Source organism: Paraflavitalea devenefica (genome assembly GCF_011759375.1).
Classification (GTDB): domain Bacteria; phylum Bacteroidota; class Bacteroidia; order Chitinophagales; family Chitinophagaceae; genus Paraflavitalea; species Paraflavitalea devenefica.
On the sequence record NZ_JAARML010000005.1, the window covers coordinates 1 to 57,671 of the forward strand.

General features: G+C 47.7%; 39 protein-coding genes (1 of these 39 running past the window's edge). 26 read left to right on the plus strand and 13 right to left on the minus strand.

Translation table 11 applies throughout. The annotated features are described in order from the left end of the window. Positions 1-1,476 precede the first annotated feature (1,476 nt). Complete coding sequence (locus tag HB364_RS25005) at positions 1,477-2,286, plus strand: LamG domain-containing protein (protein WP_167291087.1); 810 nt, start codon at positions 1,477-1,479, stop codon at positions 2,284-2,286. 134 nt (positions 2,287-2,420) lie between these two features. Here HB364_RS25005 and HB364_RS25010 read toward each other — a convergent pair whose 3' ends face one another. From HB364_RS25010 to HB364_RS25020, 3 genes are all read right to left on the minus strand, one after another. Beyond that, entirely contained in the window at positions 2,421-3,443 is a 1,023-nt protein-coding gene (locus tag HB364_RS25010) for an LLM class flavin-dependent oxidoreductase (protein WP_167291088.1), read from the minus strand. Positions 3,444-3,534: 91 nt separating this feature from the next. Beyond that, positions 3,535-4,677, minus strand: a complete 1,143-nt coding sequence (locus HB364_RS25015; RefSeq protein ID WP_167291089.1) for a sterol desaturase family protein — start codon at positions 4,675-4,677, stop codon at positions 3,535-3,537. Between the two features lie 299 nt (positions 4,678-4,976). Next, entirely contained in the window at positions 4,977-6,011 is a 1,035-nt protein-coding gene (locus HB364_RS25020) for a LacI family DNA-binding transcriptional regulator (RefSeq protein ID WP_167291090.1), read from the minus strand. A gap of 266 nt (positions 6,012-6,277) precedes the next feature. On the opposite strand from HB364_RS25020, the gene HB364_RS25025 reads away from it, so the two are divergent. The 6 genes from HB364_RS25025 to HB364_RS25050 are packed head-to-tail and all read left to right on the plus strand — an operon-like array spanning position 6,278 to position 20,165. Next, the gene (locus HB364_RS25025) at positions 6,278-9,352 is read left to right on the plus strand and encodes a SusC/RagA family TonB-linked outer membrane protein (RefSeq protein WP_208420098.1); all 3,075 of its coding nucleotides are present in this window, start codon (positions 6,278-6,280) and stop codon (positions 9,350-9,352) included. Between the two features lie 11 nt (positions 9,353-9,363). Then, the gene (locus HB364_RS25030; RefSeq protein ID WP_167291091.1) at positions 9,364-11,061 is read left to right on the plus strand and encodes a RagB/SusD family nutrient uptake outer membrane protein; all 1,698 of its coding nucleotides are present in this window, start codon (positions 9,364-9,366) and stop codon (positions 11,059-11,061) included. A 41-nt stretch (positions 11,062-11,102) separates the two neighbouring features. Next, on the plus strand, positions 11,103-13,034 hold the full coding sequence (locus HB364_RS25035) for a glycoside hydrolase family 97 protein (protein ID WP_167291092.1): 1,932 nt from the start codon (positions 11,103-11,105) through the stop codon (positions 13,032-13,034). Positions 13,035-13,066: 32 nt separating this feature from the next. Then, entirely contained in the window at positions 13,067-15,679 is a 2,613-nt protein-coding gene (locus tag HB364_RS25040) for a glycoside hydrolase family 31 protein (RefSeq protein WP_167291093.1), read from the plus strand. 39 nt (positions 15,680-15,718) lie between these two features. Continuing rightward, a complete protein-coding gene (locus tag HB364_RS25045; protein ID WP_167291094.1) occupies positions 15,719-18,187 on the plus strand; it encodes a glycosyl hydrolase family 95 catalytic domain-containing protein in 2,469 nt (822 codons plus the stop codon). A gap of 13 nt (positions 18,188-18,200) precedes the next feature. After that, complete coding sequence (locus HB364_RS25050) at positions 18,201-20,165, plus strand: alpha/beta hydrolase-fold protein (RefSeq protein ID WP_167291095.1); 1,965 nt, start codon at positions 18,201-18,203, stop codon at positions 20,163-20,165. Here HB364_RS25050 and HB364_RS25055 read toward each other — a convergent pair. The 3 genes from HB364_RS25055 to HB364_RS25065 form a co-directional block, all read right to left on the minus strand. Then, positions 20,162-21,124 carry a LacI family DNA-binding transcriptional regulator gene (locus tag HB364_RS25055; RefSeq protein ID WP_167291096.1) on the minus strand — a complete coding sequence of 321 codons (963 nt, stop codon included), beginning with the start codon at positions 21,122-21,124 and terminating at the stop codon, positions 20,162-20,164. The two genes, HB364_RS25050 and HB364_RS25055, sit on opposite strands and share 4 nt — an antisense overlap. 120 nt (positions 21,125-21,244) lie before the next feature. Further along, positions 21,245-22,321, minus strand: coding sequence for a LacI family DNA-binding transcriptional regulator (locus HB364_RS25060; protein ID WP_167291097.1), 1,077 nt, complete (start codon positions 22,319-22,321; stop codon positions 21,245-21,247). A gap of 57 nt (positions 22,322-22,378) precedes the next feature. Beyond that, entirely contained in the window at positions 22,379-24,982 is a 2,604-nt protein-coding gene (locus tag HB364_RS25065) for a glycoside hydrolase family 3 C-terminal domain-containing protein (RefSeq protein ID WP_167291098.1), read from the minus strand. 268 nt (positions 24,983-25,250) lie between these two features. On the opposite strand from HB364_RS25065, the gene HB364_RS25070 reads away from it, so the two are divergent. From HB364_RS25070 to HB364_RS25075, 3 genes are all read left to right on the plus strand, one after another. Next, positions 25,251-27,617: a glycoside hydrolase family 35 protein gene (locus tag HB364_RS25070; RefSeq protein ID WP_167291099.1), complete on the plus strand. Its 2,367-nt coding sequence runs from the start codon at positions 25,251-25,253 to the stop codon at positions 27,615-27,617. Between the two features lie 6 nt (positions 27,618-27,623). Beyond that, on the plus strand, positions 27,624-27,704 hold the full coding sequence (locus tag HB364_RS33685; RefSeq protein WP_394353247.1) for a hypothetical protein: 81 nt from the start codon (positions 27,624-27,626) through the stop codon (positions 27,702-27,704). Positions 27,705-27,837: 133 nt separating this feature from the next. Next, entirely contained in the window at positions 27,838-28,692 is an 855-nt protein-coding gene (locus HB364_RS25075) for a hypothetical protein (protein ID WP_167291100.1), read from the plus strand. Positions 28,693-28,759: 67 nt separating this feature from the next. On the opposite strand, the gene HB364_RS25080 is transcribed toward HB364_RS25075, so the two are convergent. After that, a complete protein-coding gene (locus HB364_RS25080; protein ID WP_167291101.1) occupies positions 28,760-28,969 on the minus strand; it encodes a hypothetical protein in 210 nt (69 codons plus the stop codon). Between the two features lie 311 nt (positions 28,970-29,280). Between HB364_RS25080 and HB364_RS25085 the strand changes: the two genes are divergently transcribed. After that, positions 29,281-29,727: a DinB family protein gene (locus HB364_RS25085; protein ID WP_167291102.1), complete on the plus strand. Its 447-nt coding sequence runs from the start codon at positions 29,281-29,283 to the stop codon at positions 29,725-29,727. Between the two features lie 121 nt (positions 29,728-29,848). Here HB364_RS25085 and HB364_RS25090 read toward each other — a convergent pair whose 3' ends face one another. Together HB364_RS25090 and HB364_RS25095 are read right to left on the minus strand one after the other, a co-directional pair. Further along, entirely contained in the window at positions 29,849-30,217 is a 369-nt protein-coding gene (locus HB364_RS25090) for a hypothetical protein (RefSeq protein ID WP_167291103.1), read from the minus strand. A 112-nt stretch (positions 30,218-30,329) separates the two neighbouring features. Further along, entirely contained in the window at positions 30,330-31,226 is an 897-nt protein-coding gene (locus tag HB364_RS25095) for a helix-turn-helix domain-containing protein (RefSeq protein WP_167291104.1), read from the minus strand. Between the two features lie 221 nt (positions 31,227-31,447). Between HB364_RS25095 and HB364_RS25100 the strand changes: the two genes are divergently transcribed. From HB364_RS25100 to HB364_RS25135, 8 genes are all read left to right on the plus strand, one after another. After that, on the plus strand, positions 31,448-31,615 hold the full coding sequence (locus HB364_RS25100) for a hypothetical protein (RefSeq protein ID WP_208420099.1): 168 nt from the start codon (positions 31,448-31,450) through the stop codon (positions 31,613-31,615). A gap of 23 nt (positions 31,616-31,638) precedes the next feature. Beyond that, the gene (locus HB364_RS25105; RefSeq protein WP_167291105.1) at positions 31,639-32,622 is read left to right on the plus strand and encodes an aldo/keto reductase; all 984 of its coding nucleotides are present in this window, start codon (positions 31,639-31,641) and stop codon (positions 32,620-32,622) included. A gap of 36 nt (positions 32,623-32,658) precedes the next feature. After that, entirely contained in the window at positions 32,659-33,771 is a 1,113-nt protein-coding gene (locus HB364_RS25110) for an alpha/beta hydrolase (RefSeq protein WP_167291106.1), read from the plus strand. Positions 33,772-33,797: 26 nt separating this feature from the next. Then, complete coding sequence (locus tag HB364_RS25115; RefSeq protein WP_167291107.1) at positions 33,798-34,847, plus strand: alpha/beta hydrolase; 1,050 nt, start codon at positions 33,798-33,800, stop codon at positions 34,845-34,847. A gap of 11 nt (positions 34,848-34,858) precedes the next feature. Then, on the plus strand, positions 34,859-36,019 hold the full coding sequence (locus tag HB364_RS33000; RefSeq protein ID WP_167291108.1) for a carboxymuconolactone decarboxylase family protein: 1,161 nt from the start codon (positions 34,859-34,861) through the stop codon (positions 36,017-36,019). 211 nt (positions 36,020-36,230) lie between these two features. After that, positions 36,231-38,513, plus strand: coding sequence for a xanthine dehydrogenase family protein molybdopterin-binding subunit (locus tag HB364_RS25125; RefSeq protein WP_167291109.1), 2,283 nt, complete (start codon positions 36,231-36,233; stop codon positions 38,511-38,513). 27 nt (positions 38,514-38,540) lie between these two features. Next, the gene (locus HB364_RS25130) at positions 38,541-39,008 is read left to right on the plus strand and encodes a (2Fe-2S)-binding protein (protein WP_167291110.1); all 468 of its coding nucleotides are present in this window, start codon (positions 38,541-38,543) and stop codon (positions 39,006-39,008) included. Between the two features lie 34 nt (positions 39,009-39,042). After that, positions 39,043-39,684: a cytochrome c family protein gene (locus HB364_RS25135; protein WP_167291111.1), complete on the plus strand. Its 642-nt coding sequence runs from the start codon at positions 39,043-39,045 to the stop codon at positions 39,682-39,684. Between the two features lie 95 nt (positions 39,685-39,779). Here the strand turns inward: HB364_RS25135 and HB364_RS25140 are convergent, their stop codons facing one another. After that, a complete protein-coding gene (locus HB364_RS25140; RefSeq protein ID WP_167291112.1) occupies positions 39,780-40,100 on the minus strand; it encodes a LytR/AlgR family response regulator transcription factor in 321 nt (106 codons plus the stop codon). 547 nt (positions 40,101-40,647) lie between these two features. Here HB364_RS25140 and HB364_RS25145 point away from each other — a divergent pair. Next, positions 40,648-41,217: a hypothetical protein gene (locus HB364_RS25145; RefSeq protein ID WP_167291113.1), complete on the plus strand. Its 570-nt coding sequence runs from the start codon at positions 40,648-40,650 to the stop codon at positions 41,215-41,217. A gap of 80 nt (positions 41,218-41,297) precedes the next feature. Next, the gene (locus HB364_RS25150; protein ID WP_167291114.1) at positions 41,298-41,945 is read left to right on the plus strand and encodes a hypothetical protein; all 648 of its coding nucleotides are present in this window, start codon (positions 41,298-41,300) and stop codon (positions 41,943-41,945) included. A 39-nt stretch (positions 41,946-41,984) separates the two neighbouring features. Here the strand turns inward: HB364_RS25150 and HB364_RS25155 are convergent, their stop codons facing one another. Continuing rightward, positions 41,985-42,299, minus strand: a complete 315-nt coding sequence (locus HB364_RS25155) for a carboxypeptidase-like regulatory domain-containing protein (RefSeq protein ID WP_167291115.1) — start codon at positions 42,297-42,299, stop codon at positions 41,985-41,987. A 159-nt stretch (positions 42,300-42,458) separates the two neighbouring features. Here HB364_RS25155 and HB364_RS25160 point away from each other — a divergent pair, with 159 nt between their 5' ends. Genes HB364_RS25160 through HB364_RS25170 form a run of 3 tightly spaced genes read left to right on the plus strand, consistent with a single transcriptional unit; the run spans position 42,459 to position 49,484 of the window. Next, positions 42,459-45,515 (plus strand): SusC/RagA family TonB-linked outer membrane protein, encoded by a 3,057-nt coding sequence (locus HB364_RS25160; protein WP_167291116.1) that lies wholly within the window; start codon positions 42,459-42,461, stop codon positions 45,513-45,515. A 12-nt stretch (positions 45,516-45,527) separates the two neighbouring features. Then, complete coding sequence (locus tag HB364_RS25165; protein WP_167291117.1) at positions 45,528-46,874, plus strand: RagB/SusD family nutrient uptake outer membrane protein; 1,347 nt, start codon at positions 45,528-45,530, stop codon at positions 46,872-46,874. A gap of 21 nt (positions 46,875-46,895) precedes the next feature. After that, complete coding sequence (locus HB364_RS25170; RefSeq protein WP_167291118.1) at positions 46,896-49,484, plus strand: M14 family zinc carboxypeptidase; 2,589 nt, start codon at positions 46,896-46,898, stop codon at positions 49,482-49,484. Between the two features lie 123 nt (positions 49,485-49,607). On the opposite strand, the gene HB364_RS25175 is transcribed toward HB364_RS25170, so the two are convergent. Together HB364_RS25175 and HB364_RS25180 are read right to left on the minus strand one after the other, a co-directional pair. Then, a complete protein-coding gene (locus tag HB364_RS25175) occupies positions 49,608-51,347 on the minus strand; it encodes a RagB/SusD family nutrient uptake outer membrane protein (protein WP_167291119.1) in 1,740 nt (579 codons plus the stop codon). Positions 51,348-51,365: 18 nt separating this feature from the next. After that, positions 51,366-54,512, minus strand: coding sequence for a SusC/RagA family TonB-linked outer membrane protein (locus HB364_RS25180; protein ID WP_167291120.1), 3,147 nt, complete (start codon positions 54,510-54,512; stop codon positions 51,366-51,368). 311 nt (positions 54,513-54,823) lie between these two features. On the opposite strand from HB364_RS25180, the gene HB364_RS25185 reads away from it, so the two are divergent. Together HB364_RS25185 and HB364_RS25190 are read left to right on the plus strand one after the other, a co-directional pair. Then, positions 54,824-56,524 carry a glycoside hydrolase family 28 protein gene (locus tag HB364_RS25185; RefSeq protein WP_167291121.1) on the plus strand — a complete coding sequence of 567 codons (1,701 nt, stop codon included), beginning with the start codon at positions 54,824-54,826 and terminating at the stop codon, positions 56,522-56,524. A gap of 206 nt (positions 56,525-56,730) precedes the next feature. Continuing rightward, on the plus strand, positions 56,731-57,671 hold the 5' portion of the coding sequence (locus tag HB364_RS25190) for a hypothetical protein (protein ID WP_167291122.1). It continues 3,436 nt past the right edge of the window; the window shows 941 of its 4,377 coding nt (coding positions 1-941); the start codon lies at positions 56,731-56,733; the stop codon falls past the right edge of the window.

A 57,671-nucleotide genomic window follows, 5' to 3' on the forward strand; every position in this document is an offset into this window, starting at 1 on the left:
GCTATCTTCACCATAATCGCCGGCAGTGCCACCGGTGTAGTTAGGATAGCGCCGCTCACGGCAGCGAGGATAAGTCCCCAGTTCCGCAGCTTCGCAAAGAAGGGCGGGGTAGGGCTTTGCATTCTTTCCTGTATACTCATATGATACTTTTTAATGTTAAAAAAATAAACTACTTAACCAAAGCCTTATCTGCTATTGGCTATAGCTAACAGCATGTATTCGTCCCTGGCCAGGTATGCAGTTCAGCAACCGTGTGCTGGCGTACTTGTGCCGTCGAACGAACGGCTCGTAACTCGCAGCTTAAAGCTCGTAGCTTGTATTCTCAGCCAAATTCTGCCTTTCATTCCCCGCTGCATGCGGACCTTTGTCCCGTGCCTGGTGGCTGGCTCACCGAAGCCTTTCATGGATCACAGCGGCAAAACGAAAACCAGTGGCAATAGCCCTCAGCCGATAGCTATGTGCAAAAAGCAAATAGCAACAGCTAAAACCTAAAAGCTAACTGCTAAAAACCCAACCGCTAATAGCTAATGCCTGATCGCTAAAAGTTAAAGGCTAATAGCTAATACCTAATACCTAAAACCCAACTCCTCAATTCGTGTTGCACAACACTACCATACATCAACCGTGCTTAGGGGCCCCGTCCACACAGTCGATCAGCATTTTTATAGTTACTCCACCAATCCCCTCGCAGGTAATCAGCGAAGCAAAAGTTCAAATCTCATACATCCCATAAATCTCAAAAATCCCAGTTCAGAATGTTTTAATGATCGTCAGCGACTTCGCCCCATCCTGCTGCCTCAAAAAATAACGGCTCCCCACAAGCTGGTAAAATTCGATCCCCATCACCACAAGGAGAGGCCGCCGGGTCCGTGCAGGGAACGATAGTACCAAGGAAGATCGTTGATGCCATACTGTTCAACATCCTGGGCGAAAGATCAATGGTGCTGGAATTGGCGGGTTTTAAAGTCACTTGGCTATACGGGTTCAACCAGGAATTTAGAAACCGCCTCAAACCGCTGAAAAAACTTCCCGCCGTAATAGCCGCAATCAAAGAGCAGGATTCCACTGGCGGCAAACAACGGAAAAGCGCGCAACCTTGAAAACCCTCACAAAACCGGCGGTCACTCACTCACCGCCGGCTTTTAATGGTAACTCAGGTTAAACGAGGAATAAATGCGCGGGATCCTTTGGCTCCTATACCGGCGGAGGCTGGTTCTGGATGTAGGATTGATGGGTGTGAGGCTTATGTACCACGATCTGACCTACACCTTATTGTTAGTCAAATAGTTAAATACTAAAAAAAAGGTTATTGGTAGTAGTAAGTCGCCAACGGGAATGACTAATAATAATCATTTTAGCCCCCCAAATTTACAGATTGTCCCCCCTTGTATTAATCAATAATAATTGAGATTTGACTTGCCTGTTCAATATTAATGAAATAGGGAGCTACAAATTAACTAACATCAAAAAGCCATTATGAAAAAATCAAGCCTCATCCTGATTGCATCATTTGTTGTTATGATGGGTTCCTCCTGTCAGAAACAAGGTGCAACCAACAATCCATTAACGGAGCAAGAAATACCAGAAACAGAAACCAACGCTGTTAGCTGGGTAACGGTGCTGCCCACTAACTCCTTTAATTCCTTTAGTACTTACTGGAGCAATTTCTATCCATGGGGGGCAATAGATCACAACGGATCTGCACGTATGAGAACGCAGAATATGAGCCTTTCGGGCGGCGTGCTAACCATAACCGCTTACCCTGGCACTGTGCCTGACAAACCCAGCATCCACTACTTCTCCTATACCTGCTATGCCAAACAACAGGTGACTGTGAGCGCGGCATGGCCAAAGTGGCGTGTTTCGGGCGAGTTTCAATGCCCTTCTGTAAAAGGTACCTGGCCTGCCTTCTGGTTAAACGGGGCTAATCAATGGCCACCGGAAAGCGACATTATGGAGTTTAAAGGAAGTACAACTAACTGGACAAACACCTACAAGAACCAAAACGGACAGTGGTCAAGTGTAGGTACGGTGATATCTAACCCGGCCAACTGGCATACATACACGGCCTATTTAACAAGAATTGGTACTACCAATAATGTAAATATCGAATACTGGACAGATGGAGTCAATGTGTCGAACCAAACCGGTCAAAACTTCGTTAATGAGCCGCTTAACCTGATCATCGACCTTCAAATGGAAGGTTCATCAGGTACTCCTGGCCCATCAGGAAACACGGTTATGCGCGCCAGAAATGTAACCATTCAAAGAAGCGCTACATTATAAGAAACATCATTAACTACCAGCTTCACTAGCTTTAAGTTGATTCAGGTTAAGCCAGACCTTATACCAACAAGGTCTGGCTTATTTTATAGCAAGAACCGGTAAAACCGGCAAGCATCTCAACGCGGGAACAAAACTTAACGCCAACCTAATCCGGGCGCCACATGCTTCAGAATAGACGAGAGGACGTGTATATTGTAGTCAACTCCTAAGGTATTGGGTATCGTCAGCAGCAGCGTATCAGCTTCCTGGATGGCTTCATCCTGGGCTAATTCCTTAATGAGCTGATCCGGTTCTCCGGCATAGGATCTTCCGAAAATGGCGCGTTTATCGGCTTCGATCATACCAATTTTGTCAACTCCATTGACATCCCTTCCAAAGTATAATCTGTCCTGATCATTCATCAACGCAAAAATAGACCGGCTCACGGAAACCCTGGGCTCGCGCTGATGGCCTGCTTTTTTCCAGGCATCTTTGTACAGTCTGATCTGTTCTGCCTGTTGTATATGGAATGGCTTGCCGCTCTCGTCGAATTTTAAGGTAGAACTTTGCAGGTGCATGCCGTTTTCGGCAGCCCAAATGGCTGTCGCATTGGAGGCTGCTCCCCACCAGATACGTTCCCGTAAGCCCTGGGAGTGAGGTTCCAACCGTAAAAGGCCTGGCGGATTGGGAAACATGGGGTAGGGGTTTGGCTGTGCAAATCCAACACCTTTGAGTTGATCCAGGAATTGCAGCGCTTTCCTGCGTCCCATTTCTGCGTCGGTTTCTCCTTCAGCAGGTTCATACCCAAAATAACGCCACCCATCAATGACCTGTTCCGGCGAACCTCTGCTGATGCCCAGCTGCAAGCGCCCGCGCGAGATGAGGTCGGCAGCTCCGGCGTCTTCCACCATATAAAGGGGATTTTCATAACGCATGTCAATAACACCGGTTCCAATCTCTATACTGCTTGTTTTGGCGCCGATAGCTGAAAGCAAAGGAAATGGAGAGGCTAACTGAGCTGCAAAATGATGTACCCGGAAATAGGCGCCATCCAGGCCGATCTCTTCGGCAGCGACAGCCAGGTCAATAGACTGGAGTAAGGTGTCACTTGCTGTACGGGTTTTATAGGCCGGATGATTTGACCAATGTCCGAATGATAAAAATCCTATTTTCTTCATACGTCTCTTTTCGATTGTAAAATAGCCTTTACAAAGGTAGACATATCAGATAAAGAAATGCTGCCTGACAAGGTTTCCCATGGGATACCACTTACCTGTTGGTCTCATTCTCCATATCAAGGTTTTCATCAAAAGGACTTTTCGTAAAAGGGTACACCAGTTGGTTCACATACCCTTTTGGGAAATGCGTCTCCCGCAGCCCGGTGCCTTCGGGCCAGGTATTGCCGGGCAGATAATAAGTGCCAAATAGCTTATCAATAAACGGGAATATGGTGGCAAAGTTTTTTCCATAGTGTTGAGGGTCTTCGCAATGGTGCCAGTGATGGTACTGGGGCGTAGCAATAATATATTTCAGGAAGCCAAAGTTGATCCGGGTGTTGGCATGAATGAGCACCGCATGGATGGCCATGAATATGATATAGGTATTAAAAGTGATCTCCGAAAATCCAAAAACGTACAAGGGAATAAAGGTCATGGACCGGGTGACAAAAATATCTACAAAATGGGTCCTTGATCCGGCCAGCCAATCCATGTTTTTTGTGGAATGGTGAACGGAATGGAAACGCCACAGGTAGGTATGTGAATGAAAAAAGCGATGGGCAGCATATTGAAAAAGGTCGGTGATCAGGAAGGCGAACAAAAGCTCAATTACATAAGGAAGCTGTTGCACCCAATGCTGGAGGTCTGACAGTCCGATCCATCCAAAGAATAGTTTTGCCGGCTTCTGGGTGATAACCCCAAAGAACTGAATGAACAAATGGCTGATCACAAAATAAAGCAGGTCGGTCCTCCATTCTTCGTGAAACTTGCTTTGTTGCCTGTTTTTAGGGAACACCATTTCAATAGGAACAAAGATCACCGCCATCAGCAGCAGGTCAAGCAATAACCAGTCAACACCCAGGTGCCAACTGTTCTTTTCAACTGGCCGGCCCTCTACCTGTAAACCTCCGAAGACAATGGCCAGGGTGCAGATCAGCAATCCTGTCATGGCCCATTTCTTTTGTTTGTTAAGCATAAAACTGATGAGCGCAAAGAGAAAAGAGGCGATGATGGTTGCCGTCAACAATGCTTTCATAGTCTCCCCTGTGTACACCTCCCTGAATTGGGGGGTGGTGAGCCACTCCGGATATTTAAAACAAATAACGCCGGTCAGGGAAAGTAAACCCAGGAATATCGACGAATAGCCGCTTATTTTCCCTTCACCAATTTTAAGACGTTGAGCAGGTGTACGCATACGAATATATTCAATATATTAAAGTTGAAAATTATGTAATAAACTCCCGGCGGTTGCTTTTTATTGCCTTGTTTCTCCCTCTTCAAGATACAAAGGCTGCAAAGTATAGATGGCTAATAAGAGCATGAAATTGTAATGAGTGAATGGTAATATATTTCTTATGGATGGTGTGGTTTAACGTTTGAAGTGGTAGACAGCCAAGGCGTTTTTAGAGGTGTTGAATTCTCCTCCTTCTCTCTAGGTTCTGAACCATAAGCAAATTGGATCAGCGAAAGCAAACCCACCATGACCTAATATTCTCAGGAAGCTGTCGTCCGCTGCGAACTCTGCCTACAAATAAGCTCCGTCTTGATGATCATTTCGCGTTTGGTAAACGCCGGCTCCTGGCCTTTCAGGATGTTTTCAAAATAAATACCGGCTGTCGCTTTGCCCAGGGCTTTGCTCTTCTGGTCGATCGATGAAAGCGATGGCTTGATGATGTGCGTAAAGGCCTCGTTGGCAAAACCAAAAATGCCCAGTTGTTCGGGTACTTGTATGCCCATCGATTGGGCGACTTCCAATATACCTAAAGACTGGTGATCGGATACGGTTAAAAAAGCATCCGGTGGTTGAGGAGATGACAGCAGTCCGGCGGCAATTTTCACGGCCTGTTCTTTATGCAATACATCGTCTGCAATAAAATCATAAGGAATGCTGAACCCCGACTCTCTAAGGGCCATCAGGTAACCTTCCTTCCGTCGTTTGAATACCGTCAGGTGCTGGGGCCCGCCGAGGAAAGCTACACGCTGGTAACCTTCTTCAAAAAGCTTTTTAGCAGCGCTGTAAGATGCTTCTTTGTCATCGTTGAACACTTTATAGCCGTCCAGGTGGTCCACACAGCGGTCAAACTGGATCAGCTCAATATGGTGCGCGAGGATGTTTTCAAGGTGCGTATACGATCTGGTCTCCGCAGAAAGGGAGATCAGGATACAGTCCACGTTTTGATGGATCAGCGTATCGACCGCTTTGCATTCCATGGCAAAGGATTCATGCGACTGGCAGATCACCAGGCTATGGTTGTTTTCAAAACAAACTTCTTCTATACCGGCAATGGCTTCGGAAAAAAAACTCTGGTTGATGTGCGGCACCACTACACCAATGGTCCTCGACGACCCTTGACGAAGGTTGGCTGCATGCGAATTGAGCTTGTAGTTCAGTTCAGTGGCTTTTTTCCGCACCCTTTCCCGCACTTTTTGGCTGGTTGCAGGGTGCCCGTTCAGCGCCCTGGATACATAAGAGGCCGATACGCCCAATTCCCTGGCCACATCGTAAATGGTTACACGTTTACCCGACATGAAGGCTGTTTAGAGTTCCTGTTATAAATATAGGTTACCTGCCGTTCTGTAAAAATAAGATTTTATGAAATCGATTAACAAAATGTTTAAAATGTTATAATAAATTGATAAGCAAGTATTTATTATATGTCAATAATTTTAGTTGAAAAATTTGGAAATCGATTTCAAAATATGATAGCTTTGGAAAAGATTGAAACTCCGCTGCGGGGGAACGATCACGATTGCCAATCTTCATTAAAATTTAAACCATGAACGAAAGCTTGCTAATGAGAAAGAGAAGTTCTTTCCTACAAAGTTCATCCGGGCAATGCTCCACAATAGCCTGCTGGCTGTTGCCTGTTATCTGCTGTTTTTTCTCCTTCTTCAGTATGGCCCAGCAAAAAATTACCGGTACGGTAAAATCCGGTGATTTGGCGGTAGTAGGCGCCTCAGTACAGGTGAAGGGGACTACCAATAGTACATCGACCGACATCAACGGTAACTTTTCCATTACTGCTGCGGAGGGTTCAACCCTTGTTATCAGCTCTGTAGGTTATGCGAGCCAGGAAGTGAAAGTGACCAGCCAGGCATCCATCACAGTGCAATTGGCGCTCACCGAACAGCTGTTGAGCGACGTGGTAGTGGTAGGGTACGGTACACAGAAAAAGACCACGCTCACGGGGTCGGTGTCTACCGTTACTGGCAGTGATATTGTTAAAAGCCCTTCCGTCAACGTCACCAGTTCATTGGCCGGCCGGCTGCCGGGCCTCATTGCCAACCAGCGGAATGGTCAGCCGGGCAGGGATGATCCGGCCATTCTCATCCGGGGTACCGGTACGCTCAACGACAATTCACCCCTGGTGATCATCGATGGGGTTCCCCGCAGCCAACTTAGCAGGCTGAATCCCGAGGACATTGAAAGCATTTCCGTGCTGAAAGATGCTTCAGCCGCTATTTACGGCGCCCGTGCTGCCAACGGTGTCATATTGGTCACCACCAAAAGAGGCACCAAAGGGAAAGCCGACTTTACGTTCACGTATAAATATGCTTTGTCCAGCCCAACCAAAGTGCCCGATATGCTGGATGCGGCAACCTATGCTGAAGTGTATAATGAGGGCGTATTCTACAGGGCCGGACGTAATCCAAATTATATCCCCCAATATTCAGCTGATGCCATCCGCAAATACCGCGACGGTTCTGATCCGGTATTGTATCCCAATACCAATTGGGTAGATGAGGTGTTGAAACCAACTTCATATCAGCAAAACATGAACCTGCAGGTGAATGGTGGCTCGGATAAAGTGCGCTACCTGCTTTCTTTTGGTACCACCACCCAGGATGGCAACTTCAGGCACGATCCAACCTTTTACCGGCAATACAACGTGCGCACGAAAATAGATATTGACCTCGTCAAAAATCTCACCATCGGCGCAAATATCTATACCATCATCAATAAACGCACTTATTCACCCATCGGACAGGATGTTAATTTCATCAATATCCTGCAGGCCAATCCTACGATCGTTGCCCGATATCCCAACGGCCTGATCGGTCCTGGCCGGCTGGGCGAAAACCCGCTGCTCATTGACCAGCGCGGTACTGACTTTATAGATGACAATCCTTTGTATTCAACTTTCACAGCAAGCTATAAGGTGCCGTTCGTCAAAGGCCTTAAGTTCGATGCATCATTTAATTACGATTTGAGCAACCAGTCCGAAAAAGTATGGAACCTGCCTTATTTCTACCACGAGTACAATACGGTTACCGGCCAGTATGATAAAAAGCAGGGAACGGGGCAGGCAGCAGCCTCATTGTCCGACACCTATCGTAAATGGACAACCATGCTCTATAACTTTAGGGTTACCTACGAAAAGACTTTCCTGAACGACCACCATGTAGCCCTGATGGTAGGTAATGAGCAACAGCAGAACAAATTTTCTTTTGTATCCGCCTCCCGGAAGAATTACCTGAGTTCCGCCATCGACCAGATCAATGTGGGTAGTTCGGCGGCAGAAGATAAAGACAACAGCGGCTCTGCCAACGCAGGCGCCTATAACAACTATTTTGGACGGTTGAACTATGACTTCCAATCCAAATACCTGCTGGAGTTCGTGTTCCGCTATGATGGCTCACAAATATTTCCCGAAAAAAAACGGTATGGCTTTTTTCCGGGCATTTCCGCCGGCTGGAGATTATCGGAAGAAAAATTCATCATGGCAGCCCTACCTTTTGTGAATCAGTTGAAACTAAGGGCCTCCTATGGAGAATTGGGTAATGACCGGGTAGGAGCCTACCAGTTCCTGCAATCCTTTTCCTTCGGCAACAACTATGTATTCGGAACAAGCCTGGCGCCCGGTATTTACGCGAATGTGATGCCCAATCCCAATATTACCTGGGAAAGGGCCCGCAAAACCGACCTGGGCCTGGAAGCCCAGCTTTGGAATGGTAAACTGGGGGTTGACCTGACGCTGTGGCATCAGAAGAGAACAAAGATCCTCTGGCCGCGCAACCTCTCCGTCAGCAATGTGTATGGCTTCTCCGGCCTGCCGAGCGAAAACATAGGAGCGGTTAATTCCCGTGGTTTTGAATTGATCCTGAGCCACCGCAATACCGCAGGTAACCTAACCTATACCATCAGTGGCAATGTGGCCTATCAATACAGCAAGGTCATTTTCCAGGACGAAGCGCCGCCTGCTGAGCCCTATCAAAGTTTTACAGGCAACCCGGTGGGTTCAGGCCTTTACTACAAGACTGATGGAATATTTCATAGCCAGGAGGAATTGGATAAATATCCGCATAATGTAAATACCCAGGTGGGTGACCAGAAGATCGTGGATATCAACGGCGATGGAAAGATCACGGATAAAGACCGTTACATTGTACCTTATTCTGCCACACCCCGCTATGTATTTGGCTTGAATACGGATTTCCAATATAAAAACTTCGATCTGAATATTTTCTTCCAGGGCCAGGCCGGTGCATACAATAACGATGCTACTGCATCTGTACTGGGAGGCGTTGACTTTGCCAATGCGGTGACATGGAGGGCCAACGATCGCTGGACGGTGAATAATACAAATGGCACCAAACCAAGAACGGATACCTGGGCGCCTGGCGCCACTGATTTCTTCCTGTTTGATGCTTCATTCATCAGGTTAAAAACCGTGGAACTGGGATACAATCTTCCTTCATCTATACTGGCAAAGACCAGGTTTATCAGGAATCTCCGGGTATTTGTAAGCGGGTTCAACCTGCTTACCTGGGCGAAGGAAATCAAATGGGCAGATCCTGAGTTCAATGGTAATTTCACTACCTATCCTCCGCAACGCATTATCAACTTCGGAGCCAGTATTAAATTCTAAAGCTTACGCATATGAAAAAGTTAACAGGACTATTCGTCTTACTCACTATACTACTCGTTTCCTGTAAAAAGGATATTCTGGATATCGATCCGCTGGACAGGGTGGCGGAAAATGCAGTCTGGGCCGACGAGAACCTGATAAAAGCCTATCATACCGAATTGTACAATGGTATTCCGCATGGCTTTCACCTGCACATGTATTCGAAATACGCCGACGAAGCTTATAATACAGCTCCTACCTGGAGCGGCGCCGGTCTTTTTGCGCTGAATACCTTCGATGCTGAAAATATAACCAGTGCTGGTGGGGGCGATTTCTGGGGCAGTTATATGTACTACTGGAACAGGGGGTATCAATACATCCGGAAAGTAAACGTGCTGCTGGAAAAGATGGCCGATGCCAATTCCCTTGCCTTCAACGACAAACCCCGCATTGTGGCGGAAGCTAAATTCCTGCGGGCGTTCATCTATTTTAACCTCATTGAAAGGTATGGAGGAGTGCCGATTGTAACAAAGTCGTATAACCTCGGAGATACGGCTACTTTTAAAAGAGCAACGTTCGATGAATGTGTGGCATTCATAGACAAAGACCTTACAGAAGCAATACCCGGCCTGCCGGCAAGGTATCTTTCGGGCGAGGCAAACTATGGCAGGGCTACCCAGGATGCCTGCCTGGCCCTGCGCTCACGGGTGTTTTTATATGCGGCCTCTCCCTTATTCAATACCACCAACGATAAACAGAAATGGCAAAAGGCAGCAGATGCAGCGGCAGCGCTTTTCACCAAAGGTTATTCTTTGTACCCTGATTACAGGAAGCTGTTTATTTTGACCAGCGGTGCAGCGCAGGACGAATACATCTTCTGCCGCAACTTTACTACCACCAATGGCCACCAGGCCCCCATGAACAACCTGGGCCGGAGGTACGGCGCCTACGGCGGATGGTGGGCCAGCAACGGGCCTTCGCAAAACTTCGTGGATGATTATGATATGAAGAACGGGGAACCGGCCTTTACCTGGGCCGGGAATGTTCAAACGGTCAACCCGGCATCCGGTTACGATGCCAGCCATCCTTATTGGAATAGGGACCCACGGTTCGAGGCCAGCATTATTCACGATTCTTCTACCTACCATGGTGATCTGTTTGAAATGTGGGTAGCATCCGTGGGCGATAAATGGGGCTTTGACTCCTACAAACAGAGTAGCGACAATCCCAGAACGGGCTATATCATCAAAAAGTTTATGCCCGAGGCCGATGTGCCCCTCAACTGGCAAACGTTCTATACCAATCCCTGGCCTCATTTCCGGCTGGCGGAAATGTATTTAAACTATGCCGAAGCAAAATTTGAGCTGGGAGATGAAGCTGCCTGCCGGGAATACATTTCCAAAGTAAGGCAAAGAGCAGGTATGCCTGATATACCCGCCACTGTAACCGGTGAAAACCTGCGACAAAGACTTTACAATGAAAGAAGGATAGAATTGGCTTTTGAATCGCACCGGTTCTTTGATATCAGGCGCTGGAAAATTGGTAGTATTATCGAAAACAGACCCGTCCGTGGCATGAATATCATCAAGGACCTTACTACCAAAGTGACTACCTATACCCCGGTTAGTTTACTGGTGAAAAATCCCTGGCACGAAAAAATGAACCTGCTGCCTATCGAGTCTGCAGAGATCAGGAGAAATCCTGAATTGTCGCAAACGAAAGATTGGTAAGCATGGTGAAAATGATAGGATGGCATTCAACAACAGACTATATGAAAACAACGATCACAACGGCCCTGGTACTTTTATTACATGCTTTGACAGCCCGTGCACAGCAGGCAATGGTTCAATCGCCCAACCATAAGATCAGTGTAGCCTTGGTCAATGATGAAGCGGCCAAAGCAGGTTCCTGGTACCTGAAAGTAATGTACCTGGCAAACGGCAAGGTAACAGAAGCGGTTCCACGCATTGATATTGGACTGGTGCGCAATGACCAGGATTTTTCCAACAACCTGGTTTTGGTGAAGACGGGAAAACCCCTGTTGATCAATGAGCAATACACGGCCCTGCATGGCAAACGGCTTAACCGTACCAATACAGCCAATGAACTGACGGCGTATTTTGAAACGCCCGGCAAAGCAAAGATGAACATCATTATCAGGGCCTGGAATGACGGGGTCACTTTCCGGTATGAATTCCCCGAAAAACAGGGAAGCTTTATTATAAAGGATGAACGCACGGCCTATTCCATCCCGCAGCAAACCATGCGGTGGATGGAGAAGTGGAACACGGCCAATGAAGGCCTGTACACGGCCATGAGCGATGACAAAGTGCAGCAGCAGGACTGGTGTTACCCGGCACTGTTCAATACGGCCGATAAAGCCTGCTGGTTCCTGCTGCACGAAGCCGATGTGAACCGCGACTATTGCGGCACCAAATTGAGCAATACCGCCAACAGGAATGCCTACAAACTTACCTTTCCCAACCCGAAAGACGGGAATGGGCAGGGAGATTCCCTGCCATCCATCACACTGCCCTGGAAATCACCCTGGCGGGTGATCATGGCCGGCAGCCTGGCTGATATCGTAGCTTCTACGTTGGTGGAAGATGTGGCTGCACCGTCTGTAATCAAAAATACGGATTGGATCAGGCCCGGGGCAGTATCCTGGAACTACTGGTCCAGCAACCACGGCACCAAAGACTATAAAATAGTAACAGCCTTTGCCGACCTGGCAGCACGGATGAACTGGCCCTATACCTTGCTCGACTGGGAATGGGATGTCATGGGCAATGGCGGTACATTGGAAGATGCCGCAAAATACATCCTGTCAAAAGGCGTGCGGCCCCTCATCTGGTACAACTCCGGTGGAAAGCATACTGGTGTGCCTGCTACACCCCGCGACCGCATGCTGACCCATGAAAACCGGGTAGCCGAATTCACCAAACTGAAGAAGCTGGGTTTTGCGGGCGTGAAAGTGGATTTCTTTGAAAGCGAGAAACAGGACATGATCAAATACTACCTGGATATACTGGAAGACGCCGTCCAGTTTGAGATGATGGTCTACTTTCACGGTTGTATGGTGCCGAGAGGATGGGCGAGGACCTATCCAAATTTGATGACCAATGAAGCGGTACGCGGGGCCGAATGGTATAACAACGGACCTGAATTTACCGGCACAGCGCCGGAGCACAACACCATCTTGCCATTTACGCGCAATGTGGTAGGGGCTATGGATTATACCCCGGTTACCTTCACCAATTCCCAGTTCCCACACCTTACTTCCTATGGCCATGAACTGGCGCTGAGTATTCTGTTTGAATCGGCCTTACAACACATGGCCGACCGCCCGGAAGGATATGATGCCTTGCCTGATGCCGCCAGAACTTTTCTTAAAACCGTACCAACGGCCTGGGACGATACGCAATTGCTGGATGGATTTCCCGGCAGGGAGGTGATCATGGCCCGGCGCAAGGGCAATGACTGGTATATAGGAGGCATTAATGCGGAAATACGGCCGAAGACAAAAAAGATCGCCTTTGGTTTTTTAAAGCCAGGTGTAAAGTATAAAATGACTTTGATTGCTGATGGCGAACACGATAAGTCATTCGACATACAAAAACTGGTGGTAGATCAGTCGACCAACATAGAAGTGAAACTGCTCCGCCGGGGCGGCTTTGCCGCATCGCTCGTACCGTTGCCATAGAAAAATTATTATTCAGGAACCGTAAGACCGCAATGAAAAAATTATTGATACTGTTGATGGGGTTGACACCTGTTTTCATACAGGCGCAGGTGTACGAAAAATATAGTTTGCAGAAAGACCGGCTTTCCATTCAAATGACGGCAGGGGTATTGCACATCATTCCCCTTACGGACAAAGCGATCCGGGTTCAATGGGTGAAGGATTCCCTGTACGAAAAAAGGGAACTGGTACTGGTCAATAAAGTACCCCTCCCTGCATTCCGGTTTTCAGAAACTTCGGGACAGCTCAAATTGACAACACGGGCGGTGACTGTGCTGTTCAACAAGCAAAACGGGGCGCTTCAATTTGGTGATAGTACCGGTAAACCATTCCTGAAGGAGAAAGTGGGCAGCCGGGAGTTAATACCGGGTTCCGTATCGGGCCAGCCTTGTTTTATAGCTGAACAGGGATTCGATTCACCGGCGGATGAATCCCTGTTTGGATTAGGGCAGTTCCAGGATGGCCATTACAACCTGCGCAACATCAGCCGTAAGTTGATACAGGTAAACTCACAAATAGCCGTTCCTTTCCTGTATTCCAGCAAGGGGTACGGCATTCTCTGGCATCAGTACGGACTTACCTGGTTTAATCCTGCCGACAATGTGGTGCAACTCCATAAAAATGATTCGGCATCCGGCGATAAACGGGAGGCCGAGGTTACCACAACAGCCGGTACCCAGCGGGTGTCGCAGCGGCAGTCCTTGTACACGGGCAAATTTACAGTCAACAAAGACGGTGACTATTCCATGATGCTCGACCTGGGCAATATGGATAACCGCCACCTGTTGGTCATCGATGGCATTCCTTACATCGATCAATCCAACTTGTGGCTGCCCCCGGCTGTCAGCAAACTGGTACCACTGAAGGCGGGCGAACATACCGTACAGGTAGTTTGCCGCTCTACCAATACGCCTGTACTGACGTGGAAACCTGCACGCAATGAAACGGTGTTCCGTTCGCCCGAGGCCCGGTCGCTGGACTATGTGGTGTTTTATGGTAAAGATGCCGATGAGGTGATAGGGAATTATCGCCACCTGTCGGGCAATGTGCCCATGCTTCCCTTGTGGGCCTACGGCTTCTGGCAATGCCGCGAGCGGTATACCTCGGGCAGGCATATGGTGGAAACCATACAAGAGTTTAGAAAACGCCGCCTGCCCGTGGATGTGATTGTGCAGGACTGGCAGTATTGGGGCAAATACGGATGGGGCGTTCCCAAATTTGATGAAACCAATTATCCCAACCCCGGACAGTTCATTAAGCAACTGCACGATCTGCATGCACAGTTTTCTATTTCCGTGTGGGAAAACCTGGATAAAAAATCAGTGATAGCCCAGGAATATCTGTCTAAAAACTTATACATTCCCAACAGTCCGTGGATCGACATTTTCAATCCTGAAACACAAAAGACACACTGGAATGTTTTAAATAAAAACCTCTTCAGCCTGGGTGTGGATTCCTGGTGGATGGATGCTACCGAACCTGAAAACGATTCTTTGATCGGTAAACAAACTTATTTTGGGTTGGGTAACTTTTACCGGCTCACGTACCCGCTGTTTGTAAGCAAAGCGGTGTATGAAGGCCAGCGCAACACAGATCCCGGCAAAAGGGTAACCATCCTTACCCGTTCGGCCTTCCCGGGTCAGCAACGTTATGGCACCATCAACTGGTCGGGCGACATTGGCTTTTCCTGGGATACCTATAAACGACAGATTGTGGCGGGCCTCAATTTCAGTCTTACCGGCATGCCTTACTGGACAACCGATATTGGCGGCTTTTTCCGGCCCGGCCATGCTCAATACACCGACCGCCAATACCATGATATACTTACCCGCTGGTTCCAGTGGGGGACTTTCAATACGATATTCCGTATTCATGGCTACCAATCGGAAACCGAACCCTGGAAATACGGCGACACAGTGGAAAATAATATGCGTGAAATGATGGACCTTCGCTACCGGTTGCTGCCTTATATCTATTCCAACGCATGGCAGGTGTCCCGCTTTGGTTCCACCATCATGCGGCCCCTGGTAATGGATTTCAACAACGATACTGCAGCTATCCGGCAGCCCTGGCAATACATGTTCGGCAAGGCCTTTCTCGTAGCGCCGGTAACCGAACCTGGGATTAAGGAGTGGAATGTTTATTTACCCGCCTCCACCACCTGGTATAATTTCTGGACAGGTAAGCGCTTCGAAGGCGGTCAAACCATAAAAACGCCGGCTCCGCAACATCAAATCCCGTTATTTGTAAAAGCCGGTTCCATTGTTCCGATGGGTCAGTTTTTGCAGTATACTTCCGAAAAGCCGATGGATACCCTTGAGGTAAGGATCTATACCGGTGCGGATGGCGCATTGCTGTTGTACAATGATGAGGGCAACAATTATAATTACGAAAAAGGCAAGTACCAGGTAATTCCGTTCCGGTGGGATGAAAAGCGGCAAACGCTTACTATAGATAAGCTGCAGGGTGGATACGCCGGCGCCCTTAAAAAGCGTGTATTCAACATCGTTTGGGTAAATGAAACGGCCGGTTACGGAGCCGGTATGGCTCCGGCTGCAGGAACGATCGTCTATACCGGGCAAAAAGTAAGTTTTACCAGGCGCTGAGCAATCACTAACTTTTTACGGTAAACTCAACACATAATAATGAAACAGCTTTTATTGATCTTATTCCTGTTGCCGGCGGTCAGCAACTATGCACAGCAGAAACCCGGTTTAAAACTTTGTTATAAACAACCATCCGGGAAGACCTGGGAAAACGCCCTGCCAATCGGCAACGGAAGACTGGGGGCCATGATCTATGGAAATGTGGATACTGAGATCATACAATTGAATGAACATACTTTGTGGAGTGGCGGGCCCAATCGCAATGATAACCCCGAAGCATTGGCATCATTACCCGAAATAAGAAAGCTCATATTTGAGGGCAGGCAAAAAGAGGCCGAAAAACTGGCAGGCAATACCATCATTTCCAAAACATCGCATGGACAAATGTTTGAGCCGCTGGGCAACCTGCAACTTTCCTTCGATGGGCACGGTCAGTATGATCATTATTACCGGGAATTGGACATTGAACGCGCCGTTGCCACCACTTCTTACACGGTTGGCGGCATTACCTATACGCGGCAGGCATTGGCATCCCTGCCCGACCGGGTGATCGTCATTCGCCTAACGGCCAGCAAGCCCGGCAGCATCAGTTTCAATGCGGCCTTTTCAACCCCTCAGCCCAAAGCAGTGGTCAACACCACGGCTGCCAAAGAATTGATCATCGCGGGCACCACCATCGATCATGAAAAAGTGCCGGGCAACGTGAAGTACAAAGGCATTGTACGCATAAAACCGGAAGGAGGTACGCTGGTGGCCGGTGATACATCCCTGATGGTGAAAGCGGCAGATGCCGTGACCATTTATATTTCCGTGGCCACCAGCTTCAACAGTTACAAAGACGTCAGCGGCAATGAAAATGAAAGGGCGCAGGGGTTGGTGGATAAAGCAGCGGGAAGATCGTTCGCTGCTATTGTACAGGCGCATGTGGCCGCCTACCAGCAATACTTTAACCGGGTGAAACTGGATATCGGTCAAACGGATGCGGCGGCGCTGCCAACGGATGAACGGTTGAAGAACTTCAATACGGTGAACGATCCGCAACTGGTAACGCTTTACTTTCAGTATGGCCGTTACTTGCTCATCTCGGCTTCACAGCCCGGGGGGCAGCCTGCCAACCTGCAAGGCATCTGGAACAACCGGCTTTATCCACCCTGGGATAGCAAATACACCATCAATATAAACGCGGAAATGAACTACTGGCCGGCGGAAAGGACCAACCTCGCTGAGTTGTTTCAACCCTTTGCACAGATGGTGAAAGAACTGTCGGTTACCGGGCAGCAAACGGCCCGGGATATGTATGGCGCCCGTGGATGGATGGCGCACCACAACACCGATATCTGGCGGGCAACAGGAGCGGTGGATGGCGCCTTCTGGGGCGCCTGGAACAACGGCGGCGGGTGGATGAGTCAGCAATTGTGGGAGCATTACCTGTATACCGGTGACAGCGCTTACCTGGCTTCCATCTACCCGGTCATGAAAGGTGCTGCTACTTACTACATCGATTACCTGGTAGAGCACCCGAAAAACCACTGGCTGGTGCTTTGCCCGGATATGTCGCCGGAAAACGCTCCCGCCGCCCACCAGGGCTCTTCGCTCGATGCCGGCACTACCATGAGCAACCAGATCGTTTTTGATATCTTCAGCTCCACCATCAGGGCCGCCGCTATCCTCAGGAAGGACGCTGCTTTTACAGATACCCTGAAACAATTGCGTAGCCGGCTGCCGCCGATGCACATTGGGAAGCATGGCCAGTTACAGGAATGGCTGGATGATATCGATGACCCGAACGACAATCACCGGCATATCTCTCACCTGTATGGACTTTTTCCTTCCAACCAGGTATCGCCTTACCGTACGCCGCAACTCTACAGCGCCGCCCGCAACACCCTTCTCCAGCGCGGCGATATATCCACAGGCTGGAGCATGGGATGGAAAGTAAACTGGTGGGCCCGGATGCTGGATGGCAACCATGCCTATAAACTGATCCAAAACCAGCTTTCGCCGGTAGGGACCAATCCCGGCGGCGGCGGAACCTACAACAATCTCTTTGATGCGCATCCGCCCTTCCAGATCGATGGCAACTTCGGTTGTACATCCGGTATTGCCGAAATGTTGCTGCAAAGCGCCGATGGCGCTGTATCACTGCTGCCCGCCCTGCCGGATATTTGGTCAAATGGCAGCGTGAGCGGCCTGCTGGCCAACGGGGGCTTTGAAGTGGTGAGCATGGAATGGAAAGCGGCGAAACTGGTAAAGCTGATCATTAGATCTTCCCTGGGCGGTAATCTCCGGTTACGTGTTCCGAATACATTGACCGCAGGCGATGGAAACACCTTGAAAAAAGCAACCGGCGAAAACCCCAATCCTTTTTACCACACCGAAACAACACCGGCGCCCGTGGTGGCGAAGGAAGCGACCATTACAGGACCGAAACTGAAAAAAAGCTGGCTCTACGATATCCCTACGCAAAAAGGAAAAACATACACTTTTAAAATAGCTACCGTCCAATAAAAAAATAACCACCATGAAACGATTAAGCCTTACATGCTTTATGACGCTTGCGATCACTATAATTGCCTGGTCACAGGATATCGTCAAACATGCGCAGCCTGGCTTTGATAAGGTGAGCTCTGGTATAGCCCATGGCAACATTGACACCATCAGCTATGCTTCCAAAACAGTAGGCGTCAAACGAAAGGCGCTCTTGTACACGCCTCCCGGTTTATCAAAAAATAAAAAATACCCGGTTTTATACCTGTTGCATGGCATCGGCGGCGACCCGAACGAATGGTTATATGGCGGTAATCCGCAGGTCATATTGGACAACCTGTATGCCGATGGTAAAATAGTGCCAATGATCGTGGTGATGCCCAATGGCAGGGCCATGAAAGATGACCGGCCAGTGGGCAACGTATTCGACAGCGTGAAAGTGCAGGCATTTGCTACTTTTGAGAAAGACCTGCTCAACGACCTGATCCCTTACATTGAAAAAACATACCCTGTTTTGAAAGACCGGGAAAGCCGGGCCATTGCCGGCTTGTCCATGGGTGGCGGACAGTCCCTGAACTTTGGCCTGGGCAACCTGGACAAATTTGCGTGGATAGGAGGTTTCTCTTCTGCTCCCAATACAAAGCGGCCCGAAGAACTGGTGCCCGATCCTGCCAGGGCCAAACAGCAACTGAAACTGCTCTTTATTTCCTGTGGCGATAGCGACCGGCTTATCACCTTCAGCAAAAGGACCCATGATTACCTGGAAAAAAACAAGGTGCCGCATATTTACTACATCGAACCGGGAGTACACGATTTCAAAGTTTGGAAAAATGGCTTATATATGTTTTCACAACTGCTCTTCAAGCCGGTGGATGTGAACACCTTTCCAAAATACAATTACCTCGGCGAAGGGGTGGCTGCCTCCACCAACATACCGGGATTAAAATACCCGCTGATTTTCCCCGATAACAGGGTGATGTTTCGCGTGAAGGCGCCCGATGCGCAAAAATTGCAAATTGACCTGGCGAAGAAATACGACATGAAAAAAGATACCGGTGGTTATTGGATAGTGATTACCGATCCTGTCGTGGAAGGCTTTCATTATTACTCCCTGCTCATTGACGGTGTTCCGGTGGTAGATCCTTCCAGCCAAACCTTTTACGGCATGGGCCGGATGGCCAGCGGCATCGATATCCCGGATACCGGCATGGAATACTACCAGGCGCAGGATGTGCCGCATGGGCAGGTACGCTCCGTTAATTATTATTCGGCCATCACCAAAGCCTGGAGAAGGGCGATGGTGTATACACCGGCCGGTTATGATGAAGAGACCGCAAAAAGATACCCGGTGCTATACCTGCAGCATGGTTCGGGGGAAGACGAAACGGGGTGGCCTACCCAGGGTAAAATGAACTTCATCCTGGATAACCTCATAGCGGAAAAAAAGGCTACCCCCATGATCGTGGTGATGGACAGGGGATATGCCACCGATCCTGCAAGGCCTGTACCTACCAATGCGGCAGGGCAGCGGCCGGGAGGCATGACGGGTAATGTTTTCCCGGAAGTGCTGGTGAACGAGATCATACCGATGACAGATAAAAAATTCAGAACGGTCGCTGATCGTGAACACCGGGCTATGGCGGGTTTGTCGATGGGTGGGTTCCAGACCTTTCAAACTACCATGACCAACACCGATAAATTTGCGTACATCGGGGGCTTTAGTGGCGCCGCGTTCCTGCAACCCAATGCGGCTACTACGGATATGTACAACGGCGTCTGGGCCGATTCAACAGCTTTTAACCGGAAAATGAAATTGGTGTACCTGAGCATTGGTACCACCGAGCCGGAAAGAATGTATACCGGCGTAAAGAACTTTCATGAGGCCCTGTCAAAAGCGGGTATCAGGCATATCTATTATGAATCTCCCGGCACGGCCCATGAGTGGCAGACCTGGAGAAGATCGTTGCGGCAATTTGCCGGGTTGATCTTTAAGGATTAGTGATCGCTGACTTTTTTTAAAGACGAAGACCTGATAACAAGTTCTGAATGAACAATGATGGTCTTCGTTTCTTCTTTGCCGGCAATACCGGTGAGCTGGTCGATCAGGCTCCTGGCTGCCTGTTGGCCCATATCAAAGCCCGGATAGCGGATCGTGGTGAGTTGCGGTTCCACCATCTTGCTAATCGTATCATCATTAAAACCAACCATGGCAATATCCTGCGGAATGCGGATACCATGATCTTTAAAAAATTGCATACACACAGCCGCTGAAAAATCGTTGGTAACAAACACCCCATCAGGCCGCACTTGCCTATTCAACAGCTCTTTGGCGGCTGTGAGGCTGCCTTGCTTACTCAGGTCTTTGATCAGCACATATTTTTTATTATAGGGAATATTGTTTTTTGCCAGGGCATCGGCATATCCCTGGTGGCGTTGCGCATATACATTCCGTTCAAGGCTGCCCGTTACCAGGGCGATATTGCTGCATCCCTGGTTGATAAGGTGGCTGGTAGCCTGGAAGCCGCAATGATAATTATCGATGATCACATTCGTGCTGTGGTTATTTTCCGCTACCCGGTCGAAGAAAATAACAGGGATCCCTTTTTTCCTGAACCGGTTAAAGTGTTCCAGGTTCCGGGTGTTGAAGGCGAGAGAGGCGATGAGCCCGTCCACGCTTTTGTGCAACAATTGCAGGGCATTGGCAGCCTCCTTCTCGCAATTCTCAGAGGAATGGGTGATGATAAGACTGTAACCGGCCTCGTTGGCTTGTTGTTCGATGCCTGCCAGCACAGAAGTAATAAAATGGGTATTCAGCTCATGAACGATCACGCCGATGGTGTTTGTTTTCGCGCTCTTGGGTTGGCGGGTCAGGGCAATCCGCTGGCGGCCGAGTTCCACGGCAGTGTCCAGTATGGCGTTCATGGTCTTTTGGCTAAGCGTAAGGTCTCTTATAGGCATACTTCAGGCGATCAGGTACCTAAATTTCGCAAATAATACGGTTACCGGGTCGGGGGTAAATAGTCCATTTGTCTCAATTTCCGGGAAGCCGCACCCCGTGGCTGCCATCCAATTCTTTCATCAATAAGTTTTGGAAGAGGCCCTGGTGGTTTTAGCAGGCACAGCTTTACCGGCAGCCCGCTGGGAGCTTTTCCGGATGATCAGTTTGGTTTTGATGATCAGCTTGTCCTCCTTCGTTAACGACGGTTGACCCTTGAGCCCTTTGTTAAAAAACAGGTTAGCAGCCTGCTTTCCCAGCTCTTTGCTTTTTTGATCGGTGGTGGATAGGGAAGGGGCGATCATTTCGGTGAAAAACTCGTTGGCAAACCCGGCAATGCCCAGTTGTTCAGGGACCTTTATATTCAACGCTTCCGCTGCCTGCAGGATGGCCAGCGACTGATGGTCGGCCACTGTTACAAAGGCATCGGGACGTTCCCCCGACTTCAATAATTCGGTGACCACCCTGGTCGTTTCCTCTTTGGTGAAGGCGTTTTCTACAATGTAATTATAGGGGATGGACAGCTTGGCTTCTTTGATGCCCCTGATAAAACCTTCCTTCCGGTTCCTGAAAGTGGTGAGGTTTTCAGGCCCGCCAATAAAAGCTATCTTCCGGTATCCCTCTTTCACCAGGTGCTTCACGATGGCATAAGCAGCTTCCTGGTTGTCGTTGATCACCTTGAAACCATCCAGGTCATCCGTAAACCGGTCAAATTGAATAACGTCAATATGGTTCTCCCTGATCGCTTCCAGGTGGGCGGCGGATTTGGTTTCAGCAGAAATGGAGATCAGGATACAATCTACATTTTGATGAATTAAAGTTTCAATGGCTTTGCATTCCTGCTGAAAGGATTCGTGTGATTGACAAATGATCAGGCTGTATTTATTTTCATAACAGGCTTCTTCGATACCCGCGATCGCCTCCGAAAAAAATCCCTGGTTGATCTGTGGAATAATGACCCCTATGGTTCTGGTAGACCCCTGCCTTAAATTGGCCGCGTGGGAATTGTGCTTGTAATTTAATTCCTTTGCTTTCTTCTTTACCTTCTCCTTAATTTTTGAGCTGACAACAGGATGGTCATTCAATGCCCTTGAAACATAAGAAGCCGACATGCCCAGCTCCTTCGCGATATCATAAATGGTCACTCTTTTTCCACTCATGGAAGCCCTGTGTTGTTATTTAAAGAAATGCAAATTATGAAATAAATGGTTGTCAACTCAGGGCAGGGTCACCACAGATTGAACGCAGTACCTGCTTTTTACGGCAACCGGTTCCGGTTGCCTTCCCCCGATGGCAATGGTTACTTTTCCCTTTACCCGGATGGGATTCCCCTGGTTGTCAATAATGGATAGGTCTTCCGGCGTCAGGGTAAACTGGACCACTTTGCTTTCCCCTTTTTGCAGGAATATCCGTTGAAACCCTTTCAGTGACCGCACCGGGGCGTCTTTGCCGGGCGTGGATACGTACAACTGCACCACTTCTTCTCCATCCCTGTTCCCTTCATTGGTAACGGTTGCCGTGGCCGTGATCACCTTCTTTCCCGATAACCTAAGCTGCTGGTACCGGAAGATGGTATAACTAAGGCCATAGCCGAATTCGTACAATGGCTTTCCTTTGAAATACCGGTAGGTACGATTCTTCATCGAGTAATCCCCAAAAGCGGGCAGATCGCTATCGCTCCTGTAAAATGTTACGGGCAGGCGGCCTGCCGGATTGTAGTCGCCAAACAATACATCGGCGATCGCTGTGCCGGCAGATTGACCGCCGTACCAGGCATTCAGGATGGCAGGTATATTTTCTGCTTCCCAGGGTATGGCAATAGCGCTGCCGGTCATCATGGCAAAAACCACTGGTTTGCCGGTTGATTGAAGGGCTTTCAGTAAGGCTGTTTGTACGGCAGGCAACGCGATGGTGGTTCTGTCGCCGCCCAGGAACCCCGGGTAATCTACCCGCATTTCTTCTCCTTCCAGTTGCGGCGAAATGCCGCCGGCAAATACGATCACATCTGCATCCTTTACCCGGGCGGCCAGCGCCTGGAAGTCGGTCTTTGCAAAATGACCGGCTTTCAATTGTACCGAAGCTTTTCCACCGGTCTGATGATATTCAACCACCAGGCGGTAAGTGGTATTGGCGGTGGTGGATAATTTAAACGTCCTGGCGCCCCACCTGTTGCGGGTCCACGCGTTGATGACTTCCTTGCCATCTACCAGGAAGCGGTAGCCATCATCGGCATTCAGTTCAAAAGTCATCTCACCGGTTTCAGGCGCCCTGAAATCAGTTGAGTACCTGGCCGAAAAATCATACCCTTTCAGGGTATCGATAATCACCTGTCCTTCCTGCCAGTTGTTATCAAGGCCCTTTTCCATCCTGTGGGCCACAGGCGTCCCTTTCAATTCACGGTTGTTAAAATATTCCGCGTAAAAGCCTTTTGCTCCCTGCCAGGCGCATTGCGCATCAATATCCGTGTATTGCAGCAGCGTATCGTTGGTGAAATTGATGGCTTTCTCATACACTACCTGGGTCTGGCTGCCTGCTTTCTTCCTGATTCCCTGTAATAGGGTTATCGTTTCGGAAGGAATACCATTATAGTTGCCCAATACAGCAATGGCATTATCGGCATTCGGGCCTATGACGGCAATTTTCCGGAGGTTCCTGGAGAGGGGCAGCACCTTGTTCTCATTCCTGAGCAGGACGATGGATTGCTGTGCCATCTTCAGGGCATGCGCCTTGTGTTCCGCACGCTCCAGCACGGAAGCCGGCGTTTGCGCATATTTAACCATAGCGGGTGGATCGAACATGCCCAGGCGGAACCGGATCATGAACAGCCGTTTTACAGACTGGTTGATCTGTTGTTCGCTGATCTTTCCATCTTTCACAGCCTGTACCAGCGATTTATAAGCGTCCGTGCCACATTCAACGTCCGTTCCATGAAATACCGCATCAGCAGAAGCGTCTGCTGCGTTCTTGTGCGTTTTGTGATTTTTGAAAAAGTCGTCGATAGCCCAGCAATCGGAAGTTACATAACCGGTAAAATTCCATTTCTTGCGAAGTATATCGATCATCAACTGGTCGCTGCCACAGCAGGGTTGTGATTTAAAGGCATTATAGGCGCACATCACCCCGGCCACATCGGTTTTGGTAATCAGTTGCTGAAACGCCGGTAAATAAGTATTCCATAAGTCATAATCACTGGGAGAAAAATTGTCAACATGCCGCGAGGGCTCCGGTCCGCTGTGCACAGCATAATGTTTGGCGCAGGCTGCCGCTTTTAAATAATGAGGATCGTCGCCCTGTAGGCCGTGTACAAAAGCTGTTCCCATCATGGCTGTCAAAAAAGGGTCCTCGCCATACGTTTCCTGGCCTCTTCCCCAACGGGGATCGCGGAAAATATTGATATTGGGCGTCCAGTAAGTCAATCCCACATAGCGCTGCCCCGTTTGTCCTTTTTCATTGGCCAGGTTATAAATGGCCCTGCCTTCATCGGCCGAATAGCTGGCCATGCGTTTGAGGGAAGTGCTGTCGAAAGTGGCTGCCATGGCAATGGCCTGTGGGAATACCGTTACCCGGTAAGGCGTTCTGGCTACCCCATGCAATACTTCGTTCCACCAGTCATAGGCAGGAATGCCCAGGCGCGGAATGGCGGGCGCGGCGTTCAGCATTTGCGCTACCTTTTCTTCCAGCGTCAACCGGCTTACAAGGTCGTTTACACGTTCTTCAAAAGAATGGGCGGTATTTTGGAAGGGATAGGGTGTTTGTGCGTATCCTGGAACAGCAACAAGGCTGCAGGCGGAAATAAAAATGGCAATGAACAATCGTTTCATGGAATTAGTTTTGGCGGCTTCGCTAAGCCGGTAACTGTGCTGTGGCTTTTAACAAACAAAGGCCACGGATCGGTTTTTTGAAATCGATTGCAAATATAGAAAAATTGCACTTCTTTAACCATGAATTAATGGCGGCTCACTTTGAAGGCAACACAGTAAGCTTCACCTATAAATCAATGTACGGATATTGCTCATTTTATAATCCTTTTTCACGCAGTCTCTGTACTTCAGGAAAAAGGCTTTAGATTTAGCGTTTTAAGAAGTACATATGAAGAAATCGACGAATGTAAGCGTCTCAGTTGGATTTTCTGGAATATTGGCCATTTGCCTGCTAATAGGCGGGTTACTAAAAACAGGGGAAGCCGGTGCCCAAACATTTGCCACCGGGAAAAACGAATTCCTGCTCAATGGGAAACCCTTTGTCATCCGCGCTGCCGAATTACATTACCCCCGCATTCCCAAAGCTTATTGGGAACACCGCATTCAGCTTTGCAAGGCCATGGGCATGAATACCATTTGCATCTACCTCTTCTGGAACCTGCACGAGCAGCAGGAAGGGGTATATGACTTTACCGGGCAAAGCGATGTAGCGGAGTTCATAAAACTGGTGCAGAAAAATGGTATGTACTGCATTGTACGTCCCGGTCCCTATGTATGTGCTGAGTGGGACATGGGCGGACTGCCCTGGTGGCTGCTTCGTAAAAAAGATATACAGGTGCGCACGCTCAGTGATAGCCTCTTCATGCAATCTTCCCGCCGCTTCATCAGCAAAGCAGGCAGCATCTTGGCTCCCCTGCAAATACAGAACGGTGGCAACATCATTATGGTGCAGGTTGAGAATGAATATGGTGTGTGGGGCAATGATGAAAAATACATGACGGCCATCCGTGACAATATCCGCGCGGCAGGATTTGACAAGGTGCAGCTTTTCCGGTGCGACTGGTCTTCCAATTTCGACCGGTATAACCTGCCGGGTGTAGCCAGCACGCTCAACTTCGGCGCCGGCTCCGATATTGAAAAGCAATTTCAGCATTTCAGGCAACTCAATCCCGAGGCGCCACTCATGTGCAGCGAGTACTGGACCGGCTGGTTCGACCAGTGGGGACGGCCGCATGAAACGCGTGGTGTCAATACCTTCATTGGTAGCCTTAAAGACATGATGGACCGTCGCATTTCTTTCAGCCTCTACATGGCGCATGGCGGCACTTCTTTCGGGCAATGGTCTGGTGCTAATGCGCCGCCTTATGCGCCCACCGTGTCTTCTTACGATTACGATGCGCCGATCGATGAGTCCGGCCATCCCACAGAAAAGTTCTATGCTATCCGGGAGTTGCTGAAAAACTACCTGAACGAAGGAGAAGCGCTGGGTGAAATACCCAAAGAGCCCATTGCATTGATAGAGGTGCCGGCTATAAAATTTACCCAGGCAGCGCCCTTGTTCCAAAACCTGCCAAAGGCCGTAGCGTCTGAAGCGATACAGCCCATGGAGATGTTTGGCCAGGGATGGGGCGATATCTTGTATCGCACCCAGTTGCCTGCTTCCGCCAAAGCGGGAAAACTGCAGATCACGGAGGTGCATGACTGGGCCGCTGTATACATTGATGGTAAATTCACGGGCAAGATCGACCGCCGCCTGCACGGCAATACCGTGAACATCCCTGCACTGCCCAAGGGCGCTCAACTGGATATACTCATCGCTACCACCGGCCGGGTGAATTATGGCAGGGCCATCATCGACCGCAAAGGCATCACGGAAAAAGTAGTGTTGCAGCAGGAGGAAAAGACCACCGAACTGCGCAACTGGAAAGTATACAACCTGCCGGTGGAGTACCCTGTCAAAAACAAATTGAAGTACAGTGCTGCCAAAGTCAATGGTCCCGCCTGGTACCGGGCTGTTTTCAACCTGTCAAAAATAGGGGATACTTATCTCGACATGAGCCATTGGGGCAAAGGCATGGTATGGGTGAATGGGCGCAGCCTCGGTCGCTTCTGGCGCATTGGCCCCACACAAACCATGTTTGTGCCGGGTACCTGGCTGAAGAAAACCGGTAATGAGATCATTGTGCTGGATGTAGAGGGCGCTAAGAAACTGGCTATAGCGGGCGTTACCAAACCCATTTACGGCATTAATCTCGATGAATCACTGCTGCACCGCAAGCCCGGTCAGCAACTGGACCTTAGCACTGCCACACCTGCCATTACAGGTAGCTTGCCGGCGGGCGGTGGCTGGAAAGACATCCTCCTGTCTCAACCGGTACAAGGCCGTTACTTCTGCTTCGAGGCCATGAATGCGCAGAATCCCACCGACCCCATCACTTCTATAGCAGAGATGGAAGTCATTGGCATGGACGGCAAGCCTGTTTCGGCGCTTAACTGGCGCGTGTTGTATGCCGATAGCGAAGACATTACCGGTGCCGGCAATACAGCCGATAAAGTATTCGATATGCAGGAGTCCGTCATCTGGCAAACAGCCCGGGAAGGCGCAAAGGCCGGTCATCCCCATGCCCTGGTGATCGATATGGGAACATCTGTACAAGTAAAAGGATTCAGGATACTGCCTCGTGGCGATAAAAAAGAAACTGGTGTGGTAAAGGATTATCGTTTCTACGTACAGGAGAAGCCTTTTAAATATTAATAGAGGATCTACATACCCATCACCACCATGCTGCTCTTCAGCCTGGTGCTCTCCCTGCTGGTCTACCTGGTCAGGAAAATATGGTAATTGTCCACCTAACCTCAATCCTTAATTATTCTTGATTACCGGCTAACAGTAAAAGTTTGGCCGTACAGCAACCTATATGTACCATCTCCCGTAGTAGGATAGATTAGATTGGATTCCTGTTAGAAATAAAGCCATGAATACAAAATGTTTATTAGCGGTTTACTTCGCTGTAGCTGTTATTTCCTGTCGTAAAGGAGATTGTCCGCCTGAAGAAGCGCCTAAGCTGCCGGATGCGCTGGTGGCCGATATTCCTGCTGTCAGGTTGAAAGACATGAGTGTAGAAAAGCTTCCTTCTCCCAACTATCATTTCGTGTATAATGATTCGGGATACATTACGCAGGTGAGTTATGCCTCAGGGTTAACGCAGTACGATATTACTTATTCCGGTAAGAAGATCCTGAAAATAGAGACCAATAAAGATGCTCCTTTTGATATCAATAAGGACAGGCTTGACTATGAGTATAGTAACGGAGATCCTGCTGTTATTAAGGTGACCAATAAAAACGGGGTTTTATACAGAAGATGTTTACTCACTTTTCTGCCTGCCCACCGGCTACAAAAGCTTACCTGGGAGGTAAATCAGGGCGCCGGTTTTACGGCGGAACAAACACTCACTTTTAGCTATTATTCCGATGGAAACCTACAGGAGATCGCGTATCACGATTTCCCGGTAGGCCCCTTAGTAGAAAACACTTATACGGACCGGTTTGAGAATTACGATAACAAAGTGAATGTGGATGGGTTCACCTGGTTGCATACCATTACCAGCATCTACCACCCCATACTGTTGCCATCCGTTAAATTGCAGATCAATAATCCCGGCAGGAATGTTCATACAGCGGTTAAGGGGCTTTCTTATGATGCCCGGTATTCTTATACCTATGATGCACAAGGCAGACCATTGACAAGAACGGGCCTTGTTTCCTATACCGGGTCAACGGGTGGCGGCGGACAGTTTCAATCATCCACCACCTTCACGTATTATTAATTCCACGAGGTCTTTTACTTCCCACTCGTCGATGGTTGTTTTAATATTGGGCATAGTATAAAGTTGTTTATGATAAGCTGTATTGTTTAGCTGCTTTGTTGTACACCTTGCCGGTCTTTCTTATAAGGATGATCTCCTGCTGACGAACCGGCTGGTAGGTAGGGGTAAAGCCTTCTTTTTTAATGAAAAGGGATGAATAAGCGCTGTACAGGGTGAGGATCAGTTTTCCGCTGATGGCAGCCATCCTGTGCTGAATAAGTACTACTGAATTTTTCATATTAAAGGGTTAAATGTTATTGATCACACAAATATGTAGGGAAAACAACGGCCTGCATAATGAAATATAGTAAATGGTAGTTCCGGGCTGATAAAGCGTAGGAAAAAGGCAGTAAACGACGGTTCGTTGTTCAAATACCCCCCCCGGAAGAAGAAGAGGAAGCTAACTGAAGCAATATTTATCACAGTTTCAATTGGGCTTATCCCTTTAGGTATTAAATTATTTAATTTGCGTCATTGAGGATCAGGATGGCTACAAATGATGATTGAGATAGCATTTGAAACATTAATTCCAAACGAAAAGTAACGTTCATGAAAGCCTTCTTTAAAGAATTATTTGAATACAATCACCACATCAACCAAAAACTGGGAAGTGCCCTTAATGCTAACGTAGAAAAAACATCTGAAAACGCCATAAAACTTTATAGCCACATCCTGAATGCTCACCAGATTTGGAATAACAGGATTGACCCCAGGCATCCTGCTTTCGGAGTTTGGGAAATTCATGCCATCCAGGACTGCCAGGATATTGATAAAAAAAACTATGAACATATATTGCTGATAATCGAAAGATTTGATCTCAACAGCATGATCCACCATCCCAAAATAAAAGGAAAGAATGCTAGCAAAAGTATAGGGGAGATATTATTTCATGTTATTAATCATTCCACTTATCACAGAGGACAACTTGCCACTGAATTCAGGCAAAATGGGCTTGAACCTTTAGCAACTGATTATATTCTCTACGAGAAGAAGTAAATTTAGCCGCCGCCAGTCTTCCGAGTATTGATACGACAGCCGTTGTTGCTGCCAGGTATTTCGCATACAGCATATAATAAAGGGCCTTCATGGCCCTTTATTAATTAATTGAACATTAATGCTAACGTGCCGACCTTGGCCCGGCTGTCAAAATCAAAGCCAGGCTGCCTGCAAAAATGACAACCACAATAGCTACTACAAAAACTTCAGGCATTCTTGTGCGGTAATATTTTATATATCTTTTCTTGTGAAACACTAAAAAATAATTAGCAACACCAGCTACGAGAACTGTTGCCAGCAATTGATAACTATTCCTGAAGAGAGAAGACGTATGAAATAATAATATCAGCAAACGCTCAGTTGCAAAAATGAGTAACATTAATAAGATTGTGGTAAGCCCTAAAGCTTTCACTTCACCACCGCCTGGATTGAACCGGTCCATTAAATCGCATAGCCCGCAAAAAAATCTTTTATATGCTGCCAGTATCATTACATTTAATTATAGTATACACGCCTGAGTTCTATTAAGCTAAAATAAACAAAAAGCCCCGCATAGAAATGCAGGGCTTATATTGATCAAATTCGTTAAATGTTCACTGTTTTCAATTTTGCGACCGGTATTCATTGGGTGTAACTCCAACGCGTTGCTTAAACAGTCGTGTAAAATGTGCTGGATACTTAAATCCTAAATCGGAGGCAATTTGACTTACGGATTTACTTAGGTCAAAGATTCTCTCTTTGGCAATGTCGATTATTTTCGACTGGATGTAATCCTGAGCAGTTCGGCCTGTTTCCTTTTTTATCAAATCACCAAAATAATTAGCAGACAAATTGAGTTCACCGGCACACCAGGCAACAGAAGGTAAACCAATCGTATTGGGGGTTTCAGATTCATAATACTCATTCAGTAAAGTTTCAAACCTTTCAAGTATCCCCTTATGTGCGGTCTCGCGGGTAATAAACTGCCTGTCGTAAAATCGCTGGCAATAATCAAGAAATAGCTCAATGTTGGATGCAATCAGCTTCCTGCTGTGCTTATCGATGGCATGCTCGAGCTCATATTGAATTTTGGAAAAGCAATCCAGCACTATTTGTCTTTCCTTTTCGGATACATGCAGGGCCTCCCGGGTGTCGTACGAAAAGAAACTGTACTGATTGATGTGCCGGCCCAATGATGTACCATGGATCAGGTCAGCATGGAATATCAATGCGTATCCCTTTGGTTGGTAGAACTGACCATTACTGTTCACCCCCGCAACTTGCCCTGGAGCGAGAAACACCAACGTACCTTCCTGGTAATCGTAAGTATTCTTTCCATATGTCAGATCGCCACACTTGACCTCTTTCAAAAAAATAGTATAAAACCCAAAGTACATGCGGGAGCCCGTTCTGGGATCAGCCTTAGAAAGGTCAACAACGCTTACCAGGGGGTGAAGAGTTGGATTTTTATTAAACACATTATAGTCACTAATTGTATTGAACTTCAGCATATTATCCATATTCTCACTGTTTTCGTAATGGAAGTTACGACATAAACCGACCGTTTCCCGGATAGAGACCCTCATTCAGTGATAATGGTAAGCATCCCAGTAATCGGGGTAAGCATTACTATAGAAATGCAATCCATCTTTATACCAGTAGAATTGGTAAATAAACCAGTAATCGGTATATAATGAAAGACAGTAAGGGTTAGGAACTTTGTACCATAAAAAAAGAACAAATGGACATTGTAAAACTCAATAACGAAGAGAACTTTAACATCTTCGATTTTGAGCTTACTGGCCAGGAGATGGAATCGATCAAAACGCTCGATACTGCCACAAGTAGTTTCTTTGATCACCGCGACCCGGCGATGGTGAGGTGGTTGGGCGAAAGGAAAGCCGGATAAGTAAATCACATTAAGCTTTATTTATGCAAAAAAGAATATTAGGCAATAGTGGGCTTGAAGTTTCAACGCTTGGTTTGGGCTGTATGGGATTGAGCTTTGGCTATGGTCCCGCTGCAGACAAACAAGATGGTATTAAGTTAATTCAGGCAGCTTTTGAACGGGGTGTTACCTTCTTTGATACTGCGGAGGTTTATGGACCTTATACCAATGAAGAGTTGCTGGGTGAAGCATTAGAGCCGTTCCGTAAAGAGGTCGTAATCGCAACAAAGTTTGGGTTTAAAGAAGCCCAGGCAGCATTGGGCATGGACAGCCGGCCAGCAACCATCAGGGCGGTTGCGGAAGCATCATTGAAAAGATTAAGATCCGACTATATTGACCTGTTCTATCAGCATAGAGTAGATCCTGCTGTACCCATCGAAGAAGTGGCAGGAACGGTGAAGGATTTAATTAAGGAAGGTAAAGTACGGCACTTTGGGCTTTCGGAAGCAGGCGCACAAACGATACGGAAAGCACATGCTGTGCACCCGGTCGCTGCCCTGCAAAGCGAATACTCACTTTGGTGGCGTGAGCCGGAAATAGAGATACTGCCGTTGCTGGAAGAATTGGGTATTGGCTTTGTTCCCTTCAGTCCACTTGGTAAAGGTTTTCTGACCGGTAAGATTAATCAGGATACTACATTCGACAAAACAGATTTTCGCAATACCGTACCTCGTTTTTCTGAGGAAAATAGAAAAGCCAATCAGGCATTGGTTGATCTGCTGGGTAATATTGCCTCGGAGACAAAGGCTACTGCTGCTCAGATTGCACTGGCATGGTTGCTTGCGCAAAAACCATGGATCGTTCCCATTCCTGGTACCAGCAAATTGCACCGGTTGGAAGAAAACCTCAGTGCGGCTAACATTAGGTTGACTGACTTCGACCTGAACACAATCAATGAGGCGGTGTCAAAGGTAGAAGTTCATGGCGCCCGGTATTCGGCAGAGCTCCAAAAGCGTGTTGGTCGATAATTGTGTGACAACCTTCACCTCTTAAAATAAATACAAATGAAATCATTAGATCAAAAGATATTAGCTGCGCTTTCTCCACTTATTTTTTCAGTTGCCTTAATGGGATGTGCAGCACAAAATAAAAGCGCGGGTAATGGCCCTTTGATTATTGACCAACAAGGCAGCTTTGCGGTTGGTGGCAAGGTGATTACCCAACCGGGTACTTTTGATCCGATCAGGCATGGTGCCTATACACCAGTTAATCCGCCAACTGAAGGGCAGACGCTGCATGGAGATCATGCCTACGTATTTTACCAGGTTCCGGCGAAGCGTCGAAAACTTCCGCTGGTATTCTGGCATGGCCATGGTCAATTTACCAAGACCTGGGAAACAACGCCGGATGGTCGGGAAGGTTTTCAAACCATATTCCTACGTCGCAGGTTTCCGGTTTACCTGATCGATCAGCCCCGGCGCGGCCATGGAGGACGTAGTACTGAAGTCATTAACCTGACGCCTACAGCAGATGATCAGCTATGGTTCGGCATTTTTCGTTTTGGCGTATGGCCCAACTTTTACCCAGGTGTTCAATTTTCTAAAGACCCGGAAGCCCTCAACCAGTTTTTCCGCCAGGGTGCACCCAATACGGGGCCTTATAATGTGGACGTAAACACCAATGCTGTATCGGCATTATTCGACAGGATTGGATCGGGCATCCTGGTTACGCATTCACAAAGCGGTGGTTTGGGATGGCGTACTGTTTTGAAGAATGCCAACATTAAGGCAGTCATATCTTACGAGCCTGGTGGAGATTTTGTATTCCCCGAAGGCGAAACACCTGATTCCATAGTGCTGGCTGGCCGTGCGATCAAGCTCGCAACTATACCCCTGTCGGAATTTCAAAAGTTTACTAAAATACCCATAGCGATCTACTATGGAGACAATATCCCAGATAAACCCAGTATCAATCCTGGCCAGGAGCAGTGGCGTGTTTTCCTCCAGGTCGCCAGGAATTGGCAGGAAGTGGTAAACAAACATGGAGGCGATGTTACGCTGGTTCATCTTCCCGAAATTGGTATCACTGGCAATACCCATTTTCCAATGTCCGATCTCAATAATCTTCAGATAGCAGATTTGTTGTCAAAGTTTCTGAAAGAGAAAAAACTTGATTGATCTGTCTGCCAAAAAATAATGGTAAAATGACAAAGTTGAAATCAATCGTTATAGCTGTCGGTATGGCTACAGGCATTACAGCTTCCGCTCAGGAAAAGGTGAAGAATCCTTACGGGCTGGTTTATAGAGATGCAATTGAAGAAAACATAAAAGGAAAGGTGAATATTCATTCAGTCACCTATAAACTTAACGGGATTAATATCGCTGCCAATGTTTATACCCCGGCAGGGTATGACCCTGCTAAAAAATATCCTGCAGTTGTAATTGCGCATCCCAATGGTGGTATCAAAGAACAGACTGCGGGACTATATGCACAGCGCCTGGCGGAGGCAGGTTATATAACCATTGCTGCCGACGCAGCTTACCAGGGAGCCAGCGGCGGTGAGCCTCGTCATACCGACAAACCTGCATCCAGAATAGAAGATATTCGTGGTATGGCCGATTTTATTACCCGGTACTCAGGTGTGGATGCCAACCGTTTAGGCGTGTTGGGTATTTGTGGCGGTGGTGGTTATACTTTAAAGGCAGCCCAATCAGACAAACGCTTCAAAGCAGTTGCTACCCTAAGCATGTTTAATTCGGGCGAAGTACGACGCAACGGATTTCAAAACTCCCAATTAAAAACCATTCAGGAACGGCTGAAACAAGCATCAGATGCCCGTGCAGAGGAAGTCGCAAGCGGAAAAATCATCTATGCTGGTGTGGCGAATATAACAGATGAAGAAATTGCTAAAATCCCGACTGATCTGTATCGTGAAGGCTACGTGTATTATTACAGAACGTACGCCCATCCCAATTCAACATTTCTGTATACCATGAGTAGCCTGCTCGACTTGATGACATGGGATGCTGCCACTGAAATGGACCTGATCAACCAGCCCCTGTTGATGATGGCCGGAAGCAAAGCCGATACGAAATATATGACAGACGAAGCGTTCCCCAAGGCTATCAATGCAAAAAGCAAGGAATTGTTTGTGATTGATGGAGCTACCCATATACAAACCTACTGGAAACCAGAATATGTAAATAAGGCTGTAGCCAAATTGATTGGATTCTTTGGTGAAAACCTGAAATAAGAACATATCCCATGAGACAAAAACAGGTAGTCATAACTTTATTAATCGCATTCAGCTTGCTCTCGTTAGTACTGAAAGCGCAAACTATCCCAAAGGGGAATAGGGTCTTAAATCCCAAAGAACAAAGCTTGATTAAGATTGCTGCATCTACTGCAAAAGGCAATCTCTCAAAGCTGAGATCGGAACTAAACACAGCACTTGATGCGGGATTGACAGTAAACCAGATCAAAGAGGCAATTGTACACATATACGCCTATGCTGGATTTCCCCGTAGCTTGCGTGGCTTACAGACATTTATGGCTGTTTTAGATGACCGAAAATCCAAAGGCATTGTTGACGCAACGGGACCCGAAGCATCACCAATAAATAACGATAGTAGCAAATACAATCGGGGCAAGGCGGTTTTGGAAAAATTAACAGGTGTTCCCGAAACCGGTCCTAAGACTGGTTACGCAGCATTTGCGCCTACAATAGAAATCTTCCTGAAAGAGCATTTGTTTGCCGATATTTTTGAAAGGGATGTTTTAACCTATGCAGAAAGGGAACTGATAACCGTATCGGTATTGAGCAGTATTGGCGGTGTAGAGCCAATGTTGCAATCACATTTGAAGATTTGTTTGAATGTTGGCTTAACAGTAGACCAGTTGCATCAATTCACTACTGTCATCCAATCTGCGGTAGGCGACAGGGAGGCCATAGCTGCCCAAAAAGTATTGGATGAGATTTTAAATGGCAAACAAAAAGTCCAACATGTTGATACTGCGAAAACAGATATGGATATGGTCTTCCCAAAAGGAGAAAAAGTGACAAACAATAATTTTACGGGACAGGTCTGGGTAAATTATCTGTTAGCAACTGATACTGTACACAATGTGAACATCGGATCGGTGACGTTTGAGCCTGGGGCAAGAACCAATTGGCACTACCACAAAGGAGGTCAAATACTTTTGGTAACCGGGGGAAGAGGTTTATACCAGGAAAAAGGAAAACCTGTTGAAGTCATTGAGAGAGGTGAGGTCATAAAATGCCCGCCAAACAAAGAGCATTGGCATGGAGCTACACCAACAGAATCGATGACACATATTTCCATTGGAACAAATGTAAATATCGGGGGTGCGGTTTGGCTGAAGCCAGTAACTGACGAGGAATACCATCGCGGCCAAAAACATTAACCCGGAGAATGATATCCTTGTAAGCCTTTAATAACTGAATATCCCTCAAATCATAACAAGTCGGGCGCAAAGGAGTATCAATCAGTAATATTGGTAGAAAAATCCGTAATTTATATAACTGGTGCCCCGGAAATTGCACCTAATTTCCCCTTGTGTAGCCGACTCCGTGATTTCGCGCTGGAATTTTTGCCCAAAACAATAACCTTTCAAGATGGAACAATCTAAGTCAACCCACAGCAGGCGTTCCTTTTTAAGATCTTCCTTATTAGCAGGTGGCGGTCTTATGATCAGTTTCACCTGGTTGCCCGAAGCAGGGTTTGCTGATACTCCAAAAGGCATCGATCTTCCGGATCAATGGAATGAATTAACAGGTTACATAAAGATCTCCCCGGATAATATCATAAAAATATTCAATCCAAATCCGGAATTTGGCCAAAATGTGATGACCTCACTTCCTATGATGGTAGCGGAAGAGCTGGAGGCAGACTGGCAAAAAATAGTAGTAGAAATGGGGCCGCACGACAGCGTAAAATTAGGGGCGCAATTTACTGGTGGAAGTAATTCAGTGAGGATGTATTGGAGACCACTCCGCGAAGCAGGGGCGTCAGCCCGTCATATGTTGATGGAGGCGGCAGCCCAGACCTGGAGTGTCCCCTTGGAAGAAGTGACAACTAAAGCAGGTATGCTTTATCATGAGAAAAGCGGTAAATCAGGCACGTATGGCAGCTTTGCATCAAAAGCGTCGGCCATCCCTATTCCCAAAGGAGTTAAGCTAAAAGAGGTAAAGGATTTTAAGGTAGTACGAAGCTCAAAGAAAAATGTCGAGGGGTTAAAAATCGTCTCTGGTAAACCACTTTTTGGATTGGATTATAAACAGGAAGGGATGCTGATTGCCATGATTCACCATCCGCCTGCTTTCGGGATGAAACTCAAATCTTTTGATGCATCTCAAACCTTAACAATGCCAGGGATTAAAGATGTTTTTACCCTGAAATTATATGAAGATGGTTTCGAACAGGGCGGTTTCGATACCCGCACCTTCAATGATTTGCTGGTTGTAGTAGGCAATACAACCTGGGAAGTAATGAATGCCCGCAAAAAACTAATAGTGCAGTGGGAACCTGCCGGCGATACCAAAGACACCATGGGAGGCCGCGGCACAAAAAGAGAAGTAGTTGTTCCTGGCGAACTTGAAAGCACGAGTAGGCAATTGGAAAAAATGCAGGAGTATGCCAAAAAGCCTGCCCAGCAATTAAGAAAAGACGGAGACCCCGAAACCGCCTTCAAAAATGCTGCCCAGGTTATCGAGCGCACTTATAATGCCCCGTTTCTGGCCCACAACTGTATGGAGCCCATGAATTTCTTCGCGCATGTTACGGAGGAAAAAGCCTTGTTGGTAGGCCCCTTGCAGGCACCGGGTTGGACGGAACCTACGCTTTCAAAAATCCTGAAACTGCCCCCCGACAAGATCGAAATTCAGATGACGCGTATGGGCGGGGGATTCGGTCGCAGAGCTTATGGACACTACCTTTCCGAAGCAGCGCTGATCTCCAAAAAGGTAAAAGCACCCATCAAACTTATATACACGCGCGAAGACGATATGACCTATGGCATTTATCGCCCTATGTACACGGCAACCTATCGGGCTGCACTGGATGCGAATAAAAACCTGATCGCATTTCATGTAAAAGGCGGCGGCATACCTGAACATGCCATACATGCAAACAGGTTTCCCGCCGGTGCAGTTGATAATTATCTGGCTGAAGGTTGGCAGATAGCATCCAATATTACCATTGGAGCATTCAGGGCTCCGCGATCCAACTTCAATGCGGCTGCAGAACAATCGTTTTTAGATGAATTGGCAGAGGTAATGGGCAAGGACCCAATCGATTTTAGATTGGAACTTTTGAAGAGAGCCAAAGAAAATCCCGTAGGCAGAAACAATGAATATAACCCTGACAGGTACGCCGGCGTATTGAAACTGGTTAAAGAAAAGTCGGGGTGGGGCAACCCGGAAAATAAAAAGTACCACCGGGGTGTGGCTGCTTATTTCTGTCATAGTTCGTATGCTGCCCATGTGGTGGACATCGTGATTAAAAATGGACGTCCTTTTGTAGAAAGGGTTTTTAGTGCAATGGACTGTGGCATTGTCATTAATCCCGACGCCGCGGCTAACATGGTAGAAGGCGCTGTTATAGATGGCATCGGCAATGCTTTTTACGGCAGGCTTAGTCATAAAGAGGGTGCAGCAGAACAAAACAACTTTCATAGGTACAGGATGATACGGCATAGCGAAGCACCGGATAAAATTGAAGTGCATTTTGTACAAAATGATATTGATCCTACTGGCCTGGGTGAGCCACCCTTCCCGCCGGTGTTCGGTGCTGTTGCCAATGCCTTGTATAAAACCACGAATAAAAGGTACTATAACCAACCGTTTCTCGACCAGTCGCTGCAGACTGACAATGCGCCCGGAAATAAAAGAACATTTTAGTTAAATGCACACTATCAATTACCTGCTATGCTCAAATTAAATATCAACAAGAAAATCTACGAACTGGATATTGATCCTGATACGCCATTACTGTGGGCGCTCAGGGATGTAATTGGGTTGGTGGGAACAAAATATGGATGTGGCGTAGCACAATGTGGCGCTTGTGTAGTTCACCTGAACGGTGAAGCCGTTCGCTCCTGTGTTACAAAGGTTAGCAGGGCCGCCGGACAGCAGGTTGTAACAATTGAAGGCTTATCAGAAAACAATGACCATCCATTACAAAAAGCATGGCTGGAATTAGACGTTAGTCAGTGTGGGTATTGCCAGGCGGGCCAGATCATGTCGGCGGCAGTTTTGCTGAGAGAAAACAAGAATCCGACTGATAAAGATATTGACAACGCCATGGAAGGCAACATTTGCCGCTGCGGTACTTACCTGCGCATTCATAAGGCAATTCACCTGGCAGCGGAAATGCAGCGCAAAGGATCGAAGTAAAAACGTCTCTAACCTGGAAATAAAAAATATACAGATGGAAATTGCACCAGGAAAAAAGTTTTTCATTCAATATACAAAATTCATTATAGTTATAACTGTTATTGTAACCGTGGTTGGGTTGTCGGCAAGCGGGTTTAGAAGCAATAATCAGTTTGAAACAGTAAGGAATAAAAATGGAATGATGATAGATAGCGCTGCATCTGTGGCAGCGTTTGAGAAGGTATACCGGGTTTTAATGAGTCCGCGATGCATGAATTGTCATCCGTCCGGCGATATACCGCTCCAGGGAGATGACAGCCATTTGCATACTATGTCGCCGGTAAGGGGGAAAGACGGAAAAGGTGTATACGCGATGAAATGTTCGAATTGCCATCAACCCGCCAATTCGCCGGGGTTAAACACACCCCCGGGGAATCCAAAATGGGCGCTTCCGCCCGCCGATATGAAAATGGTTTTCGAAGGAAAATCACCCCGTGAACTTGCGTTGCAAATAATGGATTACAAACGAAACGGGCACAAAAATAAAGCGCAATTGATAGCACACGCAAGAGATACCCTGGTAAAGGCCGGATGGAATATGGGCGAGGGCCGCAAACCACCACCACTATCGTATAAGGAATTTGTGGCAGCATGGGATGAGTGGATTAACAACGGGGGAATAGCACCTAAGAATTAATTTGAAATAAGAGTCGCCTCACTCTTAATTTATCGCGGTGTCTCCGGCTTTAAAAACTCTTCGGTTGACCATTACCTGGTAATGCTTTCCGCTCTTCAATCAATAATATTTAGCTGCTTAATGACAGACCTGTAATATTGCCTGCCAATGGGAAGGGGCTCTCCGCTGATTGTTAAATGATCCCTGGCGATGTTATCAATAAAATAGATGGAGACAACACACGAGCGGTGAATTTTGATAAATATTTCCGGAGGCAATTTTGTTAATGCACCCGATAAGGTCGATCGAACCAGGCAATGCGTTTTATTCGATAGATGGATTTTAGTATAATTTTTTTCTGCAACGAGGCACACAACTTCTTCAGGTTTAAGTCTTTTCAATACTTTGTTTTGCCAGACAAAAAATGGCTTCAGCATATTGGATGGTAAGTTTACATGAAAGAATACCAGCAATATATAAAAAATTTACATATGATCAATGGGCGTTAATAATTCACCCGCTTATTTTTGACGCACCCTTCTTTTTGTTGAACAATAACTCCTCTTTGCTACTTTGATGATACCACTGTTCTTCCTTTTTGGGTCCTCTTTGCCTCCCCGGGGCCCGGGGATGTACAGAGGAGGAATAGAGGAGGAATCGGGGAGAAGCTATGGAGAAAGTGCCGTTCGTCCCACCAATGTCGTTATTCGTCCCAGGTTTTTGGCAGTGTCGTCCCATTTTGCCGGGTGTTTTCGGGGAAAATGTGCTGTTCGTCCCAGGTTTGAGAACAGTCCGTCCCATGTATCAGAGCATTCCGGCACATTTTTGAAAAACGGGATGGGAGCAGATGTAGATTTGCTTTATCAGTCACTGCCAAAGGAGTTTTCGCTTAGGGATAACGGGAAGAGCGGACCTGTTAACCCTCTCCCCCGGCAGCGACCGGTAAAGGAAACAACATTTTCAAATCTCAAAATTAAGTTTTTTATGGCACACTCAAATAACAGTGTTATAACCGGCAAATTCAGGGGCACCCTCGGAAAAGAGCTCGTATTTCGCGAGTGGGAGGGCAAAACTGTAGTTGCCAAAGCGCCTAAAAGCAGGAAGAAAGGTCCAACACCTGAACAGGCAGAAACACAGGAAAAATTCCTGCTTGCTTCACGATATGCACGGGCTGTTGTAAAAAATCCTGACCAGGGCATGGCAGAGGCTTATGCTGCTTTTCTCAGACCCCGGCAAAACGTGTATAGCAGGGCGGTGGAAGATTTTATGTCTCCACCTGAAGTTAAAAGCATCAGTACGCGTAATTACCATGGTGTTGCTGGCGGCAAGATTGTTGTGCGCGCCTTTGATGACTTCCGCGTCGTAAAGGTATGGGTGGAAATATATGCTGCCAACGGCACACTATTGGAAGCAGCTAATACTGAACCAGACACGAATGGTCTTGACTGGATCTTCACCGCCACGATGGCCAACAACCCGCTGGCTGGTAGTAAGGTCATAGCCATAGCCACCGATGTTCCGGGTAATGAAGGAACGTTGGAAGTTAGGTTGTAATGTTTTTACCAGGAAGGTGTCCCGGCCCGGGCGTGGACACCTTCCACATTATTTTTTTGATCAACTTCAAAACAAATTATATGAGCAAATTATCAAAGCGCCATTTTTGGGAGTGGTTCAAACGTCATCACCAGGAATATCTTGCGCTGAACAAAAAGCCTAAAAAAGAAGTCAGTTACTGGTTGCAGGAATTGACCACTCATGTACGGGCCTATTTCAAGTTCTTTGGGTTCAGCCTGGTACTACCTGATAAAGGAACTGCCCGGTTAACCATCACTGTAAAAGGTAAGGCGAAGCATTTTAAAAAGGCGGATGCATTTGTTGCCACTGCCCCCGACATACCCGGCTGGAGCATCCATGCGCTGGAAGACCCCATGCCTGTTGATTTTTTATTGGAAAAGCAACTGGAAATTACCGGTATAGATCCCTGGGAATTCCATTTTTCCTTTGCCGGCGATCATCCGGAGGATACAGCGCTTATCATGTATCACCCGTTATACACGGAAGACAACAGGCGTCTCTTTTTGGAAATGGCTTATGAAACAGTATATCATTTATTGGGCGAACGCTCTTTCGGGACGGATATAGACCACGTGGAAGTTGACAACCTTTCCTGCGCCGATCCTGAAAATGTGTACAGGCTGGAAGAATTGCCCATCCATATCGGCTGGCGCAGCTCTTCTATGGTGGTAGATCATGATGGAACATTGATGAGTATGCATTCGTAATGGGATGTAGCACTAAACCTTATCCTTTTTTTATATTACTCAAGGCGCCTTTTTCTTCTGCAACAAAATATTGTATTCATTAGCCGCTGTCAGCTTCACCTCCTGCGTTTGAAAATCACAGTGACTGAATACTAAAATAGAGTCTTTATCGGTAACGGGAATATAGTATACACCGTCTGACTGTGTTCCTGATATCATCTTGGTGCCTTTTACGGCCACCTGTACGCCCTCTACCGGGCCGGTTTCGTCGGCAGCAGTAACAATGCCTGTAATAGTGCGGCCTGCCGGTGATGTCCAACTGCCTTGCAGGGCCCATGCTGTAATGAGTAGCAATAAGGTGTATTTGCGAAGCATAACAGGTAGGATTTTATTAGTCTACTAAAAATATAGACAAATATACGGGAATATTTGGAGGGGAGGGAAATATGGTTTTATTTTGTGCTCTCCATCAACGTCTTCACCGCGGTTTGCTTACGGAATAGCATATCATTTTTTACCTATTAAATTATTGTCATGAACCTGAGAGCAGTGTTTTTGACAATGGGGATTATTGTGTTCAGCGCAATGGTCACCATTGCTCAAACATCCCCCCGTAGCATTACCGGTACCATAAGGTCCGATGACCGGCAGCCCCTGGAAGGCGCCAGTATTACCGTAAAAGGCAGCAGCAAAGGAGTTTTCAGTAAAAAGGATGGCTCTTTCCGGTTGGAGCTTACCGGCAACCAGCGCGTAATTACCATTTCTTATGCTGGGTTTGAAGAACAGGAACTCATCATTACAGAGCAGGATCAATACCAGGTGGTACTCAAAAAAGCCACAGCCCAACTGGAAGACATTGTGATTACAGGATACAGTACGCAAAGAAAGCGGTTTATAGCCGGCGCCATCACTACGGTGGGAGGCGATGAGATCAAGAACAGTCCGGCTGCGGGTTTTAACCAGCTATTGCAGGGAAAGGCCAGCGGGGTACAGGTGCTGGCGAATTCCGGGGTGGCAGGCGGCAGCATTACCTTCCGTATCAGGGGAAACAATTCCATCAATGCCAGCAGCGATCCCCTGTACATCATTGACGGCGTATTTGTGAGCAACGCAGAAACAATACAAACAGGTCTCGGACAGCAGCAACCGACCAACCCGCTGGCTACCATTAATCCTTCCGATATTGAAAGCATCACCATCCTGAAAGATGCGAACGCCACGGCTATCTACGGGTCGCTGGGCGCCAATGGCGTGGTCATTGTTACTACCCGTCGTGGTAAACTCAATGCCAAACCGCGGATCACCCTGAATACTTACCAGGGATGGGCCGTGGCAGTGAAAAAACTCAAAGTGGCCAATGGGGTGGAGACCGCCAAACTGGCCAACGAGTCCAGGCTGAATACCGCCATTGATAACGGGCAGGACCCCAGCACCGTGGTATTGCCCTTTCCCAATCCCGATACCTTAAAGACCTACGACCGGTTTGCCGACCTGTATCGAACGGCCCGTACTTCCAGCTATGAGTTGTCGGCACAGGGAGGTTCTGAAAAGAATACCTACTATGCAAGCATTGGCTACCTGAAACAGGAATCAGTTGTAAGACCTTCCAACTTTGAACGGTTTACCGGGCGGCTGAACTATGATAACAATCTTTCGCCGAAACTGAAACTGGGCACCAGTATTGGCCTCACCCGCACATTGCGTAATGTAAGCAGCAATGACAACAACTCGCAGGGGGTGATCAACTCTGCTTTGTTCGTGCGCAGCTACCTGCCCATTTACAATGCCAATGGCACCTACGCCCGTTATGGCAGCTTTGATAACCACATTGCCCTCATCAATCACCTCAGCAACAAAGCCGTCGGCTGGCGTATCATTGGTAATGCATTCCTGGAGTATGCCTTTTTGCCCGAACTCAAATTGCGCAGCAGTTGGAGTATAGACAAGGCCGATGAATCGGAAAACAACTATGCCAGCACGCTGATCAGTGCGGGCATTTCTACCAATGGCTCAGCCAATGCGTATGAAACGCACAACCTTGTTTTATTGAATGAACAGGTGCTTACCTACATCAAATCCTTTGGCAGGGATAAACAACATTCGGTCAATGCCTTGATCGGGAATACCATCAGCACCACGATCAGTGAGCTGACTTCCGCTTCAGGCACTGGTTTTCCCAGCAATAATATTACCGCTATTTCAGGGGCCTCTATACGCTCGGGTTCCTCTTCAAGATCAGTAGCCAAGCTGGCTTCCTTCTTCGGAAAGGCCAGTTATACCTTCAATGATAAATATACGCTCGATGCCAGCTTGCGGGCGGATGGCTCCTCCAGGTTTGGCGCCAACAACCAATGGGGTTACTTTCCTTCGGGTGGAATTACCTGGCGCGCCGGCCAGGAAGCCTTTATTGAAAGGCTGAACTTCTTTGATGACCTGAAAGTACGGGCCAGCTTTGGGCTTACCGGCAACCAGAACGGCATTGGTGCGTATGCGGCAAAAGGCTTGTGGGGTTCGGGTGCCAATTACCTGGAAATTGCCGGTACGGCACTTTCCCAACTGGCCAATCCCGACCTCACCTGGGAAACCACCCGCCAGTTTGACGCAGGTGTTGATTTCTCGGTGCTCAACAAACGCCTGAGCATTAGCCTCGATTATTATTATAAGTATACCTACGACCTGTTACTGAATGTAAATATCCCCAACCGCTTAGGGCTTAATTCCCTGTTGCAGAACTACGGCGCTGTAAGCAATAAAGGCGTGGAGGTAAGTGTGCACAGCACCAACATCAGCACCCGCACGTTTAGCTGGACTACTGATTTCAATATCTCTTTCAATACCAACCGTATTGAGAAACTGGCTTCTGATATAAGCCTCGGCGCCTCCGGGCGCAATATATCCATTCTCAGGAAAGGATATGCTGTGAACTCCTTCCAATTGTACAGGCAATTGTATGTAGACCCGCAAACCGGTAATGCGGTATATGAGGATGTAAATAAAGATGGTTTTATTACCAGTGCCGACCGGCAGATCGTGGGCAATGCCCTGCCCAGGTATACAGGAGGATTAACGAACAACCTGTCGTATAAAAACTTCGACCTCAATTTCTTTATCTACTTCCAGCAGGGCAACAAGATTATGGACATGAATGATTTCTTCATGGTGCATGGCGGTGCACAGGCCAATATCGGTTTTGTGCCCCGGCAATTGCAGCGCTGGCAAAAGCCGGGAGATATTACGGACATACCAAGGCTCACCACCTATAGCAGCAATCCCAATCAAAATGGCGGACCTGCCAATAACTACGGCGGCAATGTGGCCAACCTGAGCAGCCGGTACCTGAAAGATGGTTCTTTTGCCCGGTTGAAAACATTGTCAGTAGGCTACAACTTCCCCCATGACTGGCTGGGGGCTGTGAAGATCAGCAACGCGCGGTTGTATGTACAGGCTACCAACCTGTTCACGGTTACCAACTATTCCGGTCCCGACCCCGAAGTAAGTTCTCAAAGTGGCAACCAGAATACAGCCGGCTACGACTGGGCTACAGTGCCACAGCCTAAAACAGTGCAGGTAGGTCTTACGGTAACATTTTAAATAATCAATACGATGAAACGTTCCTATATACTTTTATTGTTGGCAGGTACTTTGTCTCTATCCGCCTGCTCAAAATTCCTCGAAGAGGATCCCAACAATGCGATTCCGGCTGAAAAGGCTATTACCGATGCCGGTACGGCCAGGGCTGCCATTACAGGGGTGTATGATGGCTTGCAGGGATACTATGCGGCCAACTATCCAACCCTGGGCACTATCACGGCAGATAATGTGGTGTTTAACGGTACGCTGAGCCAATACCTGCAACTGGACCAGAATGCCATCCCTACCGACAATGTAACTACGGTAGCTGCCTACCAGGGTATTTACAAAACGATCAACTCGGCTAATAGCGTGATTACGTATGTGCCAGGCATTACTGATCCTTTACTTACGCAGGCAGAAAAAGAGAAGATACTGGGAGAAGCCTATTTTGCCCGTGCATTGGGTTACTTTGACCTGGCCAGGGGCTGGGGTGGTGTGCAACTGCAACTAAAACCTACCACTAACATCAATGATGCAAAAGGGATAAAGCGCAGTACACTGGATCAAACCTATGACCAGGTACTGGCCGACCTGACAGAAGCCGAGAAGCTATTACCCGAAGATGCCACCACCCGTAACCGGGCGCAGAAAAGCACCGCGCGTGCTTTGCGGGCCAGGCTGCACCTGTACAGGAAGCAGTGGGCGGAAGCGGAACAATATGCTTCGCTGGTCATCAGTAACACAGCAAAATATGAACTGGTTCCTTATAAGTCATTTTTTACAGCGCCTTTCCTGAGCAGGGAATCTGTTTTTGAGTTAACTTTCTCTGCCAATGACCGCAATACATACTGGAACCTGTGGTACCCAAGTTCCTCCGGAGGACAATACACGCTGAAGCCTTCCAATGCATTGGTGGCAAAACTCAATAATCCCGCTGTCGGCGGCACAAGGAATAGTCTTATTGCCGGTACCGGCAGTAATGTGTATGGTGTATTGTACAATACCAGTGCTACCAGTACCGATCCCGCTTACCTCATACGATTGGCAGAGTTATACCTGATCCGTGCCGAAGCCCGGGCGCAACAAAATAAGCTCACCGGAGCAGAGGGCGCTATTGCCGACCTGGATGCGGTGAGGGCCAGGGCTGGTGTACCAGCCTCCACCGCCGTTACCAAAGAAGAAATATTACTGGCTATTGAGGAAGAAAACAGTGTGGAGTTTGCTTTTGAGGCCCACCGTTGGTTCGACCTCATACGCACAGAAAGGGCCGGTGTGGTATTGGGGCTCACCAATAAGAATTACTGGCTGTTCCCCTTACCTTATTCAGATGTATTGTCTGATCCTGACCTCGAAGGCAAAAACAATCCGGGATACTAATAACAAAACACCTACAAACGCATGATAAAAAACTCTTTCACCGTATTACTCCTGGTGGCTACCGTTATCACCACGCAGGCCCAAAACAACTACTACTTCAGCAAACAGGAAACATTCGACCCGAAGATACCCACGCCCGAACAGTTCTTAGGATATGCCATCGGATCGCATTATACCCGGCATGATCAGTTGATCGCTTACCTGAAGGAACTTTCCAGGCTAAGCGATAAAGTACATTACCAGGTCATTGGCAAAACCTACGAATTGCGCGACCAGGTGATCGTTACCATTACCGCTCCCGAAAACTATGCAAAGCTGGATGCCATCCGGCAGGAACATATCAACCAGGTTGATCCGGGAAAACCTGCTTTACCGGCCGGCGCACCCGTGATCGTTTTATTGGGATATAGTGTGCATGGCAATGAAACCTCCAGTGGTGAAGCGGCTTTATTGACTGCCTATTATCTCGCAGCCAGCCAAAGTGAAGCCACGCAAAAGTGGCTGAAGGAAGCTGTTGTATTCATCGATCCATCCCTCAACCCGGATGGAAGGGACAGGGCTGCCAACTGGCACAATGCCTACAAGTCCTTTCCCAATACCACCGATCCGGCTGATAAGGAACACATCGAAGCATGGCCCAATGGCAGGAGCAATCATTACCTGGCCAACCTCAATCGCGACTGGCTCAGCGCCACACAAATTGAAAGCCAGAACAGGCTGGAGTTCTTCCACCAGTGGTATCCCAACGTGCACATAGATTTTCATGAAATGGGAGGCAACAGTACCTATTACTTTGAACCCTCGCCCAAACGTACGCAAAGTCCTATCATGCCACAGGCTTCTTATGATTTTAATGCTACGCTGGCAAAATACCATGCGGCGGCCTTGGACAATATTGGTTCTTTATATTTTACCAAAGAGCAGTTTGATAACCTGTCACCCATCTATGGTTCCACCTATCCTGATTTCTTTGGGGCGGTAGGTATTACTTTTGAGCAAGGCAGCTCCCGCGGACTGGAACAGGAAACGGAGGCAGGGATACTTACATTTCCCTTCACCATACGCAACCATGTAACCACGGGCATTGCTACGGTGAAAGCGGCTGTGGAAGAAAAGAAGGGACTCTTCAACCTGCAGAAAGAATTCTTCCGGTCGGCAGTAGAGCAGGGCAGGGCATACCCGGCCAAAGCCTTTGTGTTTGGTGACAGCAGGGACCAGTCGCTTACCCGTTCTTTATTGGCTCTACTGTTAAAGCACCGGCTGAAAGTATATGAATTGAACAGCGATCTTTCGCAGGAAGGAAAGAAGTTTGAAAAGGGGAAAGCATACCTGGTTCCTTCCGACCAACCGAACTTCCGTATCGTACATTCCATCTTTGAGGAAACGACTAAATTGAATGACAGCCTTTACTATGACAACACTTCCTGGAGCCTTATTCATGCTTATGGATTGCAGTATGCCCGCCTCACGGCGCCGCCGGCTACCAGGGGCGCGCAGGTGACTGCAGTCCCGGTAGTAAAAGGCAGTGTAACCGGTGGCATTGCTGCGTATGCTTACCTCGTTAACTGGAGTGAATACAATGCGTCCAAAGCATTGTATTACCTGTTGAGCAAAGGGGTGGTGGTAAAAGCGGCTCATAAACCCGTGACGATACAAACCCCGGCAGGTGTCAAGGAATTTGGTTATGGCAGTCTGGTGATACCGGTAGCTGCACAAAAAATAAGTGCTGATAGCTTATATACACTGGTAAAGGGGGCTGCTGAAAAAGCTGCCATAGATATTTATGGAACGGCTACCGGCTTCAGCACCGATGGCATTGACCTGGGTAGCAACAATGTGAAAGCAGTGCAAAAACCAACCGTAGCAGTCATTGCAGGGACAGGTACCAACTATGAAGAAGTAGGGCAGGTATGGTTCTTACTGAATCAGCACCTGGAGTTGCCGGTTACCAAACTGGATGTGGCTGCTGTAGGCCGGGCCGATCTTACCCGGTACAACAACATCATATTGGTAAGTGGTAATTATAATGGTCTTGATAAAGTGGCTATAGCAAGACTAAAGAACTGGGTGGAAGAAGGCGGTACCCTCATTGCTTTTAAGAATGCGGCAGAATGGGCCATCCAGCAGGAAATAATTAAGGAAAAGCTGTTTATTGATTCTGCTGCCTTGAAGGGTACCAACGAACGGATTGATTACGTGCTGCAGGAGGTAACAGAAGGGGCCAGGCGCATCAACGGCGGTGTATTTGTGGGCGACATTGATATCACCAATCCCATTGCTTTTGGGTTGACCAGCCGGAAAATATTCTTTACCAAGAACAGCCAGACCATTTTACAGCCCAGCCGAAACAAATATGCCACCATTGCCAAATACGCGGCAGACGCTTACATAGGTGGTTATGTTTCCAAAAAGAACATTGCCAGGATCAACAATACGGCTGCCATATTGATCAGCCAGGCAGGGAACGGGAAAGTAGTGTCCTTTGCCGATGATCCTTCTTACCGCAGCTACTGGCATGGAACAGACAGATTATTGCTCAATGCCATCTTTTTTACTTCCGGTATTCAATTAGGCCTTGGCACCAACTTCAACGAAGCACACGAAGAATAAAACCGTAATACTGGCGCAAGCATGCCGCTCAGCCTCGTGCGATAGGGTGCTTGTGACAACAAAAAGGGTCGCTGAACAAAAACATTCAGCGACCCAATAATTAATAATCAGTAATTAATAATCTTATTGAAGCGGATCAAACGTCCCCCCTGACCAGCCTTTCGTTTGTGCCAGGTTACTGTTCAGTTGCAAATGCCGCGAAGGAATGGCAAAGAAATAATACTCCGGCTTCCAGAGAATATCGAACTGGGTGTCGAGTTCCTTAACCGTGTGTTGAAAATAGGTAGTATAATTGGTTTGCAAATGCTCTACCAGTTGCTGTGGGGTCATTTTGCCGACAATGTCTTCATCCCATTGTTTTTTGGGGATCTTTAGTGTAACAGTAACTCCATGCCGCCTGGTGCCGTTCAGGGTGCTTTCAAATGCCCGCCACCTTCTCAGGTCCCAGAAGCGTTTACCTTCAAAAGCCAGTTCAAGTTGCCGTTCCAGCCGGATGGCATTGCGCATCTGGACTTTGGTCATGCCGGGTTGGAGACCATACAAATTATCACCGCCTGCATCAATACCCGCACGGGCCCTGATGGCTGTCAGTAAAGGATAGGCTTCTGAAGTCCTGTCTGTTTCATTGGCCGCTTCCGCAAGATTCAACAATACTTCTGCATAGCGAAGCTCTATCCAGTCGGTACCGCTGTTGAAAGCCTGGCTGGAGGTTTGGGTAGTATCTACCGCCTTGCGCATATAAAAACCAGTGATGGTAGGACTATTCTGTTCACCGCCCACAAACGTCCACTGTAACCGTCCGGCTTGAAAACCGGTAACGCCTACCTGCCATAGCGCCCCGTTATAAACAATCGTCTGGTTAAAGCGCGGGTCCCTGTTCTTCCAGGAATAATCCGGATCATAAGTATAAGTACTATTAGGGTCATTGATGGCGCGGCCATCTTTCATGGGGAAAGCATTCACGATTTCCAGGGCAGGCCGGTTGCCGCCGGTAGCGCCCTGCGAGATGTCGAGAGGGCGGGTAGCAGCCGACCAATTGTGCCAACTGGCGGCATTGGTAGACACGAACTGATACCGGCGCACAAAAACCACTTCTTTATTCATTTCGGTGAACCACAAATTGCTAAAACCCGGAAACAGGCCAAAACCCTGTGCATCCAGCGATTCTTTGGCTGTTTTGTTGGCCTCATAAGCTGCCTGCCAGCGGCCGCCGGCAGTTTGATTGGGATCGAACTGCGGACTGGCATAGAACAACAGAACGCGGCCTTTCAGGGCCAGGGCAGTACCCTTATGTACCCGGCCATTGTTGTCTGTTGTGCCAACCTTTGTAGCCGGCAGATAACTAATGGCGCTGTCCAGGTCTGCCAGGATCCGGGTCATCGTTTCTGTGGTGGTATTTCTGCTTACGTACAGGTCGTCTGTTAATTGTTGAGGTGTCAGCACCAGCGGCACGCCGCCATAACGTTTGGCCAGCTCGAAATACTGCCATCCCCGGAAGAAAAAGGCCTGTCCTTTTAACCACTTCCGGTTGGCTTCAGAGAGCGTGCCCTTATCAATTTCGGTCAACAGGACATTGATACCCCTGATCTCGCTATAAGGCCAATAGTCAATGGAATTTTCAGTTAACTGGCCATACATATAACTGCCGCCACCATCCGATTCATCCGAATAATCCGCATATTCTGTACTCCAGGCAGGCAGGTTTTCTGCATGTATCCTGTTCGCGTAGGCGGTAGCCAGATCAAGGTCATTCCATACGTCTGCTTCGTCCACTGCTTCCGGGTTGGTTTTGTCCAGTATCTTTGTGCAGCCACCCAATAAGCAGCCCCAAAACAACAACAATAATATTCGGGATAATTTCATAATAGCATCATTTAAAAGTTACAGGCCGATATTTAAGCCCAATGAATAACCTGCCATCATAGGATACGACAGGATATTGTTCATCTCTGGATCATAGATCTTATTCCCGGTATACACCATCAGCAGGTTGCTACCTGTAAAATATACCCGCATACTCTTCATACCCGTGGGTTTTATAAAATCATGTGGAAGGTTATAGGAAACCGTCAGGTTCTTTAAGCGTACAAAAGAATTGTCCACCAGGAATAAAGTTGATTCATCAAAACGGGTCCGGTAATTAATGACCCGGTAGCCGGGATACTTGCCGTTGGGGTTTTCAGGCGACCAACTGTCGGCCCAGTAACGGAAGGAAGCTTCTTCTGTCCTTGCCTGGATATCGCGGCCTGCTGTAGGTAGCATGGCTTTGGCGCCGGCCACTCCCTGGAAGAGGATATCTATGCTCAATCCTTTCCACGAACCGCCAAGGGATAAGCCGAAGTTCATGGGAGGTGAACTGTACTGTGCAATGACTTCCCGGTCATCAGCAGTGATCTTTCCATCTGGTTCATCCGAATTAACGCCCCGTATGTCTTTATAATTCAGCATGCCCAACTGGGGCTTTACTCCTATGATCGTATAGCCTTGCGGCAGCGCGTCCAGGTCTTTTTGTGTACGTAGGACGCCGGTCGCTACATAGCCAAAGATCCGTCCGGTATTTTGACCTATTTGCGACTGGTACGGGCGTATATTCTGGGCCTCATCCAGCCGTACTACCTCATTGGTGGCAAAGGCAAAATTCCCTTTTACATAATAGTTGAATGATTTATTGGTATTGCTGGCATAGTCCAGCTCCACCTCAATTCCTTTTGAATTGATCTCCTGGTAATTTTCATCCGGCAGGTCGGCGCCCAGTGTACTGGGAAGGCTCTGTTGTCTTGAACCAAGGATATCATACGTATGGCGGTAGAAAAGGTCCAGCTTGAAGCCCATCTTACTATTCCAGAAACGGGTGTCTAAGCCGGCATTGTAGTTTAATGATTTTTCCCAGGTAAGGGCCCTGTTCACAAGCCGCCCTTGCTCCAGTCCGTAAGACTGCTCATTAAAAATAGCGCCGGGCTGAATGACGTACGACTGCAGCCATTGAAAATTACCTACCTGGTCATTCCCCAGCAAACCAACGGAGGCCCGTAATTTAAGATCATTCACAAAGCTGACCGTTTTAAAGAAAGGCTCATCAGAAACCCTCCATCCGGCAGACAAAGAAGGGAAAAATCCCCAACGGTTTTCCGGTGCAAAGATCACAGAACCATCATAGCGGAAGGAAGCTTCCAGCAGGTATTTCTGATCATAATTATAGCTCACCAGGCCAACATAGGAGAGCCTGGCCCATTCGCTCAGTGAGCCTTCGGTTGCGGAGACACTGCCGCCGGCTATATACTGGTCAATAGCGGGAGAAATAAAATCATCCCGCCGGCCACTGAACCAGGTATTATTTTCCTCGGCCTGCTCATATACCAACAAGGCGTCGAGGCCATGCTTGCCAAAAGTCCGCTTGTAATTCAATTGTGCATTGAACTGGTACCGGTTGATCTTGTCGTTCCTCGATAGCAGGAACTCTGGTGTTGCCCTTAGTTTGGGACCTATCACCTGGTCACCTACGATATGATTGTTTTTGCCCGTGGTGTTAAAGTTCGTCATATTATAAGGCAGGTTGAACTGCTTAGTATAAATATCACGGCTATACCGGTTGATAGAAACCTTGGCGCTCAGCCCCTTTACAAAAGGCACCGTATAATTGATCGTGGCCAATACATTCGTGCCTGTCCATTTCCTTTCATTATAACCCGCAATAGCCGGGTCAAGCACCACACCGGGATGCCACTCTACCCAGTTGCCCACCGGCAGTCCGTTTACATAAGGAGGCACCATGGCTGGTCTGAACATCAGGGCCTTGTACAGGTCTTCCATCCGCCAGTTATTCACATCCCAACTGGGGCCATTGGTATTGCGGGTTTCTGTATTCAGGTCCAGCGATACCTTCAGGTTCTTTGTTACAGTCACATCTATATTCCCCCGTATGCTCAGCTTTTGGTAATCAATATTATTAAACGAGCCGGTAGCTTTATTATACGATCCCCCTAAAAAATACCGTACATTTTTGGCGCCCCCGCCCACATCCAGGGAGTGTTGCGTGGTCATCGGATCTTTCCACACTTCATCTACCCAATTCCAGGAATGGGTTTTAAAATAATCCAGCTCATCTGCTGTATAATACCGCGGATCTGTTTCCACAACATTAATATAACGCAACTGGTGATTAATGGCGGAAGCGTGCTCAAAAGCATTCAGCCTTTCAGGGATCTTCGTAGGCTGCTGCAATCCAAACAGTCCATTATAAGATACCTTAGGCGTTCCTTCTTTACCTCTTTTAGTGGTAACCAGGATAACGCCATTCGCGGCCCGTGAGCCATAAATAGCGGCAGAGGCGCCGTCTTTCAGGATCGTAATATTTTCTACTTCATAAGGAGCCAGTCCGTCAAAAGCAAACTTATCGCTCACCACGCCATCTATTACGAACAGCGGGCTGGAATTATTAAAAGTACCTACCGACCGGATCCTGATGGAGGATTCCATACCAGGCGTACCGGCAGATTGCGTGATGGTAGCACCGGACAACCGGCCTGCCAACGCATTGGAGAGATTGTCAACAGGCGTATTGGCAAACTCAGTACTGCTTACTGTAGATACAGAGCCTGTAACTGTTCCCCTTGCCTGGGTACGATATCCGATCACTACCACCTCATCCAGTTTACTTTGTACGACTGTCATCGTCACATTAATAACAGCCCGTTTGTTAATAGCAATACGTTGCTCCGCATACCCGGTAGCGGAAAAGATCAATGTTCCATCTGCAGGAGCGGTAATAGAAAAGCTCCCGTTATCATTGGTAACTACTGTAGTAGTCGAACCGCTTAGGGCAACAGTAATGCCGGTAAGTGGTCCATCTGCACCGGACACTGTTCCTTTTACCACTGTATCGGCTAACTTTTTAAAATCGTCCGGGATACCAGGGAAGCCTTTATGATTGACTGGATCTGCCAACAGTGTTTGGCAAACAAGCAGGGCTGAAATGATCAAGCCGGATAATCTCAGCGGAATGAGAATCAAAGCAGTAGTTTGTTTCATGAAAGTATAATTTGGCAAGTGGATAATACGGGACGGATGCTTTCAGAGGAAGGTCAATACAAGGTTAACAAGGGCTACGGGAGCGGTCCTTACATTTACAGGGATTCAATCGTTATATATGATATATATGCAATTGACTAAATAGTACAGAAAGCCGGATAGGGGTTGTTGGCATTTTATTCAATCATTTTGACATCACTATCCGGTTGTGGTTATACGTTATTGACAAAAATTAAGAGCGGCTAAAATAGCTTACACAAAAGCCATTTTAGTGGTATGGTGGAATGGTATTTTAATACATATTCGTCATTATGAAAAAACACGATCCCGTTTCCCGCCGCCAATGGTTCGAACGTATGGCTATTCCTGCAGTGGCGCTTGCCGGTGCAAGTCTCACAGGTATTCCCGCTGTTGCAGCGCCTGCGCATACCAACGATAAAGCAACGCCATTGGCAGGCACAAGCATCTATGACATCCGCGACTTTGGCGCCAAAGGCGATGGACAGACTTTAAATACCACTGCTATCCAGGCTGCTATTGACGATTGCCACCAAAAACAGGGCGGCACTGTATTAATACCGGCAGGCGATTTTATTTGTGGCACCATAGAAATGAAATCAGGCGTTACCCTGCACGTAGCTACCAATGGCCGCTTACTGGGCAGTAAACGCCGCGAAGACTATACAGCCGGTAAGGGAGTGCCTTCCGGCAATGGTAATATTGTTTTTATCTACGCCGCCAATGCAGAGAACATTACGGTGGAAGGCAATGGTACCATAGATGGCAATGGGTTATCTTTTTATAATGGTAAAGGGGATAATACCGGACCGGGACAAAGAGGCGTTGGCGGTAACTTCGACCGGCCGCATCTTCTCATCTTTTCCCAATGCACCAGGTTCCAGGTAAAAGATGTATTGCTTACCAACAGTGCCTATCATTGTTTCCGCATCCTGAAATGCAAGCATGTGCAGTTGCACAACATCCGCATCTACAACCGTGTGAACAAAAACAACGATGGTTTCCATTTCAATGATACCCAGTATGTACACATCTCCGGCTGCGATGTACAATGCCAGGATGATGCCTGCGCTTTATTTGGCAGCAACCAGTTTGTTACCATCACCAACTGTAGTTTCAGTACCCGCTGGTCCATATTCCGTTTTGGCGGCGGTGAAGCACAGAACATCACCGTTTCCAATTGTCTCATCTATGATACCTATGGTTGTCCCGTCAAGATCAGCTCGGGCAGGGCAAGGATCGAGAACCTCAGCTTTTCCAACATCATCATGCGCAACGTGACAGGGCCTATTGGTATTGGATTTACCGGCAGCAGCAACAATCCGAACAACAACAATCCTGCTGCTGATACCGTTCCTTCTTTTGTGCGCAATATCTCCTTCAATAACATCCGTGCTACCGTAGTGGAAAAACCTGTTAACCATCCGGATATCCATTTCGGGGTCAATGTATTTAATGGAGAGCTTAATTCCTGTATTACACTCAATGGGGTAGGGAAGGTATTCCTGGAAAACATCAGTCTTACCGATGTGCATGTTATTTATGCAGGGGGCGGCACCAAAGAGCAGGCAGCAAAAAGACAAGTGCCTGAGTTGAGTGCTGAATACTTTGGCGTATGGGGTACAGAACCTTTTGGCCCACCGGCTTATGGACTCTATGCCCGCAATGTAAAGGGATTGACGCTGCAGAATGTACGCTTTACTTATGAAAAAGCAGACGCACGGCCGGCCGTCATTTTTGATAATGTTCAGGATGCGATTGTCACCGGCCTGAGCGCACAGGGCAGTCCTGAAACAGAATTGCTGCGACTGGTGAACTCAAAAGATATATTATTTACGGCCATCCGGGTGCTCACCCCGGCTGCCACCTTACTCCAGGTGGAAGGTGCTGCCACCGAAAACATTAAAATTGATGGCGGCGATATCAGCAAAGCGGCAAAACCACTGGCTGTTGAAAAAGGAGCCAACAAGAAGGCCGTGACTATACGATCCTGATCGTAAATCTCCGAATACTCCTTCCAGACACAGACAAGTGCGAATGGGGTATTTCTTCCTCAGACTAAAGGAAACCCTTAGACGGTAAATGGGTAAAAAGGAGATATATTAAAAAAATAACTGGCTTCTGGTTGCAAAACCGGAAGCCATTTTATATTTTTCGTATATACTTTATTGTATAAGACCATTAACCTTTATCCCATTCTATGAAAATCAATCCTTGGTTGATCCGTAACCTATGGCTGCTCATAGTGCTTGCCGCTCCCTTAGCCGGCAGGGCCAATATAGCAGATACACCCGCGGTTACTTCCAAAATTGCCGCCACCTTTGATAAAATAAAAGGAGAGAACAGGTTTGTGGGCGAGTTTAAGGAAGGAGATGAAGCCTCACTCCCCATGGGCATTCTCAAAGAGATCAACGGTAAGACCTACATTATCGCCATAGATCAGGCCCGTTTTACACCCCGTGGCGCCTTCTTTAATATATATGCCCGGCTCACCTTGCCCGGCACTTCCGAAGAACTATCCTTTGCTGCTATTGATGTTGCTTTTACGCCTGGAGGCATTGCTGCCGCTGCAGGCACCAAATTACAATTGGTTAGTACACATTCCATTCGAATCAGTGATAAGGTGGACCTGGTATTGCCCGGCGATAAAGGCAATTACATTGAATGGGATTGCAGTGGCTTTAAAAGCGTGAACCTCAAGGGACAGTTTGAATTCAAACGGGGCTTCCTGGAACCGCTCGATGAGCGGGAAACCAAAGTGACAGCCACTTTCCAGTTAAATGCCAAAGACCTGCACAACATACTGGCCCGTGTTGACATGACGCCCTTCACCATTGCCGGCATGCGCGATTTTGCCTTTGAAGTGAAAGAGGCGGTGATAGACATGAGTGACATTGCCAATCCCGAGAGCCTGATGCTCACTGGTAATGACCTGGCTGCCTGGGATGGCGATGCCAACTTATGGAAGGGCTTTTACCTGAAAGAGCTTAGTGTACTGCTGCCAACAGAACTGGCCAATGACCGGGGTGAACGGCCGGTTATCCGCGCTTCCAACATGACCATTGATGACAATGGCGTGTCTGGTAAGTTCAGTGCGGCCAATATTATAAAGCTGGGCGATGCGGATGCAGGCGGATGGCC

Excerpts from the sequence above, each read along its gene's own strand:
- HB364_RS25005 (WP_167291087.1), top strand. The coding sequence starts at position 1,477 with ATGAAAAAATCAAGCCTCATCCTGATTGCATCATTTGTTGTTATGATG.
- HB364_RS25010 (WP_167291088.1), bottom strand. The coding sequence starts at position 3,443 with ATGAAGAAAATAGGATTTTTATCATTCGGACATTGGTCAAATCATCCG.
- HB364_RS25015 (WP_167291089.1), bottom strand. The coding sequence starts at position 4,677 with ATGCGTACACCTGCTCAACGTCTTAAAATTGGTGAAGGGAAAATAAGC.
- HB364_RS25020 (WP_167291090.1), bottom strand. The coding sequence starts at position 6,011 with ATGTCGGGTAAACGTGTAACCATTTACGATGTGGCCAGGGAATTGGGC.
- HB364_RS25025 (WP_208420098.1), top strand. The coding sequence starts at position 6,278 with ATGAGAAAGAGAAGTTCTTTCCTACAAAGTTCATCCGGGCAATGCTCC.
- HB364_RS25030 (WP_167291091.1), top strand. The coding sequence starts at position 9,364 with ATGAAAAAGTTAACAGGACTATTCGTCTTACTCACTATACTACTCGTT.
- HB364_RS25035 (WP_167291092.1), top strand. The coding sequence starts at position 11,103 with ATGAAAACAACGATCACAACGGCCCTGGTACTTTTATTACATGCTTTG.
- HB364_RS25040 (WP_167291093.1), top strand. The coding sequence starts at position 13,067 with ATGAAAAAATTATTGATACTGTTGATGGGGTTGACACCTGTTTTCATA.
- HB364_RS25045 (WP_167291094.1), top strand. The coding sequence starts at position 15,719 with ATGAAACAGCTTTTATTGATCTTATTCCTGTTGCCGGCGGTCAGCAAC.
- HB364_RS25050 (WP_167291095.1), top strand. The coding sequence starts at position 18,201 with ATGAAACGATTAAGCCTTACATGCTTTATGACGCTTGCGATCACTATA.
- HB364_RS25055 (WP_167291096.1), bottom strand. The coding sequence starts at position 21,124 with ATGCCTATAAGAGACCTTACGCTTAGCCAAAAGACCATGAACGCCATA.
- HB364_RS25060 (WP_167291097.1), bottom strand. The coding sequence starts at position 22,321 with ATGAGTGGAAAAAGAGTGACCATTTATGATATCGCGAAGGAGCTGGGC.
- HB364_RS25065 (WP_167291098.1), bottom strand. The coding sequence starts at position 24,982 with ATGAAACGATTGTTCATTGCCATTTTTATTTCCGCCTGCAGCCTTGTT.
- HB364_RS25070 (WP_167291099.1), top strand. The coding sequence starts at position 25,251 with ATGAAGAAATCGACGAATGTAAGCGTCTCAGTTGGATTTTCTGGAATA.
- HB364_RS25075 (WP_167291100.1), top strand. The coding sequence starts at position 27,838 with ATGAATACAAAATGTTTATTAGCGGTTTACTTCGCTGTAGCTGTTATT.
- HB364_RS25080 (WP_167291101.1), bottom strand. The coding sequence starts at position 28,969 with ATGAAAAATTCAGTAGTACTTATTCAGCACAGGATGGCTGCCATCAGC.
- HB364_RS25085 (WP_167291102.1), top strand. The coding sequence starts at position 29,281 with ATGAAAGCCTTCTTTAAAGAATTATTTGAATACAATCACCACATCAAC.
- HB364_RS25090 (WP_167291103.1), bottom strand. The coding sequence starts at position 30,217 with ATGATACTGGCAGCATATAAAAGATTTTTTTGCGGGCTATGCGATTTA.
- HB364_RS25095 (WP_167291104.1), bottom strand. The coding sequence starts at position 31,226 with ATGGATAATATGCTGAAGTTCAATACAATTAGTGACTATAATGTGTTT.
- HB364_RS25100 (WP_208420099.1), top strand. The coding sequence starts at position 31,448 with ATGGACATTGTAAAACTCAATAACGAAGAGAACTTTAACATCTTCGAT.
- HB364_RS25105 (WP_167291105.1), top strand. The coding sequence starts at position 31,639 with ATGCAAAAAAGAATATTAGGCAATAGTGGGCTTGAAGTTTCAACGCTT.
- HB364_RS25110 (WP_167291106.1), top strand. The coding sequence starts at position 32,659 with ATGAAATCATTAGATCAAAAGATATTAGCTGCGCTTTCTCCACTTATT.
- HB364_RS25115 (WP_167291107.1), top strand. The coding sequence starts at position 33,798 with ATGACAAAGTTGAAATCAATCGTTATAGCTGTCGGTATGGCTACAGGC.
- HB364_RS33000 (WP_167291108.1), top strand. The coding sequence starts at position 34,859 with ATGAGACAAAAACAGGTAGTCATAACTTTATTAATCGCATTCAGCTTG.
- HB364_RS25125 (WP_167291109.1), top strand. The coding sequence starts at position 36,231 with ATGGAACAATCTAAGTCAACCCACAGCAGGCGTTCCTTTTTAAGATCT.
- HB364_RS25130 (WP_167291110.1), top strand. The coding sequence starts at position 38,541 with ATGCTCAAATTAAATATCAACAAGAAAATCTACGAACTGGATATTGAT.
- HB364_RS25135 (WP_167291111.1), top strand. The coding sequence starts at position 39,043 with ATGGAAATTGCACCAGGAAAAAAGTTTTTCATTCAATATACAAAATTC.
- HB364_RS25140 (WP_167291112.1), bottom strand. The coding sequence starts at position 40,100 with ATGCTGAAGCCATTTTTTGTCTGGCAAAACAAAGTATTGAAAAGACTT.
- HB364_RS25145 (WP_167291113.1), top strand. The coding sequence starts at position 40,648 with ATGGCACACTCAAATAACAGTGTTATAACCGGCAAATTCAGGGGCACC.
- HB364_RS25150 (WP_167291114.1), top strand. The coding sequence starts at position 41,298 with ATGAGCAAATTATCAAAGCGCCATTTTTGGGAGTGGTTCAAACGTCAT.
- HB364_RS25155 (WP_167291115.1), bottom strand. The coding sequence starts at position 42,299 with ATGCTTCGCAAATACACCTTATTGCTACTCATTACAGCATGGGCCCTG.
- HB364_RS25160 (WP_167291116.1), top strand. The coding sequence starts at position 42,459 with ATGAACCTGAGAGCAGTGTTTTTGACAATGGGGATTATTGTGTTCAGC.
- HB364_RS25165 (WP_167291117.1), top strand. The coding sequence starts at position 45,528 with ATGAAACGTTCCTATATACTTTTATTGTTGGCAGGTACTTTGTCTCTA.
- HB364_RS25170 (WP_167291118.1), top strand. The coding sequence starts at position 46,896 with ATGATAAAAAACTCTTTCACCGTATTACTCCTGGTGGCTACCGTTATC.
- HB364_RS25175 (WP_167291119.1), bottom strand. The coding sequence starts at position 51,347 with ATGAAATTATCCCGAATATTATTGTTGTTGTTTTGGGGCTGCTTATTG.
- HB364_RS25180 (WP_167291120.1), bottom strand. The coding sequence starts at position 54,512 with ATGAAACAAACTACTGCTTTGATTCTCATTCCGCTGAGATTATCCGGC.
- HB364_RS25185 (WP_167291121.1), top strand. The coding sequence starts at position 54,824 with ATGAAAAAACACGATCCCGTTTCCCGCCGCCAATGGTTCGAACGTATG.